Raw genomic sequence first — 57,671 nt, 5'->3', positions numbered from 1 at the left:
CTTCGACATCATTTTTTAAATCGTATGTCAAATACCCAAAAAGCCAGTCTTTTGTGGTTTGCTGGTATTGTTTTAAGTCTTCAAAAGCATTATGAAAATCGGTTTTTAAAGACGTAAAAGCATCAACGGCCAGCATGCAATTAAAACTCGAATATTCTTGCGGATAGGAATTGCTATCCAAAAAAACGACCTCGCGAAATTGTTGTGACCATGATAGGAGTTGCTGCTTAAACTGCTCTGGATTGGGAATATGTTTATGGATGGAAACTCTCAAAAAAGTATAAATTTTAGACTTCAAAATTACGACAAAAAAAATCCTTCAATAAAAGAATACCCAAAAATTATTGGCACACTTTTTAGTATATCGAATTAACACTCATTAACAAATCATTTTTTTAACATAAAACATTCATTAATGAGATTCAAAACTTAATTTATTAATCAACTTTAAAAACTTTTATGAAAACAATTGCACAATTGGGTTTGACAACCTTGGTAATCATCGCATTACTATTTTCCTGTAAAAAAGCGGACTATGCTTCCGGCGAAGCAGCTCCAGATTCTCAAACAACAGACAGCACGGCTGTTTCATCCTCGGCGGCGGTCGAAAAGAAAGACAGCAAGCAGAAATTTATTCGAACCGCCGATATTAAATTCAAGGTTAAAAACGTCGTCAAATCTACTTATGCAATTGAAAATGCCGTAGCCAAATTTGGAGGTTATGTTACGTATACCAATTTACAAAGCAATATTCACGAGCAGATTAAAACTAAAATCAGTCAGGACAGCACACTTGAAACTACCAAATATTCTGTAGAAAATAATATTACGATTCGCGTGCCTAATACCCAGCTTGATACCGTAATAAAAAGCATTGCCAGACAAATTGATTTTCTGGATTTCAGAATTATTAAAGCCGATGATGTCTCGTTGAAATTATTATCTAATCAGCTTTCGCAAAACAGAAGTGCTGTAAACGAGAAAAGAGTCGAAAAAGCAATTGACGAAAAAGGCAAAAAAATAAATGATATTATGGAAGCCGAAAATACTTTGGCCAACCAAAAAGAAGCAAATGACAATCGCACAATTGATAACTTATCATTGCAGGATCAGATAAATTTTAGCACGGTTACTTTGCAGCTTTATCAAAACGAAACGATCAGACAGGAAATTTCTGCGAGTGAAAAAGACAGCAACGCTTATAAACCTAATTTAGGCATTCAGATTATTGATGCGCTTAAAAATGGCTGGTATATTCTGGAAGCCGTTTTTGTATTCTTTATAAATCTTTGGCCGTTTATTTTAATTGGTTTCGGAGGGTTTTTCATTTATATAAAATATATCAGGAAATAACAAAAACTGTTAATTAAGTGGCAATTTAATAAGAAAAAATTCATTATATTTGATATAGGATTAAATTAATCCCAAAATAGGATTGTATTGATTATAGGATTCTCAATAAAATAAGCTTAAAAACAGATTTTCATTTTATTAGGGAATTCCAATTTGTAATGTTTATCAGCAAAATAAATTATATTTTTTAACCTATCTTAAATCCTAGTATTATGAAAATTGCCACCATTATTGTCCGCGTCTTAATCGGTCTATTGTTACTTTTTGCGTCTATTAGTTATTTTTTCCATTTAATGCCGGAACCGGAAACCACAGGAAATTTTAAAGCCTTCAATGTTGGTTTAATGGCTTCTACGTATTTAATGCCACTGGCTAAATCAATCGAATTGCTTTGCGGAGTTGCATTTGTAACAGGACGTTATGTAACATTAGCTAATATTCTGATCTTACCTATTACGGTAAATATTTTGTTCATCAATTATTTTCTGGCTCCGGAAGGTTTGCCAATTGCAGCCCTGTTATTCCTTGCTAACTTGTTTTTAATTTACAGATATTGGGATAATTACAGAAGTGTTTTCAGAGCATAATTAATTTCACTCACACATAAAAAAAACCCGACACTTAATAGATGTCGGGTTTTGTTTTTCTAATTTTTATCGTGTTTTGTCCATACAAGTTCAGAGGTATCATAACCAATTTCCTGAGCTTTTTTAAGGTAATCTAATTTGATATTTTCCGGTATTGAAGTTTCTCTCGAAAGAATCCACATATATTTCAGGCTTTCGCCAAAAACAAGTGCATATTTATAATCCGGATCAATCGCCACTACATTATAACCGGCATAAAAAGGACCAAAAAATGAGACCTTAAGCATACCAACATTGTCTTTTTTGACGAACTTGGCTTTCCCGATGCTTTCTTCCCATTTGTCTTTTTTGACATTATAGCCCTTATTATCAACTTTTATAGTACCGTTGTCGTTTAGCGAATATTCTGCCGTTACATTGTTCAGCCCTTTTTCATACTTAAAATCCAATCTGGCAATTTCGTACCATTTTCCTAAGTATTTTGCTTTGTCAAAGTTGTTAACCGCAGTTGCGTTTTTTGGAATTGTCGAACCGCAGGAATAAAGCAGAAAAGCAATTCCTGCTCCAAGTAAAACAGGAGCTATATATTTATTTTTCATGATGTTACCTTTTTATTATAACAAAGATAACATCTGAATTCTCCAACTAATTTACAAAATTATTTTTGATTATTATATTTTCCGAAGTATAAAAATAAGCTGAAAATAAAAAACCCGTCATAAATAATTATGACGGGTTTTAAAAATATATGTTTACGTAAATTACACGTGTATTGCTCTGTTTTCAGTAGCTGCCAATGCTGCTTCTTTTACCGCTTCCGCGAAAGTTGGATGCGCGTGGCTCATTCTTGAAATATCCTCAGCAGAAGCTTTGAATTCCATTGCTGTAACCGCTTCAGCAATTAAATCTGCTGTACGCGCTCCAATCATGTGAACTCCTAAAACTTCATCTGTTTTTTCATCAGCAAGGATTTTTACAAATCCGTCTAAGTCAGCACTTGCTCTTGCACGTCCTAACGCTTTGAAAGGGAAACTTCCAGATTTATAAGCCACTCCAGCCGCTTTCAATTGCTCTTCAGTTTGTCCAACTGCTGCAACCTCCGGCCAAGTGTAAACAACACCAGGAATTAAGTTATAATCGATATGTGGTTTTTGACCCGCTAAAATTTCAGCAACCATAGTTCCTTCTTCTTCCGCTTTGTGCGCCAACATTGCTCCACGAACAACATCACCAATTGCGTAAATATTAGGAACATTTGTTTGTAAATGATCGTTTACTTCAACTTGTCCTCTGTCTGAGATTTTAACTCCGGCTTTGTCAGCGTTTAATCCGTCTGTATAGGGACGACGACCAACAGAAACTAATGAATAGTCTCCTTCAAGCGTGATTGTTTCTCCTTTTGCATTTTCAGCCTGAACAACCACAGCATCGCCGTTTCTTTCTACTGATTTTACTTTGTGAGAAACGTAGAATTTCATTCCTTGTTTTTTCAATACTTTAGTCAATTCTTTAGAAAGAGAACCGTCCATTCCCGGAATAATTCTGTCCATGAATTCCACTACAGAAACCTGAGCTCCTAAACGTAAGTAAACTTGTCCAAGCTCGATTCCGATAACACCACCACCAATAATTACTAAATGTTTTGGAACTTCTTTTAATTCTAAAGCTTCAGTAGAAGTGATAATTCTTTCTTTGTCAATTTTGATGAAAGGCAAAGAAGATGGTTTTGAACCTGTAGCGATTACAGTATATTTTGCTTCAATAGTTTCAGATGTTCCGTCAGCTTTTGCAACAGCAATGTGCGTTGCATCTACGAAAGAACCTAAACCAGTGAAAACAGTAATTTTATTTTTATCCATTAAGTAGTTGATTCCACCTACGGTTTGATCTACAACTGCTTGTTTACGAGCAATCATTTTCTCTAAATTGATTTTTACGTCTCCCGAAACTTCGATTCCGTGATCTGCAAAATGAGCAATTTCTGAATAGTGATGAGAAGAAGAAAGTAATGCTTTTGAAGGAATACAACCTACGTTAAGGCAAGTTCCGCCTAATGAATTATATTTTTCTACAATTGCAGTTTTGAAACCTAATTGTGCGCAACGAATTGCTGATACATATCCTCCAGGACCTGAACCTATAATGACTACGTCAAATGAACTCATAGTTTGTCTATATTTATTTTTAGCGATACAAAATTAAGGAATAAAGTTTTGTTTAAAGTTTAAATTTCAATGTTTTTTGTGTGAAATTTTGGGTGTGAGTTTTTTGCCACGAAGGCACAAAGACACAATGTTTTTAAGCGCAAAGTTCGCTAAGAGTTACACAATCGGGATGTAAAGTTTTTCTTTTTTTAATCTCGCAAAGACGCAGAGTCGCAAAGTTTTTTGAATTGCCTCCTGCTTTAGCTGGAGGAATGAGATTTAAATATAAAAGGCTTTAGCCAAATCTATATCAGTTTGGCTAAAGCCTTTCACTTTGGCAATACTTTTCATCCAGCTAAAGCTGGACGCTATTCAATCTTAACTATTAAAAAGCTCTGCGACTTTGCGAGATTAAAAACCTCTGCCCCTTTGAACCTCTGAGCCTTTGAACCTTCCTCAAAAAATCACCGTCGAATTCTTCACCTCACTAATCATAAACATACTTTGTGTACTGCCAATGTGTTGCAACGAAGTTAGTTTGGTTACTAAAAATTCCCTGTAAGCTTCCATATCTTTTACTAACACTTTCAGGATGTAATCGTAATCGCCGCTTACGTGATGACATTCTAAAACTTCGTTGAGTTTGATGACTTCGCTTTCGAATTTGGTTAGGAATTCTTTGGTGTGCTGAATGAGTTTTAGGTGACAGAAAACGACAAATCCTCTTTCGATTTTGGTTTTATCTACTAAGGCTACATAGTTTTTGATGATTCCTTCGCGCTCTAACTTTTTGATTCTTTCATAAACTGCAGTTACCGAAAGATTGAGTTTTAAGGATAATTCTTTGGTTGTTTTTTTACTGTCGGTTTGTAATAAAACGAGGAGTTTTTTATCGGTGGCGTCTAATGTCATTTTTGTTGTTTTTGAAATGAAAGAAAATCTATTTGGTTGTGTTTTCTAAAACAAATTTAGATTAATAATCCTTAATAATTAAGTTATGTAGTTTTAAAATCTAATTATTAAGTACATCATTGATTAATTTTCTATAAAGATGTTATTTTGAATGGAATTTCTTTTGAAAACGGGTTTCATAGCCCAGATTGAAGTGGAAAGCCCGGAGTAAAAAAGGCAAAAGTTTCTTGTTCTAAAAAAGCGACCAACGGAAGCTCTTTTTAGAACATTAGAAACTTGTCTTTTTTATGAGGACTTGAAACGGAAAGCTGGAAATAGCTCCTTATTAAAATTAAATTCCAAATTTTTAAAATTCCAAATTCCAATGGCAATTTCAAAAATCAATTTCAATTTCAACAACAAACTAAAAACAATAAACTAAAAACTATCAATTAATGAAAAACTTTAACCCGGCAGATAAAATTCAGGATTTGCAGTATTTTGGTGAATTTGGAGGTGTGAATCCTTCGATTTCTGATTCTTCGACTTATACGTTTCTTTCGGCAAAAACGATGTTCGATACTTTTGAAGGAAATATGGAAGGCTGTTATTTGTATTCGCGCCATTCTTCGCCAAGTAATTTGTATTTGGATCAGGCGTTGGCGGCGATGGAAGGAACGGAAACGGCAAATGTTTCGGCATCGGGAATGGGCGCGATTACACCTACTCTTTTGCAGTTGTGCGGCGCGGGCGATCACATTGTTTCGAGCCGGACTATTTATGGCGGAACTTATGCTTTTTTAAAGAATTTTACGCCGCGATTTGGAATCGAAACGAGCTTTGTAGACATTACAAAACTGGATGTTGTAGAAGCGGCAATTACGCCAAAAACGAAAGTTTTGTATTGCGAAACGGTGAGTAATCCGTTGTTGGAAGTGGCTGATATTGCCGGTTTATCGAAAATTGCTAAAAAGCATAATTTGAAACTGGTGGTTGATAATACGTTTTCGCCATTGTCTGTTTCTCCGGCTAAATTAGGTGCTGATATCGTGATTCATAGTTTGACGAAATACATTAACGGAAGCAGCGATACGGTTGGCGGTGTGACTTGTGCATCGAAGGAATTTATTAATTCGCTGAAAAATGTTAACTCCGGCGCAAGCATGCTTTTGGGGCCAACAATGGATAGTTTGCGTTCGGCTTCTGTGATGAAAAACCTGCGAACGCTTCATATCCGAATCAAACAACACAGTCATAATGCGCATTTTCTGGCGGATCAATTTGAGGCTGACGGTTTAAAAACGGTTTATCCGGGATTAAAAAGCCATCCGAGCCATGAATTGTACAAAACGATGATTAACCCTGAATATGGTTTTGGCGGAATGATGACGATTGATGTTGGCACTTTGGAAAAAGCGAATGAATTGATGGAGTTGATGCAAGAGAGAAACCTGGGTTATTTAGCGGTAAGTTTAGGATTTTACAAAACGTTATTTAGCGCGCCAGGAACTTCGACTTCAAGTGAGATTCCACTTGAAGAGCAACACGAAATGGGATTGACGGATGGTTTGATTCGTTTTTCGATTGGCTTGGATAATGATATTCAGCGTACTTATGAAATGATGAAGGAATGTATGGTGGAATTGGGAATTTTGAAACACGAATTTCACTAATTTTCACTAATTATTCTGTATAAATACTTTGCGGTTTTTCGCCACGAATTCACGAATTTTTTTTATAATCAACTCGCGAATTCATAGCGATTTTTTTCTTGATAATTAATCGTTTGTTGCTAAAATAAAAATGCCGTTCTAAGAATAATTTCAGAACGGCATTTCTGTTTAGTTTTGTTCAAAATGTCTAAAAGATTGCCAATATTTATCTTTGTAAATCTCGTAGCTTATTTTAAAAGTCTGGCTGTATTTTTTTATTAATGCGTCTACAACTTTTGGCGGTTTTCTAAATTCTTTACAAGCAAAAAAGATTTCTCTTTTATTGTTTGCTGTTTCTCTTCCAATATTAAGATATCCATCAGAATCTGGCAGGCTAATCATTATTTCTTCTTCAATTTTATCTAATAACTTATAGGTCACATCATCGGGCAAACCAATTTCGTCTGTTTTTTCAAATGGAATTGCAACAATAAAAATCCAGGGGTGAGATGCCTTTTTATCCCATTCTAAAATCGTTGTATTAATTATTGCTAAAACAACTCCGCCGTCTTTTGTTTTCCCTTCAAAATTAGCATAACCATCATTTTCGGTATTATGCCTTAATCCTTCATATTTCTCAATAAATTCCTTTTCTCTCCAAATTAAATAATCTTTTAATTTTTCGATCGGAATTAGTTCTTCAGAAACCCCTTCTGTTCCCAAAATTTTCATATTATCTATTAAGGTCACCGAATGTAATTCGCCTAAATAATTATCCAGAAAAATATAAACCCCATTCGTTATTAAAGATTTTTTATCCTCTTGAAAGCCATCATAAACAATGGTTAGGTCGATTTCATCTGGATAATTTTGATGTAGATTTGGATAAAATTTTAAATTATCTGAATTAAACTTAAAATCCTCATAATTAATGCCAACATCTTTAATATCTGATGCTGGTTTTAGAGCTGTGAATTTCCAACCTTCAATTTCTGGAGCGGCATTAACCAGCTCTTCTATTACATAAATATTTTTAATTGCTCCATCTGGTGTAAGGATTAACTCGGCAGTTTTGTCATCAAACATTCCCGATAAAAAATAAATACCAGAATGAATTTTCTCTAATTTTGAAAATAGTTTATCAAAGAAATCTTCGTGCATGTTTTCACCCTTTTGAACAACTTTGAAAAACTCTTTTTCATGTTTTAGAAACCAATTCCAGAAGTCGCTGTAGGATTCAATTGGAGTGTCTTTTTTACCCAGTAAATTTTTAAGAAAACTCATTTATTAAAAATATTAAATTACAATTTATAAGCGTAAACTTAAATAAAAACTTTTAAAATCATAAGAGTATCTCCATAAAAATAAAACAAAAAAGCCGTTCTGAAATCGATCAGAACGGCTTTTTAGATATAACTTTTTGACTTCTAACTTCTAACCTCTGCAGGAAAATTCAGCTTACTATTTTTTCTACTATACGTAAAGTAAATAAACAATCCGATTAACAACCAAATAGTGAAATAAATCCAGTTCCAAACGCTTAATTCGGCCATCATGTAAAGACAGCAGATTAAGCCTAAAAGCGGAATCAAAGAAAGATTTTTTCTGAATGCCCAAACGGCTAATCCAACCAAAACGAATAGGAATATCCACATTGGAATTTTGTGTTTGAATAAACTGAAACCTGATTCGTATTTTAATGAATCGCTGATTGGCAATCCTTTTACAACCTCAGCATATTTTGTTTCATCATCCTGATATTGACCTAATAAATGCTCTAAATCAGATGTTTCGGCAGTTTTATTTTTAACATCAATGCTTTCCAGATAATTGTAAACTTTTGTCGATTCTTCTTTGTTTAATGAAGTAATGATTGTGGTTGCATCATACGTTTGTGATTCATTGTTGATAAATGCCATTGTTGCTTTATTGTTGAAAGCAAAAGCATAATACAGTCCGGCAATCATTAAAACCGGCATGATAAATTTTGAATTTACATATGGCGTTTTGAATTTTCCTCTTGGAATTTCAGGCTTGTTTTGTAATACTAAAACTCCGGCGCAAACTAGTACAAAGGCAAATAAAGTTCCGATACTGCATAAATCCGTTACCATTGTCAGGTTCAAAAACAAGGCTGGAATCGCCACCACAAAACCGGTTACAATGGTTGCAAATGATGGTGTTTTGAATTTTGGGTGAACGGTAGAAAATTTCTTTGGCAATAAACCATCACGGCTCATACTCATCCAGATACGAGGTTGTCCCATTTGGAAAACCAATAAAACGCTCGCCATAGCAATTACGGCACTTACGGCAATAATTCCCGACATCCATTTTAAGTTTAATTTATCGAAAACAAATGCAAGTGGATCTCCAACATTTAATTCGTTATAACGCACCATTCCGGTTAAAACCAAGGCAATGGCGATGTATAAAAGTGTACAAATTATAATGGCCCACATCATTCCGCGTGGTAAATCACGCTGTGGATTCTTACATTCTTCTGCTGTTGTAGAGATGGCATCAAAACCAATATAGGCAAAGAAAACAGCCGAAACTCCTTTTAAAACTCCGCTAACTCCGTTTGGCGCAAAAGGATCCCAATTTGCTGTATCTACATAAAAAATTCCAACGGCGATAACTAAAAGCACAATGCAAAGTTTTACCACAACCATTACATTACTTGCATTACGAGATTCTTTCATTCCTCTGTAAACCAGAGCTGTAATTAAAACGATAATGAATAACGCCGGTAAATCAGCCACAAAATGGAACGATCCAATTGTTGGCGCTGTTGTCCAGGCCGTATAAGCAGCCTGTAATGAAGTACTTAAATTTTCGTATGATTTTCCGCCCTGCATTAAAGCTGTCGCATCTTTAAATCCGTTTGAAGCGGTTAGATAATCCATCTGAATCCATTGCGGGAGATGAATTCCGCCGCTCTGGAGCAGACCTGTAAAATAATCACTCCATGATATCGCGACCGTTATATTTCCTACGGCATATTCCATAATTAAAGCCCAACCGATAATCCATGCAATGATTTCTCCAAAAGCTACATACGAATACGTATAAGCACTTCCGGAAACGGGAACCATTGACGCAAATTCGGCGTAAGCAAAAGCGGCAAAACTACAGGCAAGCGCCGTAAACAAAAACAAGAAAATAACCGCTGGTCCACCATCTGCACTGGCTTTTCCGATAGTACTGAAAATTCCCGCTCCAACAATCGCAGCGATTCCAAAGGCAGTTAAATCCCTCGTTGTCAAATGCTTTCCTAACGCATTATGACCGTCTGCTTCGTTTTTTGCAACTTGTTTCAGAATATCTTGTACCGTTTTTTTTCGGAATAAACATGATAATGCCATATGTGGTTTTGCTTTTAAAATTAATTTATTTCGGTCTTTGTGGTTTTATTTTGCAAATAATGCAAAAATTATCCTGATTTCAAATATATAAAACGATTTTGTTTTAATGGTGTTTTTTTTTGCCACGAAGACGCTAAGTCAAAAAGCTTTTTTTCGCCACGAATTACACAAATTTTACGAATTATTTTCTCACGCAGATTTAAAATGATTTAAGCAGATGTGCACAGATTTTATTTATAGCTAAATTCAAATTAAATCTACCTAAATATGCCAATCTGCGTAAAATAAAAATCCGCGCTCATCCGCGTTTTCACGAAGTGAATCCGTGTCATCCGCGTGCCATCTCTTAACGCAAACAATTTCTCAAAATACTTACCGGATGTTGTGCTTCTCTACTCGTTCCGTCAAAAATTTGATGGCGGCAGCTGGTTCCTGCAGCGGCAATTTTTACGTTTTCGGCGGTTGCACGCACTTTTGGGAATAATGTATCTTCTCCCATTTGCATACTTACCTGATAATGTTCTTTTTCGTAACCAAAAGATCCTGCCATTCCGCAACAACCTGAATTGTAAATCGTAACAATATTATTCGTTGGTAAATTCAGCATAGCAAAAGTCGCTTCAACCGAACTCAATGATTTCTGATGGCAATGCCCGTGAATTTTGATTTCTTTCTTTTCTTCTGAGAAAGAATCCGGTTTTATTTTATCGTCAATGATTTCTTTTTTAAAGAATTCTTCGATCGTAAAAGCACTTTGAGCCACTCTTTCAGCAGCTTCTTTATCATCTGCAAGGCGCAAATATTCGTCTCTAAAAGTCAAAATTGCCGAAGGTTCGATTCCAATTAATGGCGCTTTCGCGGAAATTAAATCTTTAAAGATATTTACATTGATATTCGCGATTTTCTTAGCTTCTTCCAGAAAACCTTTTGACAAATACGTTCTTCCGCTTTCTTCGTGATTTACGACCAAAACTTCGTAACCTAATTTGGTTAATAATTCAAAAGCATCGATTCCGATATTGACGTCATAATAATTCGTGAATTCATCATTAAATAGATACACTCGTCCATTCGGGAAATCGTTTTGTTGGGGTTTATGATTTTCGTACCATTTTTTGAAAGTTCGTTTTGCCAATAACGGAACTTGTCTTTCCGGCGCAATTCCCATACTTTTCTTCACGAGCGATTGATTCGAAATAAAGTTGGTAATCGACGGAAACTTACTTCCCATTTTATTCAGTTTTGCATTGTGTGCAAAAATTTTGTTTCGGGTCGAAAATCCGTTTGCTTTTTGATATTGGTATAAAAACTCTGCTTTTAAAGTAGCAACATCCACATTACTCGGACATTCGCTGGCACAAGCTTTACAGCTCACACACAACTCAAAAACTTCGTATAATTCTTTCTGGTCAAATTTGTTTTCTTTCTCAGAATACGTCAAATATTCACGCAACGCATTGGCTCTGGCCCGCGTGGTTTCTTTTTCATTTTTCGTTGCACGATAACTCGGACACATTGCTCCTCCTGCCGATGGCAATTTTCGGCAATCTCCGGAACCGTTGCATTTTTCGGCAGCGCGCAAAATCCCTAAACTGTCTGAGAAATCCTGAAACGTTTTAATATCCGGTTCTACCCTGCCCGAAACCACACGATGGTTTTCGTCCATTTTCAAAGCATTCACAATCTTCCCGATATTCAAAACCGAATTCGGGTCAAACGCTAATTTGATTCTTTTCAATAATTCATAATTCGTTTCGCCAATCATAAACGGAATAAATTCTCCGCGTACAATTCCGTCGCCGTGTTCACCACTTAACGAACCTCTGTATTTTTTTACCAAAATCGCCACATCGGTCGCGATGGTTCTAAAAAGTTTTAAGTCAGATGTTTTCTTCAAATTCAAAACCGGACGCAAATGCAGTTCGCCTGCTCCGGCGTGTGCGTAATAAATCGCGCCTTGTCCATGACGTAACATCATTGCCGAAAACTCAGCAATATAAGCCGGTAAATCGCTCAATTCAACCGCTGTGTCTTCAATAGAATCGGCTGCTTTGTCGTCACCAACAATACTTCCTAAAAGTCCGAGACCGGCTTTTCTAAGTTCGTTTACTTTCTCAATATCAGCTCCGTAAATTTTTACCCGTGCATAACCAAAGTTGTTTTTTTCTAAATCAGCTATTAAAGCATTCGCCTGATTTTCGGCATCTTCTGCATCGTGCGAAGCCACTTCAAACATCATAATTGCTTTGGGTTCGCCTTGCAAAAAGAATCTGTTTTTAATGTGTTCGCGATTTGTTTTGGTACAATCCAAAATCGTATCGTCGATCATTTCGCAAGTGTACAAATGATGTTTCATCGCCACTACAACAGATTCCAGCGATTCCTGAATACTATGATAATGCGCCACAACCATAATATTGTTGGCTGGCGGTAAATCGTCTACTTTTAAGGTAATTTCATAAGTAAAAGCCAGCGTTCCTTCGCTTCCGCAAAGTAATTTTCCAACGTTAATTGTTGGTTGCGTTCCTCCAAATAAATCCGACTTTAACAGAATATCAACGGCATAACCTGTATTTCGTCTGTGAATTTCCGGTTTCGGAAACTCCTTTATAATTTCGTACTGCGTTGCTTTTACGGAAAGTTCGTCGTAAAGACTTTTATATATTTTATTTTCTAAAGTATCGCCTTTGGTTCTTTCGATAAATTCAGCCGAAGTCAGTTCCTTAAAAACCACTTCAGATCCATCGCTCAAAAGTCCTTTGATTTCTACAATTTTATCTCGCGTCACGCCATAACGAATCGATGTAGTTCCCGAAGAATTATTTCCCACCATTCCGCCAATCATACAACGATTTGAAGTCGAAGTATTCGGACCAAAAAATACGCCGTGAGGTTTCAGGAATAAATTCAGCTCATCGCGAATAACGCCGGGCTGCACTGTAACTGTTTTTTTTATCGGGTCAAAATTCAGAATTTTGGTAAAGTTTTTCGAAACATCGACCACAATTCCGTCACCAACCGTTTGTCCGGCCAAAGAAGTTCCGGCGGTTCTTGGCGTAATCGAAATATGGTGCTGCGCCGCAAACCTGATCAGTTTACTAATATCTTCAATAGTTTTAGGCACCGCAACCGCTTTTGGTTTAATCCGATACACCGAAGCATCGGTCGAATAAAGCGTTTTATGAAGATCATCATATAAAAGTGTTCCTTCTAATGATTCTGATAATTGTTGTAATTCCTTAATTATTGACATTATAACTGAATTTTGGCTTTTCGTTTCAATTACAAAAATAGTTTTTTTTAAGTTCTTTTATTAGGTACAGAGGTTCAAAGTCACAAAGGTTCAAAGGTTTTTCTACCATTGTCACCCTGAGCGTCCCGATCCCGAAACTTCGGGACGGGAAAAGGCTTATGAAAATTAAATTAGAATCTTTTACGAACAAGCGAAAATTGGAATTTAGAATTTAAGATTTAAAAAATTGGATTTTATTTAGGAGCTATTTCCTGCTGTCCTTCCAAATCTTTTGTGCCGAACCCCGGCACAAAAGGATTTTCCCTCCCATCAGGGCTAGGGCATTCGGTTTCATAAGAAGATTTTTTGAAAAATTAATCAAGAAGAAAAGGTGGTTCCTGAAGAACTCTATATTCCTTAAAAACACACCCAAAAGAAGTTCCGTCAATTCCCTCAATTATATTCCAACCCAATATTCCTTTATTGATAAGCTGATACAATTCATATTCAACAAACTCATCACTATAATTCAATTTTTGATATTCAGTATGCGTTCTTATAAACTCTGAAAATTTCCATTGCGAAAACTCAATTTCATTTACAGCAATATCATAAGCATAAATAACGCCCTCTTTTTGAGCCGTACAACCGCTTCCGTGAAACCAATATTCAATTCCTTCAATAGTGCCTTTTCTTTCAAAATAGGTATGTGAAAACGAACATGGATTTATATCTTGTTTGTATTTTTCTTTTAATAAAGATTCAAAAGTTCTTATAAAAGTTATGTAGTCGGTTAAGATTTCTTCTAGCATAATTTGTTTATATTCTTAATTTACTGTTACCGCTAAAAGCAATAAAAAATAAAACTAACAGAATGACTGCAATAACTAGAGATGCAGATCGCAAATGCTTATTCATCTTATTTTGAATCTCATAAGTAATTGTAAACAAATACAAAATGAGTCCAACAAAAAACAAAATAAACGTAGAAACTATCATAGAAATCGCTTTTTCGCCGACTGAAATTGTTTTAAGCGTTATAATTTCATCAACCGAAAAGAAAAAATAAAATAAAAACCAAACCCAATATATGAAGTGCAATACGCACGCTAAAGTTGATTTCATGTTTTTATTTTATATATTTTCTTCGTTAATAATCAGGTCTATCTTAGTTAACCTTATTTGCTAAATCAATCAGTTTTGAATCTATATTTATCTAATCATTTTTTACAAATATAGCACGGATTTTTTTATTAATTTCTTCTCAATATATTATACATTGTACTGATAATAGAAAGATTTTTCCTATATTGCACGTTCTTAAACTACGACACTAATAATTAAATAATTTTACTCTTTTTGATATGATGACTGTATATATATACAGCAAATTTATCAACATGGGTTTTAACCAAAATGTCAAAGTTATGACTACAAACACCCTTTCGAAAGAAGCCGAAAAAAGGCTAACAGATTTTTTCAACAACACAATCGATCCCGAAGAAATGTCCAGGGCAATTAGAAAACTAAATTATATAATTGCCTTAGGAATTCTGCGAGAAGACGCAACCCTTAAAAACGAACTCATGAACATTGAATACAGCTTTTTTTGGCTGAATGAATTAGCCGAAGTTCTAAATCCTTATTTGAATTTGGAATAAGGTTTTGTCACTTTTTTTAGAATTAATAACAAATGCAAAACCTCGACTTTTTTAAGGTCGAGGTTTTTTTTTAGCAATATTTGCAATACTTACAGCACTTTAATTTGATTTGTTGACAGTGTAAATTCCGCCCACAAGTAAAATGACGCCCAGCCCTAAATAAAGGTATCCCTCTTGTTTACCAGATTCGTTGGACGCATTAATTTTTAGTCCTAAAAAATTAATTTCTTTTGTATTATCAGCTATTTTGTTGATACCTATATATCCCACACCTAGACTAATAACGATTAGAATTATTCCTATTATTTTTGATGGATTCATCTTTTTTAAATTTAATTGTTTCTCTAATTTAAGAAAAATATTTTTCAATCAGATGATAATATTCATTTTATCCTAATTAATGAGGAACATGAAACTCTTCAATCCCAAATAAATACTTTAGAAAACAGCTTTTATTAGTTGAATGAATTAGCCGAAGTTTTAAATCCTTATTTGAATTTGGAATAAGTTTATCACATTCTATAAAAAAAACTTCGACTTTTTAAGATCGAGGTTTTTATATTAGAATTTACTACATATAAAATGATTTACACAAAATTTATTTTTTAAAAGTTAAATTTTGTAAGATTTTTATTTAATTAAATAAAAGACTATATATTCGCATTATAAGATTTTATTTACTTTTTTTAAATAAAGATATATGCCAGATTTTAAAATTATTGGAAATCCTAATCCTGTTGTTGGTGTAATAGAAACTTACTCAATAGATTTCTCCAGCTTGCCAAATATTCCTTCTTTCAAAATCTCATCAAAAGAGGATTTTGAAACTACATTTGAAAATCAAGTTAAATGGACAGTTCATATTTTAGAATGTGGACGCTGGCGACAAACCAAAGAAAATGAAAAACACGGAAACCCTATAACTTATACTTTCTATCAAAGAAGTCTAACTCGGACTGTGAGAATAAAGGCTGAAATAAACGGTTTAAGTGCAAGGATAGATATAAAAACACAAAATGCAGAATGTCCCAAAATAGTAGATATAGATTTACTGGACAGTGAAGGCAAGAAACCTATAAAACAATTTACTTATGGTGAATGGTTTATTGCAAGAGTACATGGCATACACATGGATAACCGCAGAATATTTGTTACCTTATGGGAAGATGACAGCAAAGGTCCCGGGCACAACAAAGCAAATACCTTAATAAAATTTGAGACTGCTATAATAAAAGATGGAATAGCCGATATTAAGTTTTTTCTTGATCCAAGTAATATGTGGCTCGCCAATGCAAAATTAGCTCCAGGAGATCAAAACGAAGGCAAAAATCACGAATATTATGTAACAGTCGAATTCTTTTTTAATGGTTCTCCATATAATTTTGCTGGTAATAATACCAATGTACCTAATCCTGATTATAAACCGGAGTCTTTAAAACAAACTCCCGCCGAACAAAAAGGAATATCAAAAAAAGATACAAAGGGAATAAATAAAGCCGAAAATAAAGTTTTTGATTATCAAGAAACAAAAGTATCTGTAAAACCTGTAATTGAATTAAATCCTTTAATTGAACGCTATAATAAAGTGATGAAAGTTAATGTGGATGATAAATGGTGGGAAAAGAAAGAGGAAAAGAAAAAGGAGAAAACAGAATGTTATTGTTATAGTCAAGGAATAGTGGATATTTCTTGCAATGATAAAGGCAGCCTCGTAACGAACAACCACTTTGAAAATTTATCAAAAGATATTGGTGTTGAAGCAAAAGTTTTTAAAGCAGTAGCGATTGTAGAATCTGGTGGAAGAAAATCATTTGTCTATGTGAATGGGAAACAAAAAGCAAAAATTCTCTATGAAAGACATTATATGTATCGTTTCCTGAAAAAGTTAAAAACTGAAGAGGAATTAAATGTTCTTAAAAAAAAATATCCAAATATTGTTCATAATATTGGAACATATAAAGATCCAGATGCGAAATATGGTTCAGAAGTAGAGCAGTTCGACAAATTGGAGCAATCTAAAGAAATAAATAATGATTATGCTATTCAGAGTTGTTCTTGGGGAAAATTTCAGGTAATGGGAAAATATTATGATTATTTATATAACTCTCCTAATGAATTGGAAGAAGCCATGAATATGTGTGAAATACAACATTTTGCTTACTTCAAGATTTATTTAAAAGATGTCACAGGTGCAGATATGATAAAAGCAATGAAGGAAAAAAATTGGGATAAAATAGCAGAATTATACAACGGAACTGATTATGCCATAAATAAGTATCACACTAAGATGAAAGAAGAATATGAAAAACTATAGAACTATAAAAAACACAATTTTTTATTTATTAATAATACTTTTAATAAGTTGCAAAAAAACATCCGAGGTTAATTTAAAAACTGTTACCCAGCAACAGATCTCAAACAATGTAACTTTTTCAAAGGACACAACTATTATTGAGATAGATAATAATTACAACCTAAAAATAAATAATAATGGGCCAAACGAAAGTATAGATTTTTTCCAACCAATTAAAAATAAGTTGATAAATGAAGACATTTATGCTCAAATATTATACGATAAAAAAAATATCATAATTAATTTAGAAATTGGAAAAAATGCAGATGTTTATGAAGATATATTTTTATCAAAAAAAGAGCCATTAATAATTGAAAAAATTATAAGAACAACTATTATTAAAAATAATGAATTTCCTGAAAAAATGGAATGCAAAAAATTTATTAATAAACCATTTTCACTAACGTCAAGATATAAAATTGGCGAAAAAATGAAAGATTGTGAAAGTATAGAAATGAAATAAATTAGGATTAAAATAAAAATCAGAAAAGACAACAATTCTTAAGAATAGTAAATCAATATTTAATCCCCCAGCTGGCGCGAGCGTCTCGCTCGTGAACGCAATCTAAATCAAGATAGATACATAATCCCTCTAATCTATTTACTAGATTATTTTTAGCTTTTATTTATTTATATTTTGAATTCTTTGTGTTCACGAGCGAGACGCTCGCGCCAGCAGACTTCGAAGATCAGGATAATTGAAAAGACCTCGGAAACATCACAAGCAATTACTTATTCATAGTTTTTTATAGTAGAAAGTAATTCTTTTTTGAATTTATAAATTTCCCCAGCTGACGCGAGCATCTCGCTCGTAAACGCAATTTTCAAATGTAGGCTGTTGATTTACAAATTTTTTACGGAAAACCTTATTGGTAGAGTTAAATCTTATTCTTCAAATATATCAATTGACAATTCTAAACTACCAAGTACAAATACCTGATTTTACCCCACAAAAAAAAGCCCAACCAAAAACAGTTGAGCTTTCCCATATTTAATAATAAAATTTTACTTCTTCTCCTTCAACAACTTCTCTAATTTCTCTTTCGTTTCCGGAATTGCTTTTAGCGTTAAAGCTTTTTTGAAAGTTTCAATGGCTTTTGCTTTATCTCCTTTTTCAAGATATAAATCGCCAAGAGAATCATAACAATTGGCACTTTCAGGATAATTGGTGGTGTTAAGTTTAAATAAGGTTTCGGCTTTTGCTAATTGTTTGTTGCCTATCATTTGGTAGCCTAAATTGTTAATCTGGCTTTCGCCTGGTTTTACAATATACCCCATGTTTTCAGAAACATTTTTGTAATGCGCTACCAATAAAGAATCTAATTTAAAATCAGGATTTTTTAATTCGCTGTCGTAAATTTTAAGCTTGTAGAATTCAAAAATAAATCGAAGCGCATCATATTCTCCAATCAAACGAACGGAAGGATGATTGTCATCTTCATAAAATTTATACTTAAAACGCAATTGGTTCTTTTTGTTTTTAGAAAGGTCTTTAATAAATTCTAAATTACTGCGAAGAAGCGCCGTAGTTCCGCTCGTATCTTTTTGAACGCTTAAGGTGTCAATGCCTCTTTCTAAACGGTTTGCCATTGCCATATACAATGTTTTTCCTTTATAATTTTGAGTCGGCAAAATCGTTTTGGCCTCTTGCACGACTTTTTTGTTGTTCCACCACAGCGAAGCATCAAGAGAAACATACGAATTAAACAATTTTGGATTATGCAAAAAAGTATTCATAACTGTAAGACCTCCAAGCGAATGACCTATAAAAGTTTTATATGATGTTGTTGGATAATTGGCATCTATATACGGAATCAGTTCTTTCTCGACATACGACATAAATTTCTCGCCGCCGCCCACAACATCCCGCAATTCTTTGTCTGTACCGGTTGTTAAATCTACAAGTCTGTTTTTGTGCAAAATACCCACTACGATCATGGGCGGGCAAAGATTCGATTCTTCCATGTGTTCTGTAATGCTTACAACGGTGTTGAAATTTTCTCTTCCGTCCAGCAGATAAATTACCGGATAATTTCCTCTGTCTTTGATTTTATTTCCTCCGTTACTATTCGGAATATGGATCCAGACTTTGCGTTCCTGTCCTAATATTTTTGAAGAGATGGTTTCTTCAAATCCTGTCGTAAAAGGACTGTTTTCCTGTGCCTTTACGCCAAAAGAAAGCAGTAAAAAGGCGACAGAATAAAAAAATGTTTTCATAGTTTTTTAAGATTAAATGTTTGATTGATGATTAAAATTCAACAAAACAATTTTGAAGAATTTCGGAGCAAACTTAACCAATTAATTATGAAACTTTTTCTACATTTTGAGCCTTTGCAGGATTGAAGGGCTTTTTCCGAAATAATGATTTTTTGAAAATAAATTTTCCATTTTCCGTATATTTATATGCAAATAAATCTGATTTTAGCGTTACCAAATAAAATGCTTTCCTAAAAACTTTCTTTAATGAATAAAAATATAAGTTCTCTTTACGAAATCGCTCAAAAAGAGACCCGAAAAATAATCGGTTTAATGTCCGGAACTTCACTTGATGGTCTTGATATTGCACTTTGCGAGATTTCTGGCGCGGGAAAAAATACGGATGTAAAAATCCTTGAATTTGAAACCATCAATTATTCCGAAGATATAAAAACCGAAATCCGTAAAGTGTTTGCACAGAAAACCATCGATTTTCAGCATTTTGCTCTATTAAACGAATGGATCGGAATTCTGCATGCCGGAATGGTCAACGATTGTCTCTCAAAATGGAATGTTTCAGCAAATGAAGTCGACTTAATTGCCTCGCACGGACAAACGGTTTTGCACGCTCCGAAGTTTTTGCATGGGCAGGAAAAATTTCCGAACGCCACTTTGCAAATTGGCGATGGCGATCATATTGCCGTAAAAACGGGAATTATAACTTTGTCAGATTTCAGACAAAAACATGTTGCGGCAGGCGGTGAAGGCGCGCCTCTGGCTGTTTATGGTGATTATTTGTTATTCAGTAAAAAAGACGAAAACCGAATTATGCTGAATATGGGCGGAATTGCAAATTTTACTTATTTGCCCGCATCTCAAAACGCCAGCGAAGTTTTTGTAACCGATACCGGAACTGCAAATACCTTAATCGACATTTATACCAAACATTATTTTCCCGAAAAAAGTTACGACAAAGATGCCGAAATTGCGCAAAAAGGAACCGTAAATCACGAACTTTTAAGGGAATTAAAAGGCAATGCTTTCTTCACGAAAAGTTTCCCAAAAACGATTGGTCAGGAATTGTTCAATTTTGATTTTGTACAAAATGTGCTTTCAAAAACAAACCTTCAAGATATTTCGGCACCAGATTTGCTTGCGACTTTAACAAGGCTTAGCGCAGAAACAATTGCAGAAGCGATTTTGTTTGTAGTAAAAAATACAGGAACGCCAATTGAAGATTTTAAAATTTATATGTCGGGCGGCGGCACAAACAATCCGTTATTGGTGAAATGGCTAAAAGATTTATTGTCTTGCCAGTTTTACAAAAGCGACGATTTAGGAATTTTAAGCGATGCCAAAGAAGCGGTTTTATTTGCGCTTTTAGCCAATGAAACACTTGCGGGAGGCGATTATAATTTTGGAACAAAGAAAGGAATTCCCTCCGTAACAATGGGAAAAATTTCGTTTCCTGATTAAGGTTGTTTTTGCCACGAAGGCGCTAATGCACAAAGTTTTTTTTGCCACAGATTATACGATTAAAAGATTTTGTTTCACGCAGATTCTGCAGATTTAAGCAGATTCAATTTTGATTTTTTATAATTAATCTGCTTAAATCTTTTTCAATATGCGTGAAATACATATTAAAAAATCTGTGTGAATCATTTTAATCTGTGGCTAAAAATTTTCTCTCGCAGATTCTGCAGATTTAGTAGATTTTTTTATCAGATTGAAATAAAAAAATTGACGGAAATTTGTGCAATTTGTGGCAAAAAAACTTTGTCAATCAATGCCTTTGTAGCAAAAAAATCGGGAAAATTCGTGCAATTCGTGGCAAAAAAACAACACACAACAATACAGAATTCAATTAACATAAATTTATTCAAAAACAAACACATGAAAATCAAATAAATAACGTTCAAATTATAATTCCGTAATTATTTATTATAGTCCGTTAAAAAAACTATTTTTGATTTCTGTTTAAAAAAGATTGAAATGCATAAAAACCAGTACCTCATATACTCTATCATATTTTTACTATTCTTTGGATGGAATTCCAATTCGCAGGAAAAAGTTACACATCCTAAAAATGAATTTAGAGGCGTCTGGATTGCAACCGTTGTCAATATCGACTGGCCAAAAACAGCAACCGACGGCGTAGAAAAAGAAAAAGCTGATTTTATCGAGATTTTAGACGCTTACAAAAAACTAAATTACAATGCCGTAATCGTTCAGATTCGAAGTGTTGGTGATGCTTTTTACCCAACAGAACTGGCTCCGTGGTCGCGTTTTCTTACCGGAAAAGAAGGTCAGGCTCCGGCTCCGTATTATGATGCTTTGGCATGGATGATTGAGCAGGCGCATACAAGAGGTTTTGAATTTCATGCCTGGATGAATCCATATCGTGCGACTTTCGATTTAAATAAAAACTTATTGAGTCCAAATCACGACATTTTCAAACATCCGGAATGGATGATCGAATATGGCGGAAAATTATATTATGATCCCGCGTTGCCTGAAGTTCAGACGCATTTAACGAAAGTGGTAAAAGAAGTGGTTGACAAATACGATATCGATGCCATTCATTTTGATGATTATTTTTATCCGTATGCTGTTCCGGGAAAAGTTTTTAATGATAACGCTTCCTTCAAAAAATACGGTTCAGGTTTAAGCCTTGCCGATTGGCGTCGTGCGAATGTGAGCAATTTTGTGCACACGATTTCTACCACTATAAAAGCAAGCAAACCGTGGGTTCAATTCGGAATTAGTCCGTTTGGGGTTTGGAGAAATAAATCGACAGATCCAAAAGGTTCTGAGACGCAATCGACTTCCAATTATGATGATTTATACGCTGATCCCGTTTTATGGATGGATCAAAAATGGATCGATTATATTATGCCGCAGCTTTACTGGAGTATGAATAATCCACGAGCTTCTTATTCGAAATTGGTAAAATGGTGGTCTGAAAACTCTAATAATACTGCCCTTTACATTGGTCACGCTTCTTATAAAATTAGAGGAGACGGCGACAAAAGCTGGAATTATGTAAACGAAATTCCAACTCAGATTGATTATGCGAGAAGTTTCAAAAAAGTGGGCGGAAGTGCTTATTTCAGTTCAAAATGGTTCATGACCAAAAACTTTGATGTTGTTCGACTTTTAGAAGAAAATCAATATAAATATCCTGCGCTTCCGCCTTCAGTTCCTAATTTAAGGCGAATTGTAATTGATATTCCTACTGTAAATGAATTTTCAAAAGACAGTCTTAAATATTATTTCAACATCAAATCGCCGCTAAATACGAGGGTTCGTTACATGGTGATTTACGGTGCAGATCATATTTCGAAAATCAATACCAACGATGCAACCCAAATAATTGACAAGATTTTAGTGCACGATATCGATGGTACGATCTCATTTTCTATCCCTGCCGAAAAAATGAATCAGTATAAAGCTTGCGCTGTAACATTTATTGATTATTTTGCGAACGAAAGTACCCCAACTACTATCGACACAAAAAAGACATTTAAAATCTATATACCTGCGCAACCGAATGAAAACAGATAATAAACCGTGGTTTTGGATTCCGTTATTGAACTTTGCCTCTGGCCTGCCTTACGCCGTAATAATTTCCGTTTCGGTTATTATGTACAAAAATCTTGGAATTTCAAATGAAGACATTGGCGTCTACACCAGTTTATTATATCTTCCGTGGGTTATAAAACCACTTTGGAGTCCGTTTATTGAATTGAACGGAACCAAAAGAAAATGGTTTTTATCGATGCAATTAATTATTTCGATTGCCTTTTTATTAGTCGGTTTTACGGTTCCCGCAAGTGGATTTTTCATTACGACTTTGGCTATATTTTGGGTCGCCGCTTTCGCATCAGCTTCCAATGATATTGCCAGCGACGGTTTTTATTTATTGGTTTTACCAAAAGAACAACAATCTTTCTTCCTCGGAATCAGAAGTACTTTTTACCGACTTTCCCTTTTAGCCGGAAACGGATTAATCGTTTTGTTTGCCGGATATTTAGAACATAAATACGGAGACAATACAAAAGCGTGGTCGTATACGATGATTGCAGTTGGTTTATTAATGACTTTTATAACTGTTTATAATTTTATTTTTACGCCAAAAAATGAATTAAATGCAGCTGAAAATAAAGAAGTTCATCATCATCAAAACTTTGCAACAATCTTTGTAAGTTTCTTCAAGAAAAAACAAATCGGAATAGTATTGGCTTTTATTTTATTGTTTCGTTTAGGAGAATCACAATTGCTTAAAATGTTAAGTCCGTTTTTATTAGACGCTAAAGATCTTGGCGGAATGGCTTTAGACACAGAAGCTGTTGGAATAATTTACGGCACTTTTGGTGTTGGCGCTTTAACTTTAGGCGGAATTTTGGGCGGAATTGCTATTTCAAAACAAGGACTTACAAAATGGATGTTTCCGATGTTTTTGGCAATGCATCTTCCTATTATCGGATTTATTTTACTGGCTTTTTTCCATCCTTCTTCAATTTATTATATTTATGCCGTTGTAATTTTAGAACAATTTGGTTACGGTTTCGGTTTTACAGGGTTTATGATGTTTTTAATACATGTTGCCGAAGGAGAATCAAAAACAGCTCATTACGCTCTCGCAACCGGATTTATGGCTTTAGGAATGATGTTGCCGGGAATGTTAAGCGGTTATATACAACAATATTTAGGCTATCAGCACTTTTTTATCTGGGTTCTGCTGGCGACAATTCCGGGATTGATTCTCTCCCGTTTTTTAATTTTCCCGAAAGATTTTGGGAAAAAATCAGAAGAAGTTTAACCCCAAATCAAACATCTGAAATATGGAAATCAATGAAAATTTGCAAAACGAACGCAATCTAAAAGGAGCTGAGTTCGAAAAGGAAGGAAATTTTGAAAAAGCAATTGAAGTATATGAAGAAAATGTCGCGGAAAGCTTTAAAGGAAATCATCCTTATGATCGACTGGCTACGATCTACAAAAACCAAAACGATATCGATAACGAGATTCGTGTTTTAGAAAAAGCAATTGTTGTTTTTGAAGAAATCACACTCGAAGATCGTCTGGAAGGTTTACCAAAACTTTTCCGTTTTAAAAACCGACTGGAAAAAGCAATTGAAACAAAAAAACAATTAGCAAAACAAAAGAAAGCAAAACTGAAGTAATATATCAAAATAATACCCTTGATTATTTAGTGAAAGCGTAACGGATTTTTTATAAATTAAGCTTAATTTTCTTTTTACCATTAAGATATTAAGTTATTTAAGTCCAAGCTTTATCAACTTAATATCTTAATGGTAAAATTATTGAACTTGTTTTGACATAATTGCTAAACTTTTTTATTTAATCATGATTACATTAAAACGAACAAATTCAGACGATACTGATTTTATAAATCTTGTTGCGCTATTAGACAAAGATTTAGCCATCAGAGACGGAGAAGATCACTCTTTTTATAATCAGTTTAATAAAATTGATAAAATAAAACATGTGGTTGTTTTTTATGAAAATGATGTAGCGGTTGGTTGTGGTGCTTTTAGAGAAAAAGAACCGGATTCGGTTGAAATAAAACGTATGTACGTGCATCCGGATCACCGAAAAAAAGGAATTGCTTCGCAGGTTTTAACCGAATTAGAACGTTGGGCTGCTGAAATTAAATATCCGTACACGGTTTTAGAAACCGGTAAAAAACAGCCGGAAGCCATTGCTTTATATCAAAAATCAGGTTACAGTATAATTCCGAATTATCCTCCTTATGAAAACATGGAGAATAGTGTTTGCATGAAAAAGACTTTATAATAATGAAAATGACAGCCGAAGCATTAAAACAAAAAGTGGGACAATTCTTTTTTCCCGCTGTTTTTATAAACGATACCGAAGAAAATATTCAGGAAACCGAACGTTTAATAAAAGAACACAACATTGGTGGATTGACTTTTTTTCATAGTCGGGCGAGCGCTGCCACAAATTATGAAAGCAAGAAAAAAGTGGTTTTCAATGATGATAGTTATCAAAAAATCAAAGACTTAATTGTTCGTTACCAAAAAGCCGCTTCTACGCCACTTTTAATTAGCATTGATGCAGAATGGGGTTTGGCGATGCGTATCGAAAAAACACCGCAATATCCGTACGCGATTACACTTGGCGCTTTACCTGAAAACAAAGCTAATTTGGTTTACGAAGTTGGAAAACAAATTGGTCTGGATTTAAAAGCTGCCGGAATTCACTATAATTTATCGCCTTTGGCAGACATCAACAATAACCCAAATAATCCGGTTATTGGCTATCGTTCTTTTGGTGAAAACAAAAAGAAAGTGGCTGATTTTTCTGTTGAATATTTAAACGGAATGTCGGAAGTGGGTATTTTAGGCTGCCTGAAACACTTTCCCGGACACGGAAATACCAATGTTGATTCGCATTTGGGATTACCGGTTTTAAATGAAACTCTGGAAGAATTATTAGAAAACGAATTATATCCGTTCATCAAAGGAATTGAAAATAATGTCGACTCAATTATGATTGGACATTTGGCTGTTCCGAGTTTGAATGATGGAAAAAATACATCGGCAACTTTATCAAAACCTATTATTGAAAACCTTTTGCGTGAAAAACTAGGTTACAATGGTTTGGTAATTTCTGATGCCTTAAACATGCACAGTGTTTCTAAATTATATGAAACAAAAGGCGAATTGGAATGGGAAGCATTCAACGCAGGAAATGATATTTTGTGTTTTGCCGAAAATGTTCCGGAAGGAATTGAAGCTATTCTTAAAAATGCTTCACCGGAACGTATCGAAGAAAGTTTCAACAGAATCATGAAAGCGAAGGAAAAAGTGGGTCTTTTAAACGATTCTTTTGCTGCAACTGGCGAATTAAACTTTAAAAAAGCTTCGGAATTAAATCTTGAAATTGCCGAAAACTGCATTACAAAAATCATTGATAATCAGAATTCGGAACTAATTTTTGAAGCACAAAAAAGAAATCAGTTAGCGAAATTAAGCTTTTATAAAAATACCGAAAATACTTTTTTCAAAACATTAAATTCAAAATTACCTTCACCGGAATATGCTTTTGAAAATTTAGAAAGTTCTGATATTACTTCCATAAAAAAAGAACTTGCAAATTTCGAAACAATTCTTATTTCTTTATTTGTTCCGAAAGCAAAACCTTTGAATAATTTTGAAGTTAACGATGAAGTTTTGGATTTACTGTCAGAATTACTTCAAACCAAAAAATGTGTTCTTTATGTTTTCGGAAATCCGTATGTTTTGCCATTAATTCCGCACCTTTCTAGGGCTTCAGGATTAATTGAGGCGTATCAGGATTTTGAAGAATTTCAAAAAATTGCAGGAATTCAACTTCTTGAAAATAAAAATTATTCCGGAACCTTACCCGTAAATATTGACCTTCAATAACTTACAATTATAAATAGCAAAAAACTATCAACTTATAAATATTAATAATCACATCTTATTGTAACTACCCTTACTTATACCCTACTTTTGCACCAAATAAATATTTAACTTAAAACGAAAAATATGTCTTTAGTAGGAAAAAAATTCCCAAGTATTGCAGTAGATGCTATCTCAGAAATGGGTGATAACTTAAAAATCAACATTTTTGAAGAAGCAGTAAACAACAACAAAAAAGTATTATTGTTTTGGTACCCAAAAGATTTCACTTTTGTATGTCCAACTGAATTACACGCCTTTCAAGCTGCATTACCAGAATTTGAAAAAAGAAATACTATCGTAATCGGAGCTTCATGCGACACAAACGAAGTACACTTTGCCTGGTTAAACACTCCAAAAAACAACGGTGGAATCGAAGGTGTTACTTACCCAATCTTAGCGGATACAAACCGTAACTTATCTAACATTTTAGGAATTTTAGATATTGATTCTACAGAATACAGCGAAGAAACTGATTCAGTTATCATCGAAGGTTCAAACGTAACTTACAGAGCTACTTACTTAATTGACGAAACTGGAAAAATTTTCCACGAAAGTGTTAACGATATGCCATTAGGACGTAACGTAAACGAATACTTAAGAATGGTTGATGCTTACACGCATATCCAGGAAAAAGGTGAAGTTTGTCCTGCAAACTGGGAAGCTGGAAAAGAAGCTATGTCTGCAGACAGAGTTAGTACTGCTGAATACTTAAGCGCTAATTAAGCAGCTAAGATACTAAGGTTCTAAGATGCTAAGTTTTTTAACTTAACTTTTGAATCTTAAATACAATTCTACAATAAAAGTCAAGAGATTCTAAGATTAAACTTAGATCTTAGAATCTCAACGACTTAAAAAAAATCAAATAAATCCACACAAAGTTATTCGGCTCTAAAGCAAACTTAGCATCTTAGAACCTTAGCAACTTAGTGTCTTAAAATAAAAACTATGTTAATCGACTTAAACGAAGATACGTTAGCAGATTTAGTTGCTAAAAACGAAAAAGTAGTAGTACAATATTCAGCTTCATGGTGTGGAAATTGCCGTATTATGAAACCAAAATTCAAAAAATTAGCAACAGAAAATGAAGCTATTACTTTTGTTTTGGTTGATGCTGAAAATTCTCCGGAATCAAGAAAATTAGCCAATGTAAGCAACTTGCCTACTTTTGCCACTTTCGTAAACGGACAATTAGTTGGGGAAACTCAAACCAACAAACAAGAAGTTTTAATCGACCTTGTAAACGCAATTGCTTAATTCATCATTAAGTTTTGTCAAAGTTCAAACTTTTACAAAGCTCTAAAAACTCCACAAAATGAAATTACCAGTAATAAAGCAATTAACGCAATTTATCGAAGAAAACGATCAGGATTATATCATTGAAACGATTGAAGTTCTGGAAGCGATGACTGAAATTCCGTCTCTAAAAGACGAAGAATTAGATGTAATTGGCGAATTAATTTCAAATATGTATGGTGCGCTTGAAGTCCACAAAATGGTATCTCAGGGCACAGACAAAAAAGAAGCATTGAATGCGTTCATGAAACGTGTTTTGGGTTCTATCGATAAATAATACCACCTCTCTTTCAAAAAATAAAAAAACATGACGGAAAAGCGTTTCTAATTTTAGGGACGTTTTTTTTTTGTTTTCAGTTTTTAGTCTCAGTTTTCAGTCTCAGTTTTCAGTCTCAGTTTTCGGTCTCAGTTTTCGGTCTCAGTTTTCAGGATTTGCTTTGCCAACACGTGCAAAGTCGTTGCGGGTAACAAAACAATCATACTAATAAGGGTAAACTTTGAGGATTTACTAAGTGAAATTGCTTCGTTCCCCGCAAAGACAAATTGGAAGGTTTACATCATAAAATGCTAAATTATTCGTTATCTTAAAACTAGCCTAATTGTGATGACAACGCCTAACAAATACTTTTAGATTCAAATATTAATCCTTACTTTTGAACCTCATAAAAAATAAAAAATCATGGCTTCAATAACATTAGGAGGAAATCCTATTCATACTTCAGGAGAATTACCAACAGTGGGATCACAACTTGCTGATTTCAAATTAATACAAAATGATTTATCAGTAGCTTCATTAAGCAATTTTGCCGGTAAAAAATTAGTTTTAAATATTTTCCCAAGTATTGATACAGGAACTTGTGCCACTTCTGTTAGAAAATTCAACGAAAGTGCCAGCAATTTAGAAAACACAACTGTACTTTGTATTTCAAGAGATTTGCCATTTGCTCAAAAACGTTTTTGTGGAGCTGAAGGTTTAGCAAATGTGGTAAACTTATCTGATTTTCAAGCAGGTACTTTTGGTAAAACAAATGGTTTAGAAATCCTTGACGGACCTTTAGCAGGTTTGCACTCAAGAGCCATTATTGTAGTTGATGCTGACGGAAAAGTGCTTCACACAGAACAAGTTGCTGAGATTGCAAATGAGCCAAATTATGAAGCAGCTTTAGCAGCACTTTAATATTCCTGTAATGGCATTTGAAAAAGATAATACTTTTGTAACAGGCCGGTTAAAAAGCATGACGTATGCTTTTAACGGAGCTGTTAAACTAATAAAAACAGAACACAGCATTATGGTTCAATTCTCTTTGGGAATTATCATGACAATTGCCGGGTTCTATTTTCATATTTCACAAACCGAATGGCTATGTCAAACCTTAGCCATTGGTTTAGTTTTAAGTGTTGAAGGATTGAATACGGCAGTAGAAAAAATTGCCGATTTTATTCATCCCGATTACAGTAAAAGAATCGGATTTATTAAAGATATTGCTGCAGGGGCGGTATTTTTTGCCGCAATGACTGCAATAGCAATAGGTTTGATTATTTATATTCCCAAATTTATATAGGCAATACTAAACGCAAGAATGGCAAAAACAACCAAAAAAGATACTGCAGGCAAAAAAACGGAACCAAAAGAAGGAATTGTAAAATCCTGGAGACCTAACAAACAGCAACGTTTTGTTATAGGCTGCCTTTTGATATTATTTTCTATTGCATTATTAGTTGCATTTATTTCCTTTTATGTTAACGGACAATGGCAATTAGACCAAAGTGCTGTTAGCCAGCTTGATGATCGTTCTGAAGTAGTGCAAAACTGGCTCGGAAAATTCGGTGCTTATCTTGCTGATCTGATCGTATATAAAGGATTCGGAATTGCTTCTTTTATATTCGTGCGTTTGTTTTTCCTTACCGGAATGTTTTTAGCATTAGAATTATCTCTTAGAAAGCTAAAAAGCATTTGGTTTTGGGATTTGTTTGCTATTATTATTGTATCCATATTATTTGGATTCTTTGCTACTTCTGCACCGGAATTGGGCGGAACTATTGGCTATGAATTAAATTTATTTTCACAGGATTATATCGGAAAAACAGGAACTTTATTAGCACTGCTTTTCGGATTAATTGTGTATTTGATTTTCAAAATAAAATTATCACCGGAGAAAATTCAATCGTATTTTGATTCTACTAAAAAAGAAATCAAATCAGAACTGAATGCTTTAAATACTCCAAAACCTGAAAGTGCTTACAATTTAGAAGAATTTGCTATTGAGGAAGAAGATCCTGAATTAGATAACATTCATTTAAAAACAGAAGATACTCAGTTCGAAATCAATAAAGAAGCTTTAAAACCTACTATTTCAAATTCATCAGAAATTGATTTGAATCCGATTTTAAAACCGGTTCAAATGAATATCAATCCGGTAACAGAAACTATTATTCACAGTGAAGAATTGGTTATCGAAAAACCGGAAGAAGAAGATATTATCGAAGAAAACCTGGCTTCTCGTTTAGTTGCTGATTTTGGTTTATTCGATCCAACTTTAGATTTATCGAATTACAAATTCCCAACCATTGATTTACTAAAAGAATATTCGACTGGCGGAATTACGATTAATCAGGAAGAATTAGAAGAAAATAAAAACAAGATTGTAGATACACTTCGTAACTACAAAATTGAAATTGCGCAAATTAAAGCAACCGTTGGTCCATCGGTAACTTTATACGAAATTGTACCGGAAGCCGGAATCAGAATTTCTAAAATCAAGAGTTTAGAAGATGATATTGCTTTGTCACTTTCGGCATTAGGGATTCGTATTATTGCGCCAATTCCGGGAAAAGGAACAATTGGTATCGAGGTTCCGAACAAAAACCCGACTATGGTTTCAATGAAAAGCGTTATTGGTTCTGCGAAATTTCAGGAAGCTGAAATGGAATTGCCAATTGCTTTAGGAAAAACCATTTCGAATGAAACTTTTGTTGTCGATCTAGCCAAAATGCCTCACTTATTGATGGCGGGAGCTACGGGACAAGGAAAATCTGTTGGATTAAATGCGGTTTTAACTTCGCTTTTATACAAAAAACATCCGGCAGAAGTGAAATTTGTTTTGGTCGATCCGAAAAAAGTAGAACTTACGCTTTTCAATAAAATAGAAAGACATTATTTGGCCAAACTTCCTGATGCAGGAGATGCGATTATTACAGATAATGCAAAAGTGGTGAACACATTAAATTCACTTTGTACTGAAATGGACAATCGTTATTCGCTGTTGAAAGATGCAATGGTACGTAACATTAAAGAGTACAACGAAAAATTCAAATCGAGAAAATTAAATCCTGAAGCCGGACATCGCTTTTTACCTTATATCGTTCTGGTTGTCGACGAGTTTGCCGATTTAATTATGACTGCAGGAAAAGAAGTCGAAATTCCGATTGCGCGTTTGGCTCAGTTAGCGCGTGCTATTGGTATTCACTTGATTATTGCGACACAAAGACCATCTGTAAACGTAATTACAGGTTTAATTAAAGCGAATTTCCCTGCCAGAATTGCGTTTAGAGTAACCTCAAAAATTGATTCGAGAACCATTTTGGATACACAGGGAGCAGATCAGTTAATTGGTCGCGGGGATTTATTATATACAAATGGAAATGACGTGACGCGTGTTCAGTGTGCTTTTATTGATACGCCTGAAGTTGAAAAAATTACAGAATTTATTGGTTCCCAAAAAGCGTATGCTACGGCATATTTGCTTCCGGAGTTTATTGGAGAAGAAACTGGCATTAATCTTGATATAGATATTTCTGAAAGAGATACCTTATTTAGAGAAGCCGCTGAAATTATTGTGAATGCACAACAAGGTTCAGCCTCTTTATTGCAAAGAAAATTAAAATTAGGATACAACAGAGCAGGTCGTTTGATCGATCAACTGGAGGCAGCCGGTATTGTTGGTCCGTTTGAAGGCAGTAAAGCGCGCAGCGTGAACATCTTAGATTTAAGTGCTCTTGATCAATTTTTTAACAATGAACAAAATTAAACCAATCATGAAAGCAAAAATTCAAGAAATCCACAACAATTCTATCAAAAACAGAACTATAAAAGGCTTGCAAATAGCTCTTTTATTTCTTTTGAGCTTTACTTCTATTCAGGCTCAGGATAAAAAAGCCAAAGATTTATTGAACCAGGTAACAGCCAAAATAAAAAGCTACGACAATATTTCTATTGACTTTAAATATTCTTTGAATAATGCCAAAGAAAACATTAATCAGGACAGCAAAGGAAATGTTATTATGAAAGGCAATCAATATGTATTGAATTTTATGGGCGTTACTAAAATTTTCGACGGACAAAAAACATATACTATTGTTCCAGAAGATGAAGAAGTTACTGTTTCTAAAGTAAACGAAAAAGATGATAACGCTATCACGCCGTCAAAAATGCTTACTTTCTTTAATTCCGGATACAAGTACAATATGGATATTGTGCAAAATGTAAAAGGAAGAAAAATCCAATACATTAAATTAGCCCCTACAAATGCTAAAGATCAAAGAAAAGAGATTCTTTTGGGTATTGATGTACAAACAAAACACATTTATAATTTGATTGAAACCGGAAAAAATGGAACAAAAACCACTTTAACCGTTAATTCTTTTAAAACCAATCAGCCTTTGTCAAAAAATCAATTTACCTTTGTAGCGAGCAAATATCCAAAATACTACATCAACAAATTAGATTAAACCAAGGTTGAAAATTTTAGACAAATACTTACTAAAAACATTTCTGATTACATTTACTACGGTATTTGTAATCCTTTTTTTTATATTCATTCTTCAGACTGTATGGCTTTTTATCTCTGAACTTGCAGGTAAAGACCTTGATTTGTTGTTGGTTGTAAAATTCCTGCTTTTCTCCATGCCGAGAATTATTCCGCTGGTTTTACCTTTATCGGTTTTATTGGCATCTATCATGACTTTCGGAAATTTAGCTGAAAATTATGAATTTGCAGCCATGAAATCATCGGGAATATCACTGCAGAGAGCAATGCGTGTTTTAATCATCTTTATTTTTGTATTAAGCATTGTTGCCTTTTGGTTTGCCAATAATGTGATTCCGTATGCTGAATATAAATTTGTTAGCTTTAGAAAAAACATTGCCCAGGCTAAACCCGCCATGGCTATTGCCGAAGGTCAGTTTAACGATGTCGGTACTTATAATATTAAAGTAAACAAAAAATCGGGCGAAAACGGAAACATTCTAACCGGAGTTACTATCCATGAAAAAGCAAATAATTACGGGGAAAACAAAACCGTGATTAAGGCCAAAGACGGGGAATTGATCAGTAATGAAAAATCGAGTATTTTAAAACTTGTCTTAAATGACGGTTATTATTATCAGGATGTCACTCCAAAAAAATACGAAGAGCGAGCTAAACTTCCCTTTATAAAAAGTGATTTTAAAAAACAGATTATCAATATTGACTTATCTGAATTAAATAAAACTGATGAAGATCAGGCAAGCGTTAGCAGTACAAACGGAATGCTGAACGTGAATGAATTACGCTATACTTTGGATTCTTTAAACAAAAACCTGAATAATGAAATTGTTTCTTTTTCAGAAAATATAAATCAGCGTGTTGGAATTAAAACTTCTCCTAAGGCTTTAAAAACTGATAAAAAGAAAAAAGCATTACCAAATGATATTTTGTCTTTATATACCAATAAACAAAAGTCTGATATCCTAAAAATGGCAAGCAGTACTGTTACCAGTAATATCTACTCAATTGAATCAACCCAAAAAGATTTAAAAGACAAACAAAGAGAAATCAACAAGCATTTAAGTGCATTATATGAAAAATTTGTAATTGCTTTTGCCTGCTTTTTAATGTTTTTTATTGGCGCTCCATTAGGTGCTATTATCCGTAAAGGCGGACTTGGACTGCCTATTGTTTTTGCGGTTTTAATCTTTATTACGTTCCACTTTATCAATACTTTTGGGAAAAGACTTTCGCAGGAAGGCGGTATGACTCCATTTATGGGTTCCTGGATGTCTTCTTTTATATTACTGCCGTTGGCCGTTTTATTAACCTACCGCGCAACAAACGACAATGGATTAATTAATTTTGATGCCATTACTACCCCAATATCACAACTGTTTCAAAAAATTTCCGAACGATTTTCTCCCGCTCAAAACAAACAATAATTATGTCAACAAAAATACAACTTAATACCATTGAAGAAGCTATAGAAGATATTCGTCAAGGTAAAGTAATCATTGTAGTCGATGATGAAGATCGCGAAAACGAAGGTGATTTTTTGGCTGCAGCTGAAAAAGTAACACCTGAAATGATCAATTTTATGGCTACGCACGGACGCGGATTAATTTGCGCTCCATTAACAGAAAGCCGTTGTAAAGAATTGGATTTAAGACCAATGGTTACGAATAATACAGATCATATGGAAACTGCTTTTACGGTTTCTGTAGATTTAAAAGGACACGGAGTAACAACAGGAATTTCAGCAGCAGACAGATCTAAAACGGTATTAGCATTAACAGATTCTAATGTAAAACCACATGAATTAGCGCGACCAGGACATATTTTTCCATTGGTAGCAAAACAAGGAGGTGTTTTAAGAAGAACAGGGCATACAGAAGCTGCGATTGATTTTGCAAGATTAGCAGGATTTAAATCGGCTGGTGTTATTTGCGAAATTTTAAACGAAGACGGAACTATGTCCCGCTTACCTGAACTTGTAAAAGTGGCTAAGAAATTCAACTTGAAATTAGTTTCGATTGAGGATCTTGTGGCTTACAGAATGCAACATGACAGTTTAATTGTAAAGAAAGAGGATTTTGACATTGAGACTCGTTTTGGAACTTTTAGATTAAGAGCTTACGAACAAACGACTAACAAACAAATTCACATTGCGTTAACTAAAGGAACGTGGAATCTTGGCGAACCTATCTTAACCAGAATTCACTCTTCGCAGGTAAATAACGATTTATTAGGAACTTTAACTAATAATGCTGAACAGCAACTGGACGGCATGTTTAAAGTAATTAACGAAAACGGAAAAGGTGCTGTTATTTTCATTAATCAGGACATGCAGGCGGTAAATTTATTGAGCCGTATTTCTGAACTTAAAGCTTTACAGGCTGAAGGAACGATGAAAGCACCAAAAGTAATTATAGACAGCAAAGATTACGGTATTGGAGCTCAAATTCTGCATGATATTGATATTTCGAAAATTAGACTGGTATCGAATACGGAGCAAACTAAACGTGTTGGAATGATTGGATACGGTCTTGAAATAACTGATTATGTAAACTATTAATATGGGGACATTAGAAGAGAGAATTACTAAATCCGAGACTCATATATTTAAAGCTGTTTTTCCGAGTACGACAAATCACTATGATACTTTATTTGGAGGAACTGCACTTCATCTTATGGATGAAGTTGCATTTATTTGTGCAACGAGATTTAGCCGAAAAAAAGTAGTAACAATTTCAACAGGTCAAATTGACTTTAAAAAAGCGATTCCGGCCGGAACTTTGATCGAATTAGTGGCAAAAGTTGTGAATGTTGGAAGAACGAGCTGTAAAATTCATGTTGATATTTTCATGGAACAAATGTATTCTGAGCTTCGCGAAACGGTGGTTTCAGGTACTTTTTCGTTTGTTGCAGTGGATGAAAACAAAAAACCAACGCCTATTTTAGATTAATCACGTTATTTAACCTAAAATTGTTTTTAAAATAAATACTGATTATGAAGCACTTGAAAATTAATTTAAAATAATCAGTAAAAAAGCTTAAAAAAAGTTTTGATAACCGAAAAAGCGTCTTATATTTGCACTCGCAATCAGCAAATGATCGCAACATACTGGAGAAATGGCAGAGCGGTCGAATGCGGCAGTCTTGAAAACTGTTGACTGTAACAGGTCCGGGGGTTCGAATCCCTCTTTCTCCGCCAGTAGAAGTTTAAAATAAACTTTAAAAGTCAAAAGCCTTTAAACATAATGTTTAAAGGCTTTTTCATTTTTGGTAAACTTTTAAAAAATATATGCTTTCGCAAAGAACATTGCACCTATTAGCATTCGAATATTTGCTTTATTGAGCTTTATATATTTGGTTTCTTAATATGCTGAAATTAGAGATCTATAATAGCTAACTTTAATAAAAAAGTGCTCGATTAGTGAGCACTTTTTTTTAACTTCTTAGTTTGACGTATAAATTATTATGATGCCCTATCATGATTTAAACATATTTACTAACTCCTTAATTGATTCAGCAGAAGGTGAGGCAAAATCTTTTATACCCTCAATAGCCTCTTTTCCTAGAACAGCGGCTCTTGATCTCATACAGTCTTCATATGCTGCAATTGCAGCTTTTAAATCGTAAAATTCTCCGTTGCATAAACATTCGCTTAAATCTAAGGCATCAAGCATCGCTGTATTAACACCTTCACCAGATGGAGGCATTAAATGAGCAGCATCTCCAATTAAGGTAACATTTGGCTTCGCTTCCCAATTCTGACCTAGCGGAAAATAATTTAAAGGTCTAATTACAAATTGTTTACATGCTTTAAATAATGTTAAAAATACAGGATTCCATCCTTCATAATATTTAACTAAATAAGCATATATCTCATCAGAATTATTAAAATTTATACCACTGGTTTTAGCCCAATTTTCAGGATACAAGGATGCAGCATAAAACGTTAAACCACCATTGGCCATTGGCTGCGCTGCAATAGTTTTGCCAATATCCATTGCAATAAGATTTGCATTGTCAACTAAATTAAAAATATCTGGGCATACTGTTTCCGGGTTTTCAATTTCGCCTTGTATAATAGTTGCTCCTGAATATAACGGCTGGATATCTGTTACATAAGGACGAACTTTTGAAAGATGTCCATCAGATCCAATTACTATATCCGCTAAGACTGTGTTTCCATTTTTGAATTCCAATTCCCAGGAATCATTAATTTGATTCATGCTCACAAAATGACTGTCCCAAACAACAGTATCGGGCAAAAGATTATCTATTAGTAAATTTCTTAATACTCCCCTATCAATTTCCGGCCTGAAATTTTCATTAGTAAAATCGTCACTATCATTATTATTTTCATCTACACAAATATTTGCATTTTTATCAACCATTCGATATTTATCTGCACCACGCATGTAGACTTTTTTAAAAGAATCCAGTAATCCGGCAGCTGCCATTACTTTCAAACCCGAATCAAAATGCAAATCAACAATTGCTCCCTGTACACGCGATTCTTTATTAAAGTCTCTTTCATAGACTTTCACTTCTACTCCTTTTAATTGTAAAAGCCGAGCCAGAGTTAAGCCTCCGGGGCCTCCGCCTAATATTGCTATTTTTTTATCTTTTAAAAGATTAGCTTCATTTATTCTTTCCATTTTTCTCTATTTTATTCAATGCAAAGGAATAATATATTAAAAGAAGAGACAATGACAATACACAGTATCAACAGGACTATTCGAGGTTTCTGTTTCTAAACGCCAATGAGGTCATTTGTACAATTTTAGAAAATAATCTGGTAAAATAAGAATAATCATCATAGCCTAAATCTGTTGCAATTTCTTTGATCGATTTGTCAGAATGATACAGCAATCGTTTCGCCTCCAGCACAACCCTCTGTTGTATGTGATGCGAAACAGAATAACCTGTTGCCGTTTTAATACATTCATTTAAATACGGTGTTGATATGTTGAGAATATCTGCATAAGCACTTGGACTTTTAATGGTTGTAAAATTAAGCTCAAGTACTTTCTTAAAAGCTTTAGTAATGATCTCAAACCGTGAGTGCTTTTCAGCAGATTTAGATGCTACTACATATCGCGAGATCACTAATGCGACTAATGTATTAGAGCTTTCTTTTAAAATGGAACTATACATTTTTTCCTCTTTTCTCTCTGAAATTTTAATGCATATTAATGCAGTTTCTGCAATAATAGACAAAACATCCTCTGTGAGCGATAAGATATTTACGGGAGCTAAATCTTCTAATATTTTTAAATATTCAGGGCGAATATTTTCTACTGAAATTATCCAGCTGGTAATTACAGCTTCTTCAAATGAAATAACACGGTGTACTTGACTTGGGTGAATAAATACAACTGCAGGTCCAATTATTTGCTGTTTTCGAAAATCAATTTCAATATTAGTAATTCCTTTTTCCTGAAGAATGAATGTATAACCGCCATCCCGATGAGATCTTTCTACTTCCTTAGAATTAGGCAATCCATTAAATGAAACTCTGCCAATGATTACTCCAGTACTAATTTCTGAGGGCAGAGAATTTACGGGTATGGATTTTAACTTCATAAAATTATATATTTCATTCTTTAAACAAAAGTAGCTTTTTGGGCTTTATGTAATTTATAAAATTATTCACAAGTTTAGTCCTTTTCTTAAATAAATCAGCTTTAATTATTCATTAATCTACATCTTTTTATTGGGATTTATTTTACAAAATCAATTTTTAAGAGCTTGAAAAAACCTCTCCAAAAGTATAAATTAAGAAGAATTTTCTTTTTTGTTTAAGAATTTCAAACATCATTACTTCTAAATAAAAAATCTATTTTCTTACAAATCAGCCTCATTTTCAACAGAAAAAATCCCTGAAAATTTATTTTTTAACACATTAAAACTGATGTAAAAAATAGTGAATCTAAGGGTTGAAATTTACAAAAAATACGGACTCAAAAAACATGCAAATCTGCTAACAAAGTGTTCGAATTTATGCTAAAAAAACAATGGTTTTTTCATTAAAAAAAATTAAATTTACAGCATAAAAAATACAGAATAAATTAACGAATAAACCCTTGTAAATGAAGGCTTTTTGCGAATTTTTCTCAAACATTTCTTATGAAGAATTTGCATACAATTTTAGAAATAAATCCCAGTAATTTTGACTCTGTAAAAGACATCATTTATGAGTCAAAACTGATAGATGAAAAACTACTGAATTTAGAAAATGCAGTGGTGTTTATAAAACACAAACTGGACCGAAATAAAGCGAAAATTTTTGTCAAAAAAGAAGATGACATTCCGGTTGCATTTATTTTGCTTTATCATAAAGTAAGTCCTTTATCTAAAATAAAATACAATTGGCATATTTCATATTTATACGTCAAGCCAAATTTTAGAAGAAAATATATTGGTAAAGAAATTATAATGAAATGTATTGATTTTGCCAAAAAAACAAAAGTCGATCATATTTCTTTAAATACGGATACAGAAAATTATGCCGCACATCAACTTTATGAAAGTTTTGGTTTTGTCCGGAAAAATTTTATCTCTAACTATTACTATTACGAAATGAAATTATTGTATGAATAACAAAAAGTTTCTTTGAATCACGAAACCTATAAAATCTATTATTACTTTTTACCCCAAATCTATATTTTATGATTACAACATTACTTAAAAATTATTTAAAAAATTTCAGTCAGTTTTCTGTAGAGGTTAAAATTTTAGCCATTACAACTTTTATTAACAGATTGGGCGCCATGGTTGTACCGTTTCTTTCCAAATATATGATGGAACAACTTCACTTTACCTACGGCCAGATTGGATGGGTAATGGTATTTTTTGGTTTAGGTTCTTTTATCGGAACCTGGATTAGCGGAAAATTATCTGATAAATTTGGTTTTTATAAAGTTATGATTTTTAGCTTATTTACAAGCGGACTTATATTTATTATGCTCCAATTTCTAACGACTTTTTACAGTTTTTGCTTGGGAGTATTGTTATTAACCACTGTTTCAGATATGTACCGGCCGGCAATGTTGGTTTCATTAGACACTTATGCCGGTAGAAATGAAAGAACAAAAGCCTTATCATTAATTCGTTCTTCGGTAAATCTTGGTTTTATGTTTGGCCCGTTGATTGGCGGAATTATTATTACTGTTTTAGACTACACTTTTTTATTTTATATTGATGGCTTAACTTGTATTTTGAGCATTTTATTATTTTCCATTTATGTAAAAGAAAAAAAATTACCGTATAAACTAAATAGCTTCAAATACTTAAAAGAAGGAAATTCTATTTTGCAGGACAAACCTTTTTTACTTCACCTGGTAATTACCTTAATAACCGGTATTTTATTTTTTCAAATGTTTACAACTCTTTCTCTTTATTACAAGGAAGTGTTCAATTTTACAAGTGTAGAAAGCGGTTTGTTTTTGGCTTTGAATGGTGTAATCATATTACTTTTTGAACTTTCAATTGTGAGTTATGTCGAATCTAGAAACATAAATAAACTTTTAATGGTGTCATATGGCGTACTGGCCATGGCGGTGAGTTACTTGTTTTTGTTGATAGAACACAGTATTCCGGCACTTATCGTAATGATGATTTTTATGACTATCGGAATTATGCTTACTTTTCCCTTTGCCAATTCATTTGTAAAAAACAGATCTCTTAAAAAACAAGAAGGTAAATTTATGGCGGCTTTTACAATGAGTTATAGTGTTGCTCATATTTTAAGTACCAAAACCGGCATGACCATTATAACAGATTATGGATATCAAGCCAATTGGGTGTTTTTAACCTGTTTAGGTTTTGTAGGTTTTATTTTAGCTTATCGTTTGGTTTTTATTGTGGCCAAGGAAAGTGAAGGTATCAAAAAGAAAATTGTAGAATCTATTTTTACAACTAATGCTAAATAATACAGATTTCCAAAAGTAGTTGTGAAGAAATACACTGACTACTTTAAATAAAAAAGCTCGTTGAAATTATCTTTCAACGAGCTTTTTTTATATTCATTTTACATCAAGAGTTTCAACTAAAAAATTAAAGTAGATTTAAAAGGTAACTATTTGAGGCAAAGTTTAAGAATTAATGAAAATGAATTTACATTTTTTCAGTAATATCTTTTTTAAATTTATTTAAAAGCGCTTTTGTCATTCCAAGATTTGCTTTGTTAGAATCTACTGCTAAATAAATAAAATATTCATTGTTTTCTGAAATGTCGATAATATGAATTTGATTTGTAAGTGTAATCATAATATCATCAATATTTTGGTCTAATCCTAAAGCACTAATTGCATTTAATTTAGCTTTTACTACTTCTAAGTTAAAAGCTGAAGCCAATTCAGGATCAAAACTAGCAACAGAAGAATCGCTAAAATAAGAAATACCACTTTTAATTTCGGTTACTGCAACTGCGATATAACCAGGAATGTTTTTTTTAACTTCATCCCCAAATTGTTGTAAAAAATCTGACATATTAAATTGTTTTAAATTATTGTTTATTTATATATTTCAATGGCGTCTAAGTGTTTGCGAACAATTAAACAGAGATTAAATTTGTTTTAAAAAGCTGCTTTCTTTTTACTGAAGACTAAAAATTATTTTTAATCTTTTTAGAACGATCAACAACGTAAGAAACCAACCAGGCTATTTGTCCTTCTTTTGCAAAATATATTTTCTTTGATTTTAAATTAGGAATACTTTCAAGGCAGGCAATTAAAATATTATTGGCAGAAATTAAATGCCTCTGATTGTACGTATTTATAACCTTATCCGCTTCTTTGCTTGTTTTGGCTAAGTTTTCATACTTAACGAAGTTATTCTTCAAAATGGCATCATAATCTATAATATCCTGCATGGTTAAAGGCACAAAATGATCATCGTTACTTTCATTGTAATACAAAGTCGTAAAGGCCCAAATTGCTCCTCCAGATAGGTATATTTTCTTTTTTTGAAGTGATTCCGGCCTGCTTTTAAGCATCTCTTTTATTTTATCTCTTAAAACAGGTGCAAACTCAAATGATTTTTCCTTGTAAACTCCCATATCGTTTATTTCCCTCGGAATTACAATCGTTTTGTTAATTGCTTCCGTAAGGGTGATGGTACCGTAATCTAGTTTTAGAGGAAAAAATTCAAATTTATTACCATTAAGTACATCTACGTACCCGCCTTTTGTATTACCACCGCCAATATCAAGAACTATAGCATCCTGATAATCTGTTGAAGGTATAGAACCTTTTAAAAGCATTTTCCCTTCTGCCTCTGCATTAATAAAATCAAGATCTTTATTGGTTAAAGTCTTAATCTTATTACTTAAAGCCTGAGTATTATTTGCCATAGCAACTCCGGAAGAAGCTACAATGTATATGAATTCATCCGGCACACTATATTTATTTTTAATTTTCGAAAGATTTTCAAAAACTACAGTTCCTGCGCGGTTTATATCTTCTTCTGCAAGATTACCATCGATAGAAATACCCTTAGCTATACCTACGTTTTCTGTCCAATACGCTACGATATCATAATCTCCTTTTTTGATATTGTTTACATCTATTACCGAAATTTTAATTCCTTTACTTCCTATTTCAATTCCGGCATAAAGGCTGTTTTGTGCAGATGCCTCAAAAAAGAGGAAAAGGACGAAAAAGAGAAAATTTAATTTCAACAAGTATTTTTTTTGCATGCTATTCTTATTATTAATTCTTATTGCTTTTGTTTTTCAATCAATTACGTAATATTGTCAATTAAGGTTTATTATAATTGGGTTATTTATTCAATGGTTTAGTATTAGTTTTAGAATTGCCTTATTTATATTACATTTGGCCCTGCAATACTTTATTCCTGCTCAATTTTAAAAAAATAATGAATCCTTTTTTTAAAATAAACGAACGTGCAAAAGTCATCTTTATCTGCGTATAAATTTGTAGCAAATTTCCAGATTGCGTGTAGAATTAATTCTACAACTATTGTGGATTTATTTTGTAAAATGAGGAAATAGCAGCAGTCTTTTTTTGATTCTGATTTTACCGAAATAGAAATCAGTAATGAAGACTTTAAACATAATGGATTTGAAATATTGGAATAGATATTTTCGCAAAAATAAAATTGGAATACGTCTTCAAAAAATTATAAAAATCTGAAATTGAAAACAGTAAAAATGGAAGATTCTGTAAATTGAAAAAAAATAATATAGACTTTTAATACAGTAATTCTTAAAAACAAAAAAATCCAAACTAAGTTGGATATTGGAATAAAAGTTTTTATTTAGAAAAAGGGAATAATTTAGTTTTTATAAACTCTTAAAATCTCGACTAATCTTACTACATTATTGATTCCGAGTTTATCAAAAATTCTGTTTTTAAGCGTGCTTACCGTAGACATTTGAATATTTAATTTATTTGAAATTTCAAGATTTCCGTCTCCGCTAACTAAAAGTTCTGCCACTTCTACTTCTCTGTCTGATAATTTTTCGAGCGGATTAATAGGTTTGTTTAATAAAGCGTTTTCTACGATTTTTTCTTTAACAACATCGCTTATATACTTTCCGGTTTCAAGAATTGATTTTACGGCTTTTATAATTTCTTCGTCTTTGCTGTATTTATTCAGAAAACCATTTGCGCCCGCATGAATGTAACGCAAAGCATATCTTGATTCATCATAAGCCGAAAACATCATTATTAGCAAGTCAGGTTGAATTGCCCTGATTTGTTCAATCATTTTAGTGCTATTTCCTCCGGGAAGATTGATATCAAGGAAAAGCAAATCATGCTTTTGATTCAATTTACTGAGTAAATCTTCAAAATCATCAGCTTGGGTTATGGTTACTTTATCAAAAGCTTTTTTTAGTAGTACCGAAACTCCATGGCGCACTACACTATGGTCGTCTACTAATAGTATCTTCAAATCTTTGTTCATTCTTTTGGAGAAATTAATAAACAAATATACCTATAAAGCAATAAAATAAACAAAAGAACATATTAATTTATTGCTTGTTTACTCAAATTTTATTTTATCATAAAATGAAATCGATTTCGAAGTTTATTTCGAATAAATGATTAGTTCCAAGTCTAAGAATTTTAGTTTTTTATTACTGTCTACATTGGTAGAATTAATTTATGCTAACAATGTGAATTTATAAATTACTATTTTTTTACTTTTATAGTCTGTAGATACTATTGCATCTTTAAAGTTCATTAATATGAAAAAAATCACAACTAATATCAAACCTTTTCTAACAGTAAAAGACGCAGTTAAGGCAGTTGATTTTTATGTCAATGCTTTTGGAGCTGTTGAATCACAGAGATATTCTCTTCCAAACAATAAAATATCATCTGTAATTACAATTGATGGTGCTGAATTTTATCTAAGCGATGAAGAACCGTGTGATGGAACCGGAACTGCCAGTCAGCCATTCAATATGCCGATTAGAATAATTCTGGAAACTAAAAATGCAGATGCAATATTTGAAAATGCATTAAAGTATGGTGCTACAGAAATTTGTCCCATAACAACCGAAGAAGACTGGAGAATCGGAAAGCTAAGAGATCCTTTTGGACATATCTGGGAAATCGGCTATCCTTTTTAAAGTTTTTATAAATACATAAACCCTTCATATAGGTTTGCTGGTCATCAAACCCATATATTCAGGATTTTCAAAATCTTTATCTTTTTAGATTTGCCTGACTATTAAATGAATAACTCATTTAACCGCTTTATCCTAAACAGTTAAAGCTTCTGTTAGTAAACAGAAGCTTTAAAAATCTAACACAAAATATAACTAAACAATTAATAAGGTTTTCTATTTAGAAAACTCAACAGTATTTAATTTTTGCCAGCCTCCACGAGTAAAATCGGGAATTTCAACCGGAGCAGAATTGTTATCCAAAGAAATTTCTGTTAACGGACTCAGACAAGACCATTCGGCCAAATCATAAACATCCATATCTAAAGGAAGTCCTTGTTGTAAACAATGAAACATACGATAGTCCATTATAAAATCCATTCCTCCGTGACCGCCTACTTTTTTGGCCATTTCTTCGATATCTTTCACGATCGGGTTTTTATATTTTTCCATTAATATCTTTTTCACATCTTCAGATACAAATTCTTCTGCATTTAAATTTTGATAATTTTTAGATATTTCTCCTCCTGCTTCTTTCGCATCTATTGCATATCCTTCCACAGGATATTTATTTGCAAAACCTTTAGTTCCGGTCAGTTGATACATTCTGCTGTAAGGTCTCGGACTTGTAACATCATGCTGAATCTGGATCGTTTTTCCTTTTTCGGTACGAATCATCGTCATGGTGTGATCTCCGTTTCTAAAATCAGTTACGACTTCACCTGTTTTTTCTTTGATAAATGCGGGATTTCCAACAGCTTTCGTATCCATCGAAACTAAGAAATTCATTTTATCTCCTCTGTGAATATTTAAGGCTAAACATGCCGGCCCCATTCCGTGTGTAGGATATATATCACCTCTGTGTTTGCGGTTATAATCCATGCGCCAATTGTTCCAGTATTCTCCCCAATAAGGCTGAAGTCCGTGAATATAAGAACCTTCGGCATGAAGGATTTCTCCAAACAAACCTTGCTGTGCCATATTTAATGTTGTTAGTTCAAAGAAATCATACACACAATTTTCAAGCATCATACAATGTTTACGTGTCTTTTCAGAAGTATCAATGACATCCCAGATTTCCTGCATTGTTAATGCTCCGGGAACCTCAACAGCCACGTGCTTTCCGTCTTTCATGGCTTGTACCGCGATACTGGCGTGATGTTTCCAATCGGTAACAATATAAACAAGGTCAACATTTTTAAGTGCCGTTACTTTTTTCCACGAATCTTCTCCAAAAAACACTTCTGCTTTTGGTTTTCCGTGTTTTACTAATGTATCGTTTGCCGCTTTTACTCTGTCTTCTACCATATCACAAAGCGCAACAATTTCTACTCCCGGAATATGTGTTATGCGTTCAACAGCACCCGTACCACGCATTCCCAAACCAATAATGGCCACATGAACAACCGGAATAGCTGGTGTAGCCAAACGCAAAACATCGGTTTGACCTTTATCTCTTTTTGGTACTTTCGTTTTTATGATTTGCGAAGAAGCATCGCAAATTCTTAATAGCAAAAAAGCTATCAGTATAATTTTTAAACTTGAACTTTTCATTTTTTTTATTTTAATATAATTTATTGAGGTGAGTTACTCGTAATTTGTTTTGTTGTAATTCTTTGCGTTTTATTTAAACACATAGAAACATAGAATTTTGTTCTCTAAAAAAGGCGTTTCACTTATTAAACAAACATAGATAAAGATCTAAAATACTCTATATTCTATAATCTATTGTCTATTGTCTATTGTCTATATTCTTTTTTCTATACTCTATTATCTATACTCTTTTGTCTATACTCTATTGTCTATACTCTTTTCTAATAAACAACCGTTTCTAAACTTTTATATAAGTCTTATTTTTATGCATGTACCAAAGTATGAAATAAAGGATTCCGAAACCTGCTAAATCGCAAAACGCATCGTAATATGCTCCGGTAAATTGCTCAAAACCAAATAAAACCTGTTTGGCGATTAATGAAAAATTAAAAACATGAGATCCAACATAAGCGGCAATGGCGTTGAGGCCAATAATTCGAAAAGGATATGCCCACTTTGTATAGCCTTTTACATCGACAAGCCAATAAAATAAAGCTAACAAAACGAAACTTATTCCTGATGAAAATATTACAAATGAACTTGTCCATATTTTTTTAATTATGGGATGCCAAATTCCGATCAATAATGATAAAACGATTCCGCTTATACCAATAATAAAAAGATAGCTGGCAATTTTTTGTCTGGATAAAGGAGACAGAAGCAATTCTCCTGCAAACAATCCCGACATTGTGGTGGCCGTAAAACCTAAACCAGTTAAGAGCCATGAATATTGTGTCTGATCATAAAAGCGTCCAAAAACCTGCTGGTCAATATAAATTGGGAGATTTTTATTGGGTAATAATTCAAAAGGATGTCCGAAGAAATTCGGAACAGATAATAAAACGGCGTATAAAATAAGACATGTTACAAAGAAAATATATCTTCCTTTTTTAGATAAATTGATGTAAGCAATACAGGAAAATAAATAACCTACTGCGATGGCCTGAAGTGTATTACTGAATATTTGAAATTTTGAAAGATCCAGAAATAGTAAATTTCCCTGTACAATCCATCCCAAAATAAACAGAATTACAAATCGCCTAAAAATGTGAGAATATAATTTACGATCAGATCCTGATTCGGTACTTCTTTTTCCTAATGAAAACGGAATCACAACTCCAACCACAAACAGAAACAAGGGCATTATCACATCATACAAATGAAAACCAATCCATTCCGGATGTTCAAACTGATCTGCCAGGGTTTTGGTAAAATTAGTTTTAGCCGCTGTATTTAAGTTATAGAAAAAACGATCTGCAACGATTATCATTAATAAATCAAATCCCCGCAGAACATCTACGGACATCAATCGGTTGTGCGTTGTGCTCTTATCCATTTTTTATTATTTCTTTATAATTGAATTTTTATAAAGCAATCCTCAATAGTAAAATCAAGGATTGCTTTTAAAATATGGCAACTCGATAGCTCATGCCATTAGATTTAAAATGACCTCACTTCAAAAAACTTTCCATCTAATGGCAATTTTGACAGGCTATCGATGACAAACTACAATTTTAAGGTTGAGAATTTTGGTGCTTCAGGGAAGTTGGCAACGGCTGCCCATCCGCCCGTCATCTCGGTAATCGCAATTCCTATAGAACCTGTTAAAGTTCCCAGCTGTGTTTTCGGAATACTAAATTCCATAGCATTTGTGGTATCATTAAGACTTATAAGTGCCGATGCTTTTAAATTCGCTCCGGAACCTGCAATAGCCTCCCAACCCCAGCCTCCACTAGGATCTGTATGTTTGTAAAATGCTCCCCATCCGTTCGTTACCATAGGACCTTCAAATAAAAATTCTGCTCCAGAACCTTCAGCCCAATTGGCATGTAAAAATCCGGTTTGTGTATTACCATCAGTATTGATAAACATGTCTACCAATTCAAGCTGCATCTTTTTGTTTCCTTCCAAATACACATTTACATTTGGCCCTTTTGCCCAAATTTTAATTTTTTGGATAGATCCATTTCCGGATGTATTTTCATCTGTTACGGCAACATCATCCCAATCTTTAAAATCACCGTCAATTATGATATCGATGATTTTTATAGGTGGTGCAGATATTACTTTTGTGATAAAAGCTTCTTCTCCGGCGTCGTTTGTAACGGTTAGCGAAACCCTGATTTCACCTCCTATTTGATACGTATATACCGGATTTTTTTCGCTTGACAGATAATAAAGATCTCCAAAATCCCATCTGTATTTGGTTCCGTTTGTAGAAAGATTGGTAAAAGTAAACGTACTTCCATCATTGGTAAATGAAAAATCGGCTGTAGGCTTTGTCGCAGAATCCGAAGATGAACTGTCGCTGGAACAAGCCGTTAGCAATAACAACGCCACCAGCATTGTTATGTATTGGGTTAATTTTATTTTTTTCATGGTTTTTGGTTTAAATGTTTTAAGAACTATTTAATGATAACCGTTTGTGATAATTTATTGAATCCTGTAGCAGCTTCCCACAATCCTGTATTGGCAAGACGAATAGAATAATCTGGTCGCTCACTCAATTTTGAAGAACTGTCTTCTATCTTCAGAAGTAATTCATATGTTCCGGCAGGAACGTCTAATAAGCTCACTTTTTCGCTTAAATTAAAAGCTACTCTTGGAACAACTTTTCTAACATCAAAGCTTAATTTTTTCTTGTAAACTGTTCCGCCTGAAGTAGATCTTAAAATTAAATAAGCATTTTTAGGATTGTAAACAGGCGCAAAACCAGAATTATTAATTACCGCATTAACTTCTAAAGTTCCATTTACGGCAACTTCTTTAGTAACACTCGAAGAAGCCAGTGCCAATCTGTAACCTAACTTTCTTTCAAAATCAGCAAAACAATTGTTGTTTCTCCATTCCTGCAAAACCGAACCGTAATAATCGAGATTTAAATACGTCCATTTTAAGAGCGTCATTTCTTTCTCTGCAATACTGCAGCTTGCAACAGGAACGTCTGTTGGCGGGCATGTTTCTCCTCCTGTTGGGACAAAAAGGGCTTCATTACTTACATACGTTTTTTCAGTTGTTACATTTTGATACGTTCCGTAATCATCAACACTTGCCATAAAACAGTCATTATGAAAACCTAAACGGGCTGTATTTGTGTTTCCGTAACCCACAGTGGCATCCATTGCAGTTGTAGTGGCTACGAAATCTTGTTTTATTTTTGGCGTTCTTACCTGAATTTTAATTTCTTTAGGAAAAGTTTCCAAAAGTTTATCCAAAATCAGTTTTTTGTTTGCCGGTGTAGTCAATTGATTAGTGGTATAATACCATTCTCCCCAAGCGCCAACGAAACCCGCCTGAACAAAAGCAATCACATCTTTATTGTCTTCTAAAATGGGTTTTAGCTGATCTAAATGTCCGGAGATAACAGCAACAGAAGCATCAGTTCCATCCTGAGCATCGGTATAAGCAAAACGTAAAACACATTTTAAGCCTGATTCTCTCAAACGTGCAAAATCGGTTTTTATAAGATCCAGCTGTGTCTGGCTTAGAGGAGTCGTTTTAAATTTCTCTAAATAATACAAACGCAAAATAAGGCTTACATTTTCTTTTTTCAGGTTTGCCAAAGACGTCGCGGTTATCGCCGCTCCTTCAGAATTTACCTGCCAGGTATGCATAAAGCCACGCTCCGGATTAGTGAAAACTTCGTTAGAAACAGCATACGTTACTTTTTCTTCTCCGGCTATTTCTTCCTTATTATCTCCTCCTCCATCGCTCTGGCAGCTTGAGGCAAGATTTAATAAAAGGCAAAATATTATCAATATATGTTTCATGTTTTTTATAATTAAATTATCTGATTAATCATTATTTGAATCCTTCTTAAAAAGAAATTAATTATATCCCAGGTTTTGAATAAACTTCCCTTTTCCTTCACTTATTTTTGCCAATGAAAATGGAAATAAAGCTTTATAAGGCTCACTTTGACTGGCTGAACCATTTAATGAAAGAGCATGTTCTGTAAACTTTCCATGTCTGATTAAATCAGAACGGTATTGTCCGTTTTCACACCAGTATTCATGTGATCTTTCTAATAAAATCATGTCATTAAAACTTGCTAATGTGTTATAATCAGCCAATTCAATTTCACTAATTTTAGCTCTTCTTCTCACAACATTTACCAAATCAATCGCTTCCTGAGTTGGAGTTCCGGTTTTGTTTACAATCGCTTCCGCTTTTGACAATAATACATCGGCATAACGATAAATAATAATATCAACTGTAGTCAAAGCCGTAGTTCTTGCTGCATCAGGATGAATTTTTAACGGAATTGGTCCTAACTGCATGTTATTACCAGGATTGGCTCTGTTATATGTAACACCGTCTGTACCTGTATATTCTGCAATAAGTGCTGTTCTGCGAATATCTGTGCTTTCAAAAGAATCATAAAATTTCCATGAACTCTGAATAGTCCCATAACCGCCACGACCTGGAAAATTAGCCGGTAATGACATCATTTGCCATTGGTTTTCGCTTGTTCCTGCGTAATCTGCCGGAACTGCCCAAATCACTTCTTTACTGGTAGTTGGTGCCGTTAATCCCCATAAACCAACATAATCATCCTGAAGACCATAATAATTCATGCCAATAATTGCATTGGCTTGTTCTTCAACTTCTGCCCATCTTTTTTCGTGAAGGTATAGTCTTATCAATACCATTCTCGCCATTCCCTGGCTAAATCTTCCATAAACAGCTTTGTCTGGTGCTGGTAAATCTACTGCGGCAGCCTTAAGATCATTTTCGATAAAACTTACCATATCAGCATTAGAAAGTCTTGCTAAAGGCTCTTCTTTAAGAGGATTTTGCAATATTTCAAGTGGAGCGACTACAATGGGACCGTACAAATCAAAAAGTTCATAGGCTAATAATCCTCGCGCACATTTAATTTCGGCAATGGCTTGTTTCTTTACCAGTTCATTTACTTTGGATTTTTCAATTCTGTCGATACTTAAAGTCATACCGCTTATTTTGTTATAAAAAACATCATAAAATCGTGTAAAACTTGTTGAAGTTGCTTTATAACTATGCAATGAGGCTTCTTGTTGCACTCCATAAGGACCCTGAAGAATTTCGGTTGTAGCATCTGAAATAAACATCAGCCCATTTTCTGAAGTAGAATGTATTCCATTTGCGTATGCACCTCTAAGAGGATAATATGCTGAAACTACAATAGCTTGAATATCTGCTTCCGAAGTAGGAAATATAGCAGGATTAATCTCATCAAAGTTTATAGATTCTAAATCTTCGCTGCATCCTGAGAGTACAAGCATCAATAATACTATTGTATAATTTTTTAAATTTTTCATATCTTTTTTATTAGAACTTAAGATCAACTCCCACTGTATATGTTTTTACATTTGGATACGCTGCTGCATAACCATCTGTTTCAGGATCAACACCATCATATTTTGTTATGGTAAAAAGGTTTTGTCCATCCAGTCTGATAGCAGCACCCTGCATGTATTTTCCAAACCATTTCTTTGGAAAATTATAGGTTAACGATACACTTTGTAAACGAACAAATGAAGCGTCCTGCAGGAAGAAATCCCCAGATCCGTATTGTGTATATCCATAATTAGAACTCGGACGTGTATTGGTAGGATTATCAGGTGTCCATCTGTTATAGATGGCTGTTGTTGCATTTCTTCCATATTGCGCTACTCCATCTGCAGATACGCCATAAGTAAAGTCCGTCTGGTCAACAATTTTTCTTCCAAACATTCCATTAAACTGGAAATTAAGCTGAAAATTTTTATAAATTATCGTATTACTCAAACCTGCAACAAAATCAGGATCTGCTGAACCCAGTAAAACGTAATCAGCTTCATCAATTTTACCATCAGCTGCACCGGTTCTTAAAAATATTCCTTTTTCATCTGTTACCGGGTTTCCAGCATTATCTCTAACAAAACCATTTACATCCTTGATTTTTATTTGTCCCGGATAAAGGTCCGGTTGTGCAGGAACTACTTCTCCAATTTGCATAACGCCATCAGATAACTGACTGTATTGTGCTCGAACCGGATCATTATAACTCATATAAACAGATGGTTTCCAGTCTGGCGCTCTTTCTTTCCATCTCGTTTTAAATTTAGAATAAGTAAATGTACTTCTCCATTTAAAATCAGGACGATTAATATTTACAGTAGTTAAAGTAAGTTCGATACCTTTACTTTGTGTCTTTCCTATATTTGCCCAAACCTGATTTACTTCATGATAACTATTGATAGGTTTTAAATTCAATAGGTCTGAAACCACTCTGTCGTAAATTTCAAATGATCCGTAAACTCTTCTGTTTAATATTTCAAAATCAAGACCAAAGTTTTTCTCTGTTGTTGTTTCCCATTTCAAATCAGGGTTTTCAAGTCTTGAAGGCAATACACCAATTAAAATTGACTCGTCCGGATTTAAATAAGCCGGCTGTGCATAAAATGCTCCAAAAGCACTTCCTGCAATTTCAGTGGTAGTAATATCGGCATTACCGGTTTGTCCATATCCAAATCTAAATTTTAATTGCGAAATATAATCAGGTATTGATTTCATGAATGATTCCTGAGCCACATCCCAACCAACAGCGATCGATGGAAAAAGACCATATTTATTGTTTTTAGCAAATACACTCGCACCATCACGACGTATTGTAGAGGTCAGGATATATTTGTCTTTGTATGAATAATTAAATCTTGAAAAATACGAGATGAAATTATTTTCATGTTTTGAAGAAGCTGTTATTTTCGTTCCTGCTCCTGCATTCATATTATTCCACAAAAACGAGTCGGTAATAAAATTGCTGTTTCCTAACGAAGAAGTTTCTAAGCGGTAAGTTTGTCTTGAATATCCTACCAGTAAACTAAAATTATTATCCTGTCCAATTTTTTTGGCATAGTTTAAAGTAAAGTCAAATAAGTCATCATCTTTTTTTCCTGTATTGATCGAAGCTTTCCCATTTTCTTTCTCTCCATAAAGTGTAGTTCTCGGCAAGTATGTATTTCTACTTGAATTTCCCTGATCAAAACCTACCTGAAATCTGGCAGTTAATCCTTCTATCGGCTTAACTTCTGCATAAAAATTTGTCAGAGTTCTGTCTACAAGTCCTTCGTCAGAAATGGTAAGTAATGAATATGGATTTGGTTCCTGAGAGCTCAGCGGATTAATCGGATATTTTCCAAATTCATCTATAGCCGGGATAATTGGGCTTTGCTGAATTGCCGATCTGATAATTCCTGAATTTTCGAATTGAGATACTTCTTGTCCTGTCTCTTTATTAAATTGTCCACCCAATTGAGAATTTTGATTTTTAATTCTGCTTTTGGTTAAATTCATTCCTAAATTGATGTAATCATTGATCTTTTGATCCAGACTAAAATGCACTGAAGTTCTTTTTATACCTGCATTTTTTATAACCCCTTCCTGATTAAACATATTTCCCGATAAGAAATATTTGGTAGACTGAGTTCCTCCTCTTAATGACAAGTTATTCTGTTGTACCATTCCGTCTCTTGTTACTAGTGACAACCAATCCGTTCCTGGTCCTGCATTTCTGATTTGCTCATCAGAATAGATCCTTTTGTACGGAATTCCGTTAACCGGAGCAGCATTTGCTTCTTCCAGTGTTTTTGAAGAGTATGGATAAACTTTATTATCAAATTCCCATCTTTCTCGGGAAGAATCATTTCTTAATTGCATCCATTCCTTCAAATCCAGGACATCATAACTATCATTGTATTTTTGATATGAATATGAACCGGAATAATCTACTCTTACTTCGCCTTCTTTTCCTTTTTTAGTAGTAATTAAAATGACACCATTTGCGGCTCTCGCACCATAAATAGCGGTAGAACTCGCATCTTTTAAAACCTCAATAGATTCGATATCATTTGGGTTGAAGGAATTTAAAATCCCCTGCGTACCGCCATCATAGCGATTTCCGGTACTTGGCTGTCCAAAATCTGTTATCGGAAAACCGTCAACAACTACCAGTGGCTGGTTACTTGCATTAATAGAACCTGCCCCACGAATCTGAATATTAAATCCTCCACCTGGCTGTGCACTATTTTGCGTAATTTGCAAACCAGCAACTTTTCCCTGAAGACCTGTTAAAACTGATGGTGCAGAAGATAAAGTAAGTGATTCTCCCTTTACAGAAGATATCGCACCCAAAACATTTTTCTTTTTCTGAGTTCCGTAACCTACAATGACTACCTCATTTAAAGTTTTTGAAACCGGCACCATAGAAACTTTAATATTGGTTTGGTTTGTTATCACAACTTCCTGGCTGTCATATCCTACATAAGAAAATACTAAAGCTTGTGTGTTGGCAGGAACCACAATTGTAAATGTTCCGTCAAAATCAGTTGTTGCTCCCCTTGATGCTCCTTTCGGAACAATTGTTACGCCAATCATAGGTTGTCCTAATTCATCCAGAACAACACCTTTGATGATAATATCGGCTTCTGATTTATTATTTGTAATTGCTGTTTTTTTGCCGCTATCCGTGGACGATGCCGCATTTACCTTAACAACAGAAACTATAAGGACTAAAACTGTAATTATTGTTTTTAAATTAAATTTTAATTCCTGATAGTTACTATCTGGTAACTTGTTACTTTTTTTCATATTATTCTGGTTAGTTTAATGGTTAATGTGAAAAGCATGCTTTGCGTGAATAAAAAATGGTTAGGAATTTTAAAAAACGCAAAGCGAAAAGGTTCAGGTTATGTTCTTTTTGGTTCCATAATTTTTGTGGGTTTTTGTTTTTTGTTTTGCTTGGTTATTTATTTTTTTCTGTATGCTTTATTTTGGATTTAATGATCATTTCATTCTCAACAACTTAATGACTTTTCTAAATCTGTATTTTTTATTTTTCTATCTTTTTTTTCTACTTATCGAAACTCATTTTCAACTTAAAATCAGACTGAAAAAAGGTATTATTTTAACTTACTTTTGGCTAAACTAAATAATATTTTTTAATAAACAATGGTAAAATCAGAAAAATGTGTTCGTGCACATAAAAAAAGTGTTTTCGAACACATTTTTTAGAAAAAGTATTATTAAATTCTTACTTATTTTCATTTTTCACTAAGTAAGAATTCAAATAATTATCATTAAAAATTAATTTTATTTCAAAAATTACTGCTTTTAATTTGATATTCATTTAATTAAAAAATGCAATAAAAATTAATATTGACAGATCTAAATCAACTGTTTAATCGTATTTTGAAATAATAATCACAATTAGAAAAAGCTCATTTTTCTCCAAAGAATAATTATATCAAACCTTTAATTTCATTGATGAATTTATCTGCTAATTCATCTGCTTTTTTCTGCGAAATACTTTCTGTATAAATTCTAATAATCGGTTCTGTATTTGACTTTCTTAAATGCACCCATTCTTCCTCAAAATCAATTTTGATTCCATCTATAGAATTCGGTTTTTTGTCACTAAATTTTTGAGCTATTTTTTCCAAAATTCCATCCACATCAATTTGCGGTGTCAACTCAATTTTACTTTTACTCATGTAATAATCCGGATAGCTTTCGCGAAGGGTTTTACACGAAATTTTAACGTGTGCCAAATGCGACAAAAACAAGGCAACGCCTACTAAAGAATCTCTTCCGTAGTGTGCCGCCGGATAAATAATACCTCCATTGCCTTCACCGCCAATAATCGCATTGGAAGTTTTCATCAATTCAACCACGTTCACTTCGCCAACAGCGCTCGCCTGATAATTCCCGTTATGTTTTAAAGTAACATCTCTCAATGCTCTGGAGGAAGATAAATTAGAAACCGTATTTCCTTTTGTTTTACCGAGAACATAATCGGCGCAGGCCACCAATGTATATTCTTCGCCAAACATCGAACCGTCTTCACAAATTATTGCCAGCCTGTCAACATCAGGATCTACGACAATCCCAAAGTCCGCTTTTTCTTTCACGACCAAAGCTGAAATATCAGTCAAATGTTCTTTTAAAGGCTCGGGATTATGAGGAAAATGGCCGTTTGGATCACAATATAATTTGATGCATTCCACTCCCAGTTTTTCCAGCAAAGCCGGAATCGCAATTCCGCCCGTTGAATTCACTGCATCGACAACCACTTTAAAATTTGCCTTTTTGATGGCTTCAACATCTACTAAAGCCAATTTTAAAACTTCTTCAATATGTCGATTGATATAACCTTCTTTCTTTTCATAACTTCCTAAATCGTCTACTTCTGCAAATAGAAAAGATTCTTCTTCAGCAATTTTCAGGATTTTTTCTCCTTCAACAGCGTTTAGAAATTCCCCTTTTTCATTTAGTAATTTTAAGGCGTTCCATTCCTTTGGATTGTGACTGGCCGTGATGATAATTCCGCCATCAGCATTATCCAGTGTTACGGCAACTTCAACCGTTGGCGTAGTTGATAAACCAATATCTATCACGTTAATTCCCAAACCTGTAAGCGTATTAGCAACCAGATTACTGATCATTTCTCCCGAAATTCGGGCATCTCTTCCTAAAATAATAGTTAATGTTTTATTCGAATTTTCTCCTTTGAGCCACATTCCATACGCTGCAGCAAATTTTACGGCATTCACGGGAGTCAAATTTTCATTGACAACTCCCCCAATCGTGCCTCTTATTCCTGAAATTGATTTTATTAAAGCCATTTTTATTTTAAATTATTTATTGTTTTTTGCCACAGATTAAAAGGATTAGAAAGATTTTTTTATGCCACGTTTAATTTGTGAAAATTTGTGAAATTTGTGGCTAAAAAATTAACCGCAAAGTGCACAAAGTTTTACGCAAAGTTCGCAAAGTTGTTTAGCTGAATTTTCAGTGCAAAGGCCGCAAAGCTTTGTGTGAAAATCTTTTTAATCTGTGGCTAAACTTAGAAACTTAGCATCTCAGTACCTTAGCACTTTAAAAGTGCCATCTCACAAACGCCTCCATAGCCGCGTAACTCGCTAATCCCATTTGTTGGTAAACGGCTGCGGTTTCTGCATTTCTGTCTTCGGCTCTTTGCCAAAATTCGCGGGCATCAGTTCCCTGAAAAACAACCCCGTCTTTTTGGGATTGGTGTTTGAAGATTCCGTGACGTTTTGCCAATACCTGATCCGGGCTCATGGGTACGGCCATTTCCACTTCGTCAATTCCCCATTCCTGCCATGCGCCGCGGTATAACCACAGCCAGCAGTCGTCCATAAACGGTTTTGGTTTCAGGGCTTTTACGGCTTCAAAAATAGCATCAAGGCAAACTTTATGGGTTCCATGTGGATCTGCTAAATCTCCTGCAGCGTAGATTTGGTGTGGTTTTATTTTCTCGATCAAATCCATCGTCAGTTGAATATCTTCTTTTCCGATAGGTTTTTTCTCGATAGTTCCGGTTTCATAAAAAGGCAATTCCATAAAATGAATCTGATCATCAGTTAGTCCAACAAAATGGCTTGTTGCCCTTGCCTCGCCTTTTCTGATTAATCCTTTAATATATCGTACTTCCGGAAT

General features: G+C 33.8%; 48 protein-coding genes and 1 tRNA gene (2 of these 49 cut by a window edge). 26 read left to right on the top strand and 23 right to left on the bottom strand.

Features of this window, described 5'->3' with window-relative positions; all coding sequences use genetic code 11:
- Positions 1 to 274 carry the beginning of an anthranilate synthase component I family protein gene (locus AC3QL1_RS10580; protein WP_492497417.1) on the bottom strand. It extends 1,013 nt beyond the left edge of the window, so the window shows 274 of its 1,287 coding nt (coding positions 1-274); the start codon lies at positions 272 to 274; the stop codon falls past the left edge of the window.
- A gap of 185 nt (positions 275 to 459) precedes the next feature.
- On the opposite strand from AC3QL1_RS10580, the gene AC3QL1_RS10575 reads away from it, so the two are divergent.
- Both AC3QL1_RS10575 and AC3QL1_RS10570 read left to right on the top strand, forming a co-directional pair.
- Positions 460 to 1,353 (top strand): DUF4349 domain-containing protein, encoded by an 894-nt coding sequence (locus AC3QL1_RS10575; RefSeq protein WP_492497415.1) that lies wholly within the window; start codon positions 460 to 462, stop codon positions 1,351 to 1,353.
- Between the two features lie 212 nt (positions 1,354 to 1,565).
- On the top strand, positions 1,566 to 1,940 hold the full coding sequence (locus AC3QL1_RS10570; protein WP_492497414.1) for a DoxX family membrane protein: 375 nt from the start codon (positions 1,566 to 1,568) through the stop codon (positions 1,938 to 1,940).
- 59 nt (positions 1,941 to 1,999) lie between these two features.
- On the opposite strand, the gene AC3QL1_RS10565 is transcribed toward AC3QL1_RS10570, so the two are convergent.
- The 3 genes from AC3QL1_RS10565 to AC3QL1_RS10555 all read right to left on the bottom strand — a co-directional run bounded on the left by AC3QL1_RS10565 (position 2,000) and on the right by AC3QL1_RS10555 (position 4,996).
- Positions 2,000 to 2,539 carry a lipocalin family protein gene (locus AC3QL1_RS10565; protein ID WP_492497412.1) on the bottom strand — a complete coding sequence of 180 codons (540 nt, stop codon included), beginning with the start codon at positions 2,537 to 2,539 and terminating at the stop codon, positions 2,000 to 2,002.
- Between the two features lie 162 nt (positions 2,540 to 2,701).
- Positions 2,702 to 4,105: a dihydrolipoyl dehydrogenase gene (lpdA, locus tag AC3QL1_RS10560; RefSeq protein ID WP_492497410.1), complete on the bottom strand. Its 1,404-nt coding sequence runs from the start codon at positions 4,103 to 4,105 to the stop codon at positions 2,702 to 2,704.
- A gap of 435 nt (positions 4,106 to 4,540) precedes the next feature.
- Positions 4,541 to 4,996, bottom strand: a complete 456-nt coding sequence (locus AC3QL1_RS10555; protein WP_302095110.1) for an Lrp/AsnC family transcriptional regulator — start codon at positions 4,994 to 4,996, stop codon at positions 4,541 to 4,543.
- Positions 4,997 to 5,430: 434 nt separating this feature from the next.
- Here AC3QL1_RS10555 and AC3QL1_RS10550 point away from each other — a divergent pair, with 434 nt between their 5' ends.
- Positions 5,431 to 6,648 carry an aminotransferase class I/II-fold pyridoxal phosphate-dependent enzyme gene (locus tag AC3QL1_RS10550; protein ID WP_492497408.1) on the top strand — a complete coding sequence of 406 codons (1,218 nt, stop codon included), beginning with the start codon at positions 5,431 to 5,433 and terminating at the stop codon, positions 6,646 to 6,648.
- 168 nt (positions 6,649 to 6,816) lie between these two features.
- Here AC3QL1_RS10550 and AC3QL1_RS10545 read toward each other — a convergent pair whose 3' ends face one another.
- The 4 genes from AC3QL1_RS10545 to AC3QL1_RS10530 all read right to left on the bottom strand — a co-directional run bounded on the left by AC3QL1_RS10545 (position 6,817) and on the right by AC3QL1_RS10530 (position 14,039).
- Complete coding sequence (locus tag AC3QL1_RS10545; protein ID WP_492497407.1) at positions 6,817 to 7,911, bottom strand: DUF695 domain-containing protein; 1,095 nt, start codon at positions 7,909 to 7,911, stop codon at positions 6,817 to 6,819.
- Between the two features lie 143 nt (positions 7,912 to 8,054).
- The gene (locus tag AC3QL1_RS10540; protein WP_492497406.1) at positions 8,055 to 9,995 is read right to left on the bottom strand and encodes an amino acid permease; all 1,941 of its coding nucleotides are present in this window, start codon (positions 9,993 to 9,995) and stop codon (positions 8,055 to 8,057) included.
- Positions 9,996 to 10,341: 346 nt separating this feature from the next.
- Positions 10,342 to 13,248, bottom strand: coding sequence for an FAD-binding and (Fe-S)-binding domain-containing protein (locus AC3QL1_RS10535; RefSeq protein WP_492497404.1), 2,907 nt, complete (start codon positions 13,246 to 13,248; stop codon positions 10,342 to 10,344).
- Between the two features lie 353 nt (positions 13,249 to 13,601).
- On the bottom strand, positions 13,602 to 14,039 hold the full coding sequence (locus AC3QL1_RS10530) for a DUF6896 domain-containing protein (RefSeq protein WP_492497402.1): 438 nt from the start codon (positions 14,037 to 14,039) through the stop codon (positions 13,602 to 13,604).
- Between the two features lie 615 nt (positions 14,040 to 14,654).
- Here AC3QL1_RS10530 and AC3QL1_RS10525 point away from each other — a divergent pair.
- Complete coding sequence (locus AC3QL1_RS10525) at positions 14,655 to 14,888, top strand: hypothetical protein (protein ID WP_492497400.1); 234 nt, start codon at positions 14,655 to 14,657, stop codon at positions 14,886 to 14,888.
- A 99-nt stretch (positions 14,889 to 14,987) separates the two neighbouring features.
- Here the strand turns inward: AC3QL1_RS10525 and AC3QL1_RS10520 are convergent, their stop codons facing one another.
- On the bottom strand, positions 14,988 to 15,209 hold the full coding sequence (locus AC3QL1_RS10520) for a hypothetical protein (protein ID WP_456314857.1): 222 nt from the start codon (positions 15,207 to 15,209) through the stop codon (positions 14,988 to 14,990).
- Between the two features lie 379 nt (positions 15,210 to 15,588).
- Between AC3QL1_RS10520 and AC3QL1_RS10515 the strand changes: the two genes are divergently transcribed.
- Entirely contained in the window at positions 15,589 to 17,202 is a 1,614-nt protein-coding gene (locus AC3QL1_RS10515; protein WP_492497398.1) for an N-acetylmuramidase domain-containing protein, read from the top strand.
- Positions 17,189 to 17,704, top strand: coding sequence for a hypothetical protein (locus AC3QL1_RS10510; RefSeq protein WP_492497396.1), 516 nt, complete (start codon positions 17,189 to 17,191; stop codon positions 17,702 to 17,704). The genes AC3QL1_RS10515 and AC3QL1_RS10510 overlap by 14 nt, the downstream gene beginning before the upstream one ends.
- Before the next feature lie 542 nt (positions 17,705 to 18,246).
- Here the strand turns inward: AC3QL1_RS10510 and AC3QL1_RS10505 are convergent.
- On the bottom strand, positions 18,247 to 19,458 hold the full coding sequence (locus AC3QL1_RS10505) for an alpha/beta hydrolase-fold protein (RefSeq protein WP_492497394.1): 1,212 nt from the start codon (positions 19,456 to 19,458) through the stop codon (positions 18,247 to 18,249).
- 246 nt (positions 19,459 to 19,704) lie between these two features.
- Between AC3QL1_RS10505 and AC3QL1_RS10500 the strand changes: the two genes are divergently transcribed.
- The 17 genes from AC3QL1_RS10500 to AC3QL1_RS10420 all read left to right on the top strand — a co-directional run bounded on the left by AC3QL1_RS10500 (position 19,705) and on the right by AC3QL1_RS10420 (position 36,167).
- Entirely contained in the window at positions 19,705 to 20,913 is a 1,209-nt protein-coding gene (locus AC3QL1_RS10500; protein ID WP_492497392.1) for an anhydro-N-acetylmuramic acid kinase, read from the top strand.
- Between the two features lie 516 nt (positions 20,914 to 21,429).
- Positions 21,430 to 23,001 carry a glycoside hydrolase family 10-like protein gene (locus AC3QL1_RS10495; protein ID WP_492497390.1) on the top strand — a complete coding sequence of 524 codons (1,572 nt, stop codon included), beginning with the start codon at positions 21,430 to 21,432 and terminating at the stop codon, positions 22,999 to 23,001.
- A complete protein-coding gene (locus tag AC3QL1_RS10490; protein ID WP_492497388.1) occupies positions 22,988 to 24,259 on the top strand; it encodes an MFS transporter in 1,272 nt (423 codons plus the stop codon). Before AC3QL1_RS10495 ends, AC3QL1_RS10490 begins: the two co-directional genes overlap by 14 nt.
- 22 nt (positions 24,260 to 24,281) lie before the next feature.
- Positions 24,282 to 24,623: a tetratricopeptide repeat protein gene (locus tag AC3QL1_RS10485; RefSeq protein ID WP_042566603.1), complete on the top strand. Its 342-nt coding sequence runs from the start codon at positions 24,282 to 24,284 to the stop codon at positions 24,621 to 24,623.
- A 184-nt stretch (positions 24,624 to 24,807) separates the two neighbouring features.
- Positions 24,808 to 25,257: a GNAT family N-acetyltransferase gene (locus AC3QL1_RS10480; protein WP_492497387.1), complete on the top strand. Its 450-nt coding sequence runs from the start codon at positions 24,808 to 24,810 to the stop codon at positions 25,255 to 25,257.
- Positions 25,258 to 25,259: 2 nt separating this feature from the next.
- Positions 25,260 to 26,873 carry a glycoside hydrolase family 3 protein gene (locus AC3QL1_RS10475; protein ID WP_492497385.1) on the top strand — a complete coding sequence of 538 codons (1,614 nt, stop codon included), beginning with the start codon at positions 25,260 to 25,262 and terminating at the stop codon, positions 26,871 to 26,873.
- Positions 26,874 to 26,996: 123 nt separating this feature from the next.
- Positions 26,997 to 27,635, top strand: a complete 639-nt coding sequence (locus AC3QL1_RS10470; RefSeq protein ID WP_055098566.1) for a peroxiredoxin — start codon at positions 26,997 to 26,999, stop codon at positions 27,633 to 27,635.
- Between the two features lie 222 nt (positions 27,636 to 27,857).
- A complete protein-coding gene (locus AC3QL1_RS10465) occupies positions 27,858 to 28,166 on the top strand; it encodes a thioredoxin family protein (RefSeq protein ID WP_007805605.1) in 309 nt (102 codons plus the stop codon).
- Positions 28,167 to 28,224: 58 nt separating this feature from the next.
- Complete coding sequence (locus tag AC3QL1_RS10460; RefSeq protein WP_042566605.1) at positions 28,225 to 28,482, top strand: DUF6952 family protein; 258 nt, start codon at positions 28,225 to 28,227, stop codon at positions 28,480 to 28,482.
- Positions 28,483 to 28,884: 402 nt separating this feature from the next.
- Positions 28,885 to 29,382 carry a thiol peroxidase gene (gene tpx, locus AC3QL1_RS10455; RefSeq protein WP_492497381.1) on the top strand — a complete coding sequence of 166 codons (498 nt, stop codon included), beginning with the start codon at positions 28,885 to 28,887 and terminating at the stop codon, positions 29,380 to 29,382.
- Positions 29,383 to 29,392: 10 nt separating this feature from the next.
- Positions 29,393 to 29,767, top strand: a complete 375-nt coding sequence (locus AC3QL1_RS10450) for a diacylglycerol kinase (protein WP_492497379.1) — start codon at positions 29,393 to 29,395, stop codon at positions 29,765 to 29,767.
- An 18-nt stretch (positions 29,768 to 29,785) separates the two neighbouring features.
- Positions 29,786 to 32,233, top strand: coding sequence for a DNA translocase FtsK (locus AC3QL1_RS10445; RefSeq protein ID WP_492497378.1), 2,448 nt, complete (start codon positions 29,786 to 29,788; stop codon positions 32,231 to 32,233).
- A 58-nt stretch (positions 32,234 to 32,291) separates the two neighbouring features.
- The gene (gene lolA1 / locus AC3QL1_RS10440; protein ID WP_492497561.1) at positions 32,292 to 32,933 is read left to right on the top strand and encodes an outer membrane lipoprotein periplasmic chaperone LolA1; all 642 of its coding nucleotides are present in this window, start codon (positions 32,292 to 32,294) and stop codon (positions 32,931 to 32,933) included.
- Between the two features lie 7 nt (positions 32,934 to 32,940).
- Entirely contained in the window at positions 32,941 to 34,395 is a 1,455-nt protein-coding gene (locus AC3QL1_RS10435) for an LptF/LptG family permease (RefSeq protein WP_492497376.1), read from the top strand.
- 2 nt (positions 34,396 to 34,397) lie between these two features.
- Positions 34,398 to 35,528, top strand: a complete 1,131-nt coding sequence (ribB, locus tag AC3QL1_RS10430) for a 3,4-dihydroxy-2-butanone-4-phosphate synthase (protein WP_492497375.1) — start codon at positions 34,398 to 34,400, stop codon at positions 35,526 to 35,528.
- Position 35,529: 1 nt separating this feature from the next.
- Complete coding sequence (locus tag AC3QL1_RS10425) at positions 35,530 to 35,919, top strand: acyl-CoA thioesterase (protein ID WP_492497373.1); 390 nt, start codon at positions 35,530 to 35,532, stop codon at positions 35,917 to 35,919.
- Between the two features lie 160 nt (positions 35,920 to 36,079).
- Positions 36,080 to 36,167 (top strand) — tRNA-Ser (locus AC3QL1_RS10420).
- Positions 36,168 to 36,444: 277 nt separating this feature from the next.
- Here AC3QL1_RS10420 and AC3QL1_RS10415 read toward each other — a convergent pair.
- Positions 36,445 to 37,620 (bottom strand): FAD-dependent oxidoreductase, encoded by a 1,176-nt coding sequence (locus AC3QL1_RS10415; RefSeq protein WP_492497372.1) that lies wholly within the window; start codon positions 37,618 to 37,620, stop codon positions 36,445 to 36,447.
- Positions 37,621 to 37,696: 76 nt separating this feature from the next.
- The gene (locus tag AC3QL1_RS10410; RefSeq protein ID WP_492497370.1) at positions 37,697 to 38,548 is read right to left on the bottom strand and encodes a helix-turn-helix domain-containing protein; all 852 of its coding nucleotides are present in this window, start codon (positions 38,546 to 38,548) and stop codon (positions 37,697 to 37,699) included.
- 543 nt (positions 38,549 to 39,091) lie between these two features.
- Between AC3QL1_RS10410 and AC3QL1_RS10405 the strand changes: the two genes are divergently transcribed.
- Together AC3QL1_RS10405 and AC3QL1_RS10400 are read left to right on the top strand one after the other, a co-directional pair.
- Positions 39,092 to 39,565 carry a GNAT family N-acetyltransferase gene (locus AC3QL1_RS10405; RefSeq protein ID WP_492497368.1) on the top strand — a complete coding sequence of 158 codons (474 nt, stop codon included), beginning with the start codon at positions 39,092 to 39,094 and terminating at the stop codon, positions 39,563 to 39,565.
- 68 nt (positions 39,566 to 39,633) lie between these two features.
- Positions 39,634 to 40,896, top strand: coding sequence for an MFS transporter (locus AC3QL1_RS10400; protein WP_492497366.1), 1,263 nt, complete (start codon positions 39,634 to 39,636; stop codon positions 40,894 to 40,896).
- Positions 40,897 to 41,080: 184 nt separating this feature from the next.
- On the opposite strand, the gene AC3QL1_RS10395 is transcribed toward AC3QL1_RS10400, so the two are convergent.
- The 3 genes from AC3QL1_RS10395 to AC3QL1_RS10385 all read right to left on the bottom strand — a co-directional run bounded on the left by AC3QL1_RS10395 (position 41,081) and on the right by AC3QL1_RS10385 (position 43,894).
- Complete coding sequence (locus tag AC3QL1_RS10395) at positions 41,081 to 41,455, bottom strand: hypothetical protein (protein WP_492497365.1); 375 nt, start codon at positions 41,453 to 41,455, stop codon at positions 41,081 to 41,083.
- Between the two features lie 115 nt (positions 41,456 to 41,570).
- Complete coding sequence (locus AC3QL1_RS10390; protein ID WP_492497363.1) at positions 41,571 to 42,662, bottom strand: Ppx/GppA phosphatase family protein; 1,092 nt, start codon at positions 42,660 to 42,662, stop codon at positions 41,571 to 41,573.
- 599 nt (positions 42,663 to 43,261) lie between these two features.
- The gene (locus AC3QL1_RS10385) at positions 43,262 to 43,894 is read right to left on the bottom strand and encodes a response regulator (RefSeq protein ID WP_492497361.1); all 633 of its coding nucleotides are present in this window, start codon (positions 43,892 to 43,894) and stop codon (positions 43,262 to 43,264) included.
- A gap of 283 nt (positions 43,895 to 44,177) precedes the next feature.
- Here AC3QL1_RS10385 and AC3QL1_RS10380 point away from each other — a divergent pair, with 283 nt between their 5' ends.
- Positions 44,178 to 44,564, top strand: coding sequence for a VOC family protein (locus AC3QL1_RS10380; RefSeq protein WP_492497359.1), 387 nt, complete (start codon positions 44,178 to 44,180; stop codon positions 44,562 to 44,564).
- Positions 44,565 to 44,777: 213 nt separating this feature from the next.
- Here the strand turns inward: AC3QL1_RS10380 and AC3QL1_RS10375 are convergent, their stop codons facing one another.
- The 8 genes from AC3QL1_RS10375 to nagB form a co-directional block, all read right to left on the bottom strand.
- Positions 44,778 to 46,154: a Gfo/Idh/MocA family protein gene (locus AC3QL1_RS10375; protein ID WP_492497357.1), complete on the bottom strand. Its 1,377-nt coding sequence runs from the start codon at positions 46,152 to 46,154 to the stop codon at positions 44,778 to 44,780.
- Positions 46,155 to 46,431: 277 nt separating this feature from the next.
- Positions 46,432 to 47,529, bottom strand: a complete 1,098-nt coding sequence (locus AC3QL1_RS10370; RefSeq protein WP_492497356.1) for an acyltransferase family protein — start codon at positions 47,527 to 47,529, stop codon at positions 46,432 to 46,434.
- 170 nt (positions 47,530 to 47,699) lie between these two features.
- Positions 47,700 to 48,572, bottom strand: a complete 873-nt coding sequence (locus AC3QL1_RS10365) for a PKD domain-containing protein (RefSeq protein WP_492497354.1) — start codon at positions 48,570 to 48,572, stop codon at positions 47,700 to 47,702.
- Between the two features lie 26 nt (positions 48,573 to 48,598).
- On the bottom strand, positions 48,599 to 49,963 hold the full coding sequence (locus tag AC3QL1_RS10360; protein ID WP_492497352.1) for a DUF4832 domain-containing protein: 1,365 nt from the start codon (positions 49,961 to 49,963) through the stop codon (positions 48,599 to 48,601).
- 57 nt (positions 49,964 to 50,020) lie between these two features.
- Positions 50,021 to 51,493 (bottom strand): RagB/SusD family nutrient uptake outer membrane protein, encoded by a 1,473-nt coding sequence (locus tag AC3QL1_RS10355; protein WP_492497350.1) that lies wholly within the window; start codon positions 51,491 to 51,493, stop codon positions 50,021 to 50,023.
- 10 nt (positions 51,494 to 51,503) lie between these two features.
- Positions 51,504 to 54,803, bottom strand: a complete 3,300-nt coding sequence (locus AC3QL1_RS10350) for a SusC/RagA family TonB-linked outer membrane protein (RefSeq protein WP_492497349.1) — start codon at positions 54,801 to 54,803, stop codon at positions 51,504 to 51,506.
- A gap of 650 nt (positions 54,804 to 55,453) precedes the next feature.
- Positions 55,454 to 56,836, bottom strand: coding sequence for a phosphoglucosamine mutase (glmM, locus tag AC3QL1_RS10345; protein WP_492497348.1), 1,383 nt, complete (start codon positions 56,834 to 56,836; stop codon positions 55,454 to 55,456).
- Positions 56,837 to 57,089: 253 nt separating this feature from the next.
- On the bottom strand, positions 57,090 to 57,671 hold the 3' portion of the coding sequence (gene nagB, locus AC3QL1_RS10340; protein ID WP_492497559.1) for a glucosamine-6-phosphate deaminase. It continues 1,359 nt past the right edge of the window; 582 of the gene's 1,941 nt are visible here — the last part of the coding sequence; the start codon falls outside the window, past its right edge — the gene reads right to left on this strand; the stop codon is at positions 57,090 to 57,092.

The sequence above is a fragment of the Flavobacterium sp. GW823-FHT04A11 genome, assembly GCF_058796535.1.
This window is presented reverse-complemented; position numbering and strand designations above follow the sequence as displayed.

Coding starts and splice junctions, on each gene's coding strand:
- AC3QL1_RS10565 (WP_492497412.1), bottom strand. CDS start 2,539: ATGAAAAATAAATATATAGCTCCTGTTTTACTTGGAGCAGGAATTGCT.
- AC3QL1_RS10365 (WP_492497354.1), bottom strand. CDS start 48,572: ATGAAAAAAATAAAATTAACCCAATACATAACAATGCTGGTGGCGTTG.
- AC3QL1_RS10535 (WP_492497404.1), bottom strand. CDS start 13,248: ATGTCAATAATTAAGGAATTACAACAATTATCAGAATCATTAGAAGGA.
- glmM (WP_492497348.1), bottom strand. CDS start 56,836: ATGGCTTTAATAAAATCAATTTCAGGAATAAGAGGCACGATTGGGGGA.
- tpx (WP_492497381.1), top strand. CDS start 28,885: ATGGCTTCAATAACATTAGGAGGAAATCCTATTCATACTTCAGGAGAA.
- AC3QL1_RS10385 (WP_492497361.1), bottom strand. CDS start 43,894: ATGAACAAAGATTTGAAGATACTATTAGTAGACGACCATAGTGTAGTG.
- AC3QL1_RS10500 (WP_492497392.1), top strand. CDS start 19,705: ATGAATAAAAATATAAGTTCTCTTTACGAAATCGCTCAAAAAGAGACC.
- AC3QL1_RS10415 (WP_492497372.1), bottom strand. CDS start 37,620: ATGGAAAGAATAAATGAAGCTAATCTTTTAAAAGATAAAAAAATAGCA.
- AC3QL1_RS10475 (WP_492497385.1), top strand. CDS start 25,260: ATGAAAATGACAGCCGAAGCATTAAAACAAAAAGTGGGACAATTCTTT.
- AC3QL1_RS10550 (WP_492497408.1), top strand. CDS start 5,431: ATGAAAAACTTTAACCCGGCAGATAAAATTCAGGATTTGCAGTATTTT.
- AC3QL1_RS10410 (WP_492497370.1), bottom strand. CDS start 38,548: ATGAAGTTAAAATCCATACCCGTAAATTCTCTGCCCTCAGAAATTAGT.
- AC3QL1_RS10520 (WP_456314857.1), bottom strand. CDS start 15,209: ATGAATCCATCAAAAATAATAGGAATAATTCTAATCGTTATTAGTCTA.
- AC3QL1_RS10570 (WP_492497414.1), top strand. CDS start 1,566: ATGAAAATTGCCACCATTATTGTCCGCGTCTTAATCGGTCTATTGTTA.
- AC3QL1_RS10490 (WP_492497388.1), top strand. CDS start 22,988: ATGAAAACAGATAATAAACCGTGGTTTTGGATTCCGTTATTGAACTTT.
- AC3QL1_RS10380 (WP_492497359.1), top strand. CDS start 44,178: ATGAAAAAAATCACAACTAATATCAAACCTTTTCTAACAGTAAAAGAC.
- ribB (WP_492497375.1), top strand. CDS start 34,398: ATGTCAACAAAAATACAACTTAATACCATTGAAGAAGCTATAGAAGAT.
- AC3QL1_RS10405 (WP_492497368.1), top strand. CDS start 39,092: ATGAAGAATTTGCATACAATTTTAGAAATAAATCCCAGTAATTTTGAC.
- AC3QL1_RS10515 (WP_492497398.1), top strand. CDS start 15,589: ATGCCAGATTTTAAAATTATTGGAAATCCTAATCCTGTTGTTGGTGTA.
- AC3QL1_RS10445 (WP_492497378.1), top strand. CDS start 29,786: ATGGCAAAAACAACCAAAAAAGATACTGCAGGCAAAAAAACGGAACCA.
- AC3QL1_RS10425 (WP_492497373.1), top strand. CDS start 35,530: ATGGGGACATTAGAAGAGAGAATTACTAAATCCGAGACTCATATATTT.
- AC3QL1_RS10470 (WP_055098566.1), top strand. CDS start 26,997: ATGTCTTTAGTAGGAAAAAAATTCCCAAGTATTGCAGTAGATGCTATC.
- AC3QL1_RS10495 (WP_492497390.1), top strand. CDS start 21,430: ATGCATAAAAACCAGTACCTCATATACTCTATCATATTTTTACTATTC.
- AC3QL1_RS10450 (WP_492497379.1), top strand. CDS start 29,393: ATGGCATTTGAAAAAGATAATACTTTTGTAACAGGCCGGTTAAAAAGC.
- AC3QL1_RS10355 (WP_492497350.1), bottom strand. CDS start 51,493: ATGAAAAATTTAAAAAATTATACAATAGTATTATTGATGCTTGTACTC.
- AC3QL1_RS10575 (WP_492497415.1), top strand. CDS start 460: ATGAAAACAATTGCACAATTGGGTTTGACAACCTTGGTAATCATCGCA.
- AC3QL1_RS10370 (WP_492497356.1), bottom strand. CDS start 47,529: ATGGATAAGAGCACAACGCACAACCGATTGATGTCCGTAGATGTTCTG.
- AC3QL1_RS10485 (WP_042566603.1), top strand. CDS start 24,282: ATGGAAATCAATGAAAATTTGCAAAACGAACGCAATCTAAAAGGAGCT.
- AC3QL1_RS10505 (WP_492497394.1), bottom strand. CDS start 19,458: ATGAAAACATTTTTTTATTCTGTCGCCTTTTTACTGCTTTCTTTTGGC.
- AC3QL1_RS10540 (WP_492497406.1), bottom strand. CDS start 9,995: ATGGCATTATCATGTTTATTCCGAAAAAAAACGGTACAAGATATTCTG.
- lpdA (WP_492497410.1), bottom strand. CDS start 4,105: ATGAGTTCATTTGACGTAGTCATTATAGGTTCAGGTCCTGGAGGATAT.
- AC3QL1_RS10460 (WP_042566605.1), top strand. CDS start 28,225: ATGAAATTACCAGTAATAAAGCAATTAACGCAATTTATCGAAGAAAAC.
- AC3QL1_RS10545 (WP_492497407.1), bottom strand. CDS start 7,911: ATGAGTTTTCTTAAAAATTTACTGGGTAAAAAAGACACTCCAATTGAA.
- AC3QL1_RS10395 (WP_492497365.1), bottom strand. CDS start 41,455: ATGTCAGATTTTTTACAACAATTTGGGGATGAAGTTAAAAAAAACATT.
- AC3QL1_RS10480 (WP_492497387.1), top strand. CDS start 24,808: ATGATTACATTAAAACGAACAAATTCAGACGATACTGATTTTATAAAT.
- AC3QL1_RS10390 (WP_492497363.1), bottom strand. CDS start 42,662: ATGCAAAAAAAATACTTGTTGAAATTAAATTTTCTCTTTTTCGTCCTT.
- AC3QL1_RS10555 (WP_302095110.1), bottom strand. CDS start 4,996: ATGACATTAGACGCCACCGATAAAAAACTCCTCGTTTTATTACAAACC.
- AC3QL1_RS10510 (WP_492497396.1), top strand. CDS start 17,189: ATGAAAAACTATAGAACTATAAAAAACACAATTTTTTATTTATTAATA.
- AC3QL1_RS10465 (WP_007805605.1), top strand. CDS start 27,858: ATGTTAATCGACTTAAACGAAGATACGTTAGCAGATTTAGTTGCTAAA.
- AC3QL1_RS10400 (WP_492497366.1), top strand. CDS start 39,634: ATGATTACAACATTACTTAAAAATTATTTAAAAAATTTCAGTCAGTTT.
- AC3QL1_RS10375 (WP_492497357.1), bottom strand. CDS start 46,154: ATGAAAAGTTCAAGTTTAAAAATTATACTGATAGCTTTTTTGCTATTA.
- AC3QL1_RS10525 (WP_492497400.1), top strand. CDS start 14,655: ATGACTACAAACACCCTTTCGAAAGAAGCCGAAAAAAGGCTAACAGAT.
- AC3QL1_RS10350 (WP_492497349.1), bottom strand. CDS start 54,803: ATGAAAAAAAGTAACAAGTTACCAGATAGTAACTATCAGGAATTAAAA.
- AC3QL1_RS10360 (WP_492497352.1), bottom strand. CDS start 49,963: ATGAAACATATATTGATAATATTTTGCCTTTTATTAAATCTTGCCTCA.
- AC3QL1_RS10530 (WP_492497402.1), bottom strand. CDS start 14,039: ATGCTAGAAGAAATCTTAACCGACTACATAACTTTTATAAGAACTTTT.